Source organism: Amycolatopsis anabasis (assembly GCF_009765355.1).
In the GTDB taxonomy this organism is placed as follows: Bacteria; Actinomycetota; Actinomycetes; order Mycobacteriales; family Pseudonocardiaceae; genus Amycolatopsis; species Amycolatopsis anabasis.
This window is the reverse complement of sequence record NZ_VTHK01000004.1, coordinates 164,391-221,088: the sequence shown is the minus strand read 5'-3', so window position 1 is coordinate 221,088 and position 56,698 is coordinate 164,391. Positions and strand designations below refer to the sequence as shown.

The following is a 56,698-nucleotide window of genomic DNA, read 5'->3' as shown; positions in this document are numbered from 1 at the left end:
GGAGCAGGTCGGTGAAGATCTCGCGCAGCGCGCGCACGTCCTCGTCCGGCCGCGGATCGGCCAGCACGCGCTGCGCCGCCGTGTGGTGCAGCACGCTCGCGGCGACCGGGTGGCGTTCGTCGTGGTAGCTGTCCAGCAGACCGTCCGGTGCGTGCCCCTGTACCGTCGCGGCGAGCTTCCAGCCCAGGTTGAACGCGTCCTGCACGCCGAGGTTCAGGCCCTGCCCGCCGAGCGGCGGGTGGATGTGCGCGGCGTCGCCGGCGAACAGCACGCGGCCGTGGCGGTAGCGCTCCACCTGCCGGGTCGCGTCGCTGAACCGGCCCGCGTTGACCACCGCGCGCAGCTCGGTCTCCTCCCCGTACACGGCGTGCAGCGCGGCGGTGATCTCCTCCTCGGTGACCGGGGCGCTCTTCTCGACCTCCGGCTGGTCCGCCCGGCCGAAGGTGAACCGGTACTTCTCCCCGCCGACCGGCACCATCATGGCCCAGTAGTCGCCCTCCCAGCGGGTCAGTTCGCTGATATGCGCCATCCGTTCCGGCACCAGGTCCGAAGTGCGAGACAGCAGGACGTCGGCCAGGACCGCCACGTAGGTTCCCGGGCGGCCGGGGAAGCCCGCCCCGAGCAGTTTGCGCACCGCGCTGTGCCCGCCGTCCGCGGCGACCAGGTAACGGGCCCGCACCCGGAGGTCGCCCGCGGTCACCGTGACCCCGTCGCCGTCCTGCTCGACCGCGGTGACCCCGGCGCCGCGCAGCACCCGCGCGCCCCGCGCGATCGCCCGCTCCTCGAGGAACTCCTCGACTGTCCACTGTGGAATACTGATCGGGTGGGGGAACCTGGTGCGCCAGGGTGTGCAGTCCAGCGGCACCGGCAGCATCGCGAAGTGCCCGCCCACCGGTTCCCGGGGCAAAGCCTTGCGCTGCAACGGTTCCAGCAGGCCGCGGAGTTCCAGCAGCTCCGCGGTGCGTGGCTGCAGCGTGCCGCCCTTGGTCTGCTCGATCCGCTCGGTCAGCTTCTCCAGCACCACCGTTTCCACCCCGGCCAGCGCCAGTTCGTACGCGCACATCAGCCCGGTCGGCCCGGCCCCCGCGACGGCCACCTCGGTCTCGATCTCCCGCACGTCTCCTCCTCGACTCATCAACTCGTCCTGGTATAAAAGTATACCAAGTGCAGAAAAAGTCCAAGTGCAAAATTCTGGTAAAGTGATCCCATGACCGACGAGACCGGCCTGCGCGAACGCAAGAAGCAGCGCACCCATGCGGCGATCTCCAACGCCGCGATCGAACTGTTCCTCGAACACGGCTTCGACGCGGTCTCGGTGGCCCAGGTGGCGGCCGAGGCGGAGGTGTCCAAACGCACGCTGTTCGCGTACTTCCCGGCCAAGGAAGACCTCGTGGTGCACCGGTTCGCCGACCACGAAACGGAAACCGCCCGCGTCGTGCGCGACCGCCCGGCCCGCCTCACGCCACTGGCCGCGCTGCGCGCCCACTTCCTGGACAGCCTGCGGCGGCGCGACCACTTCACCGGGCTCAACGACGCTCCCCAGACCATCGCGCTCTACCGGCTGGTCCGGGAAACCCCCGCACTGGTGGCCCGCATGTCGCGGTTCACCGACGGTGCCCAGCGAGCATTGGCCGAGGCGCTCCGCGAAACCGCGGGCACCCCGGAACTCACTGCCCGGCTCGCGGCGGCCCAGATCGTGGCGGTGCTCTGGAGCCTGATGCTGGACAACGGCGATCGGCTGGCGCGTGGGGAAACCGCTGACCAGCGCTACCCGGGTGCGGTGCTCGACGCCGAGCACGCCTTCGGGCTGCTGAAGAACGGGCTGCGTTCCCTGGGGCGCTAGGGCTGTCCCGGTTGCGGCAGCAGCGACTGCACGTCCAGCCGCGCGGCGAGCAATCCCGTGCTGTGCATCAGATCCGCGACCCGTTGCAGCCGCACGCCGTTCAGGGACGTGGGATAGGAACCCAGTGCCACCAGGGACGCGGTGGTGGGGTCGATCCCGGAGAACTTCGGCAGCGCCTGCCGGACCAGGGCCTGATCGTCGGCGCGCTGCTGCGCCTCGCCGAGCACCTGCCGGAAGAGCGCGAGCGTGCGCGGATTGGACTGCGCGAACAACCCGCTCGACGCGTAACCGGACACCGGGAAGTCCAGGGTCGCGCCGCGGGCGCTGTCGGCCAGGATCCGCGCGCCGAGTTCCTTGGCCGCCTTGGTGATGAACGGTTCCACCATCCACGCTGCGTCGGCTTCGTTGTCGCGCAGGGTATCCGGCATCGCCTCGAACGGGCGCTGGATGAACTTGATCTTCCCGACGTCCACGCCCGCGGTGCCGAGCATCGATTTCGCGGTCAGTGTGCCGAGATCGTTGAGCGTGTCCACCGCGATCGTCGGGTTCTTCTTTCCGTTGGGCTTCCCCGGTTCCTGGTATTTGGAACCGGGCAGCGTCACCAGTGCCATGGTGAATCCGGAAGACGTGTAAGCCTCGCCCTGCAACTGCAGCGCGGTCCCGGCCGCGGCCGCCTTGAACAGTGCGACATCGGTGGCGAACGCGACGTCGAGGTTGCCCGCGGCCAGGCGCGCGAGCCCGTTCTCCTGGCTTTCCTGCTCGACGAGTTCGACCCGCAGCCCGGCCCGGGCGAACGCGCCGTCGGCGACGGCCATCCGCAGCGGGGCGGTGTCTATCGGGCTGCCGACGCCAACGCGTAGAGTGTCGCGCTCGGGGGTGATGGGGGCGGTTGGCCGGTCGCCGGTGAACAGACCGCAGCCGGAAAGCGCGTACAGCGCGATGGCCACGACCACCGCGACCCTGCGCGCGCTGGTCCGCATGGCCGCCCCTGTCGACTGGAGAATCTCGGGTTTCGTGCTGGAGCTTAAGGTCTACGGGCAATACCATCGCCAGGAGGCCGTACCGGAACAGGACGGCTCCCGGACGATGCCTACTTTCGCTACTCTCCAGTAGGTTTACCGGGGCGACGCCCCGGAGCACACAGCAGTCCGGTTAGCGAAGGAAGCCTGGTGACCCGTCGGCAAAGTCGTCCCCGTCAAGGCGACGCGACGGATTCGCAGGCGGTCAAGGCGGCGGGTGGCCGGTGGCGGCTGCGTAACTGGCGGTTGCGCACGAAGTTACTCGTCGTGGTGCTCATCCCGACGCTGACCGTCCTCGCGCTCATCGGCTTCCGGGTGCGGCAGGACCTCGATCACGCTACGCAACTCGCCCAATTGGCCGCACACGGCAGGGTTGACGACGCGGTGGCCGATGTGGTGCACCAGGTGCAGCGTGAGCGAGATCTCACCGTGCGGTTCGTGTCCGGCGGGCGGAAGGCCGATCCGGTCGAACTGCGCCGCCAGCGGGACCGCGTCGACGCCTCGATCGCCACGCTCGGCCGCGAACTCGACAGCAACGCGCCGCGGCTGTCCGAATCGGGTGCCGCCGGTTTGCGCAAAACCCAGGCGCAGTTCGGGGTGCTGACCGGCCTGCGGTTCGCGGGCGAGCATTCGGCGTTTCCCGCGGACGCCGTGCTGCGGTCGTACAGCGAGCTGATCTCCGGCCTGCTCGACATGAGCGATCAGGCCGTCACCGACGTCACCGACCCCGATCTGGCCCGGCTGAAGCTGGCGGACAACGCGCTGGCCCGGGTCAAGGACCAGATGTCGATCAAGCGCGCGGTGCTGGCCGACGCGCTGGAACAGGGCAGCCTTTCCGGCGCCCGGCTGCGCGCGCTGCTCGGCGCCGAGGCCGAACTCGCCGCGGCGCGCAACGACTTCCGGAAGTTCGCGAGCCCGCAGCAGCAGCGGATGTACGACGACACGGTGATCGGGCTGATCGTCGACCAGGGCAACGATCTCGTCGAATCCGCGCTCACCCGGGCGGAGAACGACCAGCCGCTGGCCGGGCTCGATCCGGCCAAATGGGACACCGCGGCCACGTACACGGTGAACCTCGCGCGCAAGGTGCAGGAAGCGATGCAGGTGCAGACGCAGCAGCGCACCGACGCCCTGGCCGCGCAGGCCCGGACCTCGGCGATCGTGGACGCCGGGGCCGTCTTCGGCGTGCTGCTGATCGGCGGGATCCTCACCGTGATCATCGCCCGGTCCCTGCTGCGCCCGCTGCGGATCCTGCGGGCGAGCGCGCTGGACGTCGCCGAGCACCGGCTGCCCGCCGCGGTGGAAGGCATCCTCGCCGATCCCGAACCGCGGCCGGAAGGCGTGCGGCGCTGGGTCGCCCCGGTTCCGGTGTTCAGCCGCGAGGAACTCGGTCAGGTCGCGCGCGCGTTCGACGCGGTCTACGGCGAAGCGGTGCGGCTGGCCGGGGATCAGGCGCTGCTGCGGGAAAACGTCAACGCGATGTTCGTGAACCTGTCCCGGCGCAGCCAGGATCTGGTGGAGCGGCAGCTTTCCGTGCTGGACCGGATGGAAGCCGACGAGCAGGACTCGGAAACCCTCGGCGGGCTGTTCGAACTGGACCACCTGGCGACCCGGATGCGGCGCAACAGCGAGAACCTGCTGGTGCTCTCCGGACACGATCTCGGCAACCGGGTGCCCGGTTCGGTCGCCGCGGACGAGATCCTCGGCGCCGCGCTGTCCGAGGTCGAGCACTACCAGCGGATCGAGCTGACCGCGACGCCGGCGCTCGCGGTGCGCGGGGACGCCGCCAGCGACCTGGTGCACGTGATCTCCGAGCTGCTGGAGAACGCCACGCTGTACTCGCCCGACGACACCATGGTGACCGTCGGCGGCACGGTGACGCGGGACGGCGGCTGGGAGGTGTCCATCACCGACCGGGGCGCCGGGATGCCGCAGGCCGAGATCGAACGCGCGAACGCCCGGCTCGCCGAACCGCCCGAAGTGGACGTCGAGGTGTCCCGCCGGATGGGGTTGTACGTCGTTTCCCAGCTTTCCCGGCGGCACCACATCGACGTCTGGCTCGGCGGCGCCGAGGGCGGCGGGCTGGTGGCGACCGTGCTGGTGCCGGCCGATCTGGTCGACGTCTCACCGGTCCAGCCGGAGCAGGTGATCCCGGTCGAGGTGGTCCCGGCCCCGGAGCCGCCGCCGGAACCGGTCGTCGAACTGCCCATGCCCGAGGAACTGCCGTCGCTGCCGCTGCTCAGCGAGGAGCCGCCCCGGCGCGCGCCGGTCGCCGACGAGCCCGCCCCGGAGTGGCCGACCGAGGAGAACGATCCGCACCCGCTCGATCTGGACGCGCCGACCGAGCGGATGCCCGCCTACCAGGAAGTGCTTTCGCAGTGGTTCGCGAGCAGCCGGGACCGGCTCGACGACGACTCGGGCCCGTTGCCGCGGGCCGACGCGAGCCGGGCCGCCACCGAGGGCTGGCAGCGGCCCGGTGTTCCGCCCTGGCCCGCCGCCGCCGATCTCGCCGGGGCCCTCGGCGAGAATGGGGACCACGCCGCCGCCCAGGACCCGGATCTCGGTGATCCGGACGCGCCGACCGTGCCGGAGATTCCGGTGCAGCCGGCGGATTCCCTGGCGGACAAGCCGGTGCTGAGCCGGGAGCCGGAGGCGGTGCGGGTGCGGATGGCGCAGTTGCAGTACGGGGTCGAACGAGGCCGCCACGCGCGGGCCGAATCGAGGGAGAGGTCGAGTGAGTAACCCGGGGTTGCTTGAGGTGATCGCGTTGGACGCGCGGGATGCCGAGAACGCTCAGAAGGGCGGCGCGGACCGGCTCGAACTGGTCTCGGACATGGCCGTCGACGGGCTCTCGCCGGAGCCGCGCGTGGTGCGCGAGGTGCTCGCGGCGACCGACCTGCCGGTCCGGGTCATGCTGCGCGACAACGGTTCCTTTGCTCGGGGCAGCCTTGATTCCTTGCGCCGCAAGGCAGCCGAACTCGTCGAGGCGGGCGCGACCGAGTTCGTGTTCGGGTACCTGACCGGAAACGGCGCCGTCGACACCGGAACCTGCGCCGCCCTGGCCGCGGAGATCCCCGGCCCGTGGACGTTCCACCGCGCGGTCGACCACGCCCGCGATGTCCTTGCGGCGCACCGGGAACTCGCCGCGCTCGGCTGCGACACCGTGCTGTCCGCCGGACATCCGGACGGCGTGGCGGCGGGATTGCCGGTGCTGCGCGAACTCGCCGGACGCGCGGGTGGGCCGCGCCTGCTGGTCGGCGGCGGCCTGCGCGCCGGGCAGGTGCCCCCGTTGCGCGCGGCCGGGGCCGATGCGTTCCACATCGGCAGCGCCGCGCGGCCGCGCGGCTGGGCCGAACCGGTGGACGTGGAATCGGTGCGGGAATGGGCGGATCTGGTGCACCAGTAGGGTGTCGTCGATGATCTTCAGCGACGAGCCCCGGGGGCGCGGATGATCGTGACGGTTCTGGGCGGGGGCAACGGCGCGCACGCCGCCGCCGTCGATCTGACCCTGCGCGGGCACGAGGTCCGGTGGTGGCGCCGGAGCGCGCCGTTTCCCGGGGGCGGGCGGCTGAAGTACCGCACCGACCGGGAATCCGGGGAGATCGCGGTGGCCCGCACCACCCACGACCTGGCCGCCGCGGTCGCGGGCAGCGACCTGGTCCTCGCGCCGGTTCCCGCACCCGCCCAGCCCGAACTGCTCGCCGCCCTGGCCCCGGTGCTGGCGCCGGGGCAGGCCGTCGCGTTCACCCCGGGCACCTTCGGCACCTGGTTCGGCGCGCGGCTGCGGCCCGACGTGGCCTTCCTGGAAACCGGCACGCTGCCTTACCTGGCCCGGGTCACCGCCCCCGGCGAGGTCGGCCTGCCGGTGACCTCGGGGCGCCTGCCGGTCGGTTCGATCCCGGGCACCGGCCCGCTCGCCGACGCGGCGCACGACCGGTTCGCCACCGCGTACCCCGCGGCGGTCCGGGTCGCCGACGGGCTGGACGCGGCCCTGGCCAACTGGGGTCCGGTGATCCACCCGCCGCTGATCGCGCACAACCTCGGCGCCATCGAGACCTTCGGCGACCGGTTCGACATCCACGCCGACGGCACCTCGCCCGCGGTGCTGGCGACCACCCGTGCGCTCGACGAGGAACGGATCGCGCTGCGCGAGGCGCTCGGGTTCGCCGCGCCGCACTGGCCGCTGCGCGACTACCACCTCGGCGAGGACACCTCGATGTACCCGCCCGACGCCAAGGCGAAGCTGCTCGCCTCCGGGCTGTGGCGCGAATCGGTCGACCTGGAACACCGGTACGTGCGCGAGGACATCGGATGCGGCCTGGTGCTCACCGTCGCGCTGGCCCGGGCGGCCGGGGTGGAAACCCCGGTCGGCTCGGCGATCCTGACCCTGATCGGCGCCGCGCTCGGCCAGGATCTCCTCGCCGCAGGCCGGAATCTGGACCTGCTCGGCACCCGTGATCTCGACGAAATCCGTCGCGTCGCCCGCGAGGGCGTAGCCGTTCTCAGGAGCTGACCTTGCGATACCTGCTGCAGCTGCACGGAAACCTGCCGATCGACGCCTACCCGGCGCTGGCCGCGCGGGCCGAGGAACTCGGCTTCGAGGACGTCACCCTGCACGACGTGCTGATGCGCCGGCCGGTCTGGCCGGTGCTGTGCGACATCGCCCGCGCCACCAGCCGGGTGCAGGTCGGGCCGAACGTCACGCATCCGTACCTGACCCATCCCGCGCAGATCGCGGCGAACCTGGCGCACCTGGACGAACTCTCCGGCGGGCGGGCGGTGCTCGGCATCGGCCGGGGGTCCATGTACGACCTGGTCGGGCAGGCCAACCCGGCGACGCTGGCCGGGGTGCGCGAGGCGATCGACGTGATCCGCGCGCTGGTGGGCGGGCAGGGCGGTCCGTACCCGGGCGAGGTGTTCCGGCTGGAACCGGTGGCGCGTCTGCGGTTCGGCACCGGCCGCGAAGTGCCGGTGTACCTCGGCGCGCACGGGCCGAAGGGGGCCCGGCTGGCGGGCGCGCACTGCGCCGGGCTCCGCCTGGCGGCGCAGTGGGAGCCGAGCTACGCGGTGATGCTCCGGGAGCACTTCCTGGCCGGGGCGAAGGACGCGGGGAGGCCGCACGGCGAGGCCGACTTCGTCGTGGAGAACTGGACGTTCGTGCACCCGGACCGGGAACTCGCCCGCCGGGGCGCGCGCAAGGTGCTGGCCACCTTCCTGCCGCACCTCGGGCCGCTGCTGTCCTTCCACCAGGTGCCCGAGGCCGAGGTCGAGGCCGCGCGGGCCGCGGTCTACCGGGGTGAGACCGGTCGGCTCGCCGAGATCAGCGACCGCACGCTCGATCTGTTCATGGCCGCGGGCGACCTCGGGGACCTGGTGTCCGGCCTGGATCGGCTGGCCGGGGCCGGATTCGAGGCCGTCTCGTTCTCCGGGGAACTCGGCCCGGACACCGCGCTCGCGCTGGATCTGATCGGCGAGGCGATCGCGAAACGGGCGAGCCGGGGATAACCCCGGCCGTTGCGGCGAACGGGGTAACCCGGTGCGGTTGCCCGTTGACCGTGCCGGAGACCTGCTGTATTGATCTCGGGTGACCACTTGCCTGAATGACGAACAGCTTGAGCTTGTCGATCGTGCGGGCAAGCTCGCGGACGTGTTCGCCGAACGCGCGGCCGAACACGACCGGGAAAACACCTTCCCCGTCCAGAACTACGAGGACCTCCGCGAAGCCGGTTTCCTCCGGCTGTCGGTGCCGACCGAACTGGGCGGGCTGGGCGCGGGCCTGCCGGAGATCGTGCCGGTGCTGGAACGCCTGGCCATGGGCGACGGCGCGACCGCGCTCGCGGTGACCATGCACATCTCGCCGCTGGGGCAGTGGGCGAGCGTGTGGCGCCGCACCGGGAACCCGCGGCTGGAAGGGCTGCTGCGCAAGGCCGCCGAGGGGTCGCTGATCTGGGCCTCGGTGACCGGTGAGCAGGGCCTGCGCAACGACATGACCGACGCGCTCACCAAGGCGACCCGGGTGCCCGGCGGGTACCTGCTGAGCGGCCGGAAGAGCTTCGCCACCAACACCTCGGTGGCCACGCACTGCTCGACCACCGCGCGGTACGAGGAGGCCGAGGGCGGGCCGCGCCTGCTGCTCTGCCAGATCGCGCTGGACCAGCCGGGCGTGCGGCTGCACCAGACCTGGAACACCATGGGCATGCGCGCAACGCAGAGCAACGACCTCGAACTGGACGACGTGTTCGTCGCCGACGACCGCGTGGTGCATTCGCTGCCGGTCAAGCACCTGGACGCACGGGTGCTGGAAACCGTGTGGGCGTGGGCGATGCCGGCGTTCTCCGCGGTGTACACCGGGATCGCGGCGGGCGCGCTGGACTGGACGGTGCGGCAGGTCGCCGGGCGCGGGCGCGCGGACGATCCGGTGCTGCAGGACGTGATCGGCGAATGCACGATCCTGATCGAGAGCTCCCGCGCGCTGGTCCACCGGCACGTCGACGAGGTGACCAGCCGCCGGTTGTTCGAGGGCGGGGTGCAGGAGGGCGTTTCCCGGTGCGCCCTGGTGAAGTACGTGGCCAGCAACAACGCGGTGGAAGTGCTGCGGCGGCTGGTCGACGTGGTCGGCGGGGCGTCCTACACCAGGGAACTGCCGTTCGAACGGATGTGGCGGGACGTGCAGGCCGGGACGTTCATGCCGATGGGCAACCTGGCCGCGCGCAAGCTGATCGGCGCGAGCACGCTCGGCGTGCCCACCCTGCCGGTCATCGACTTCGACGAAACCGGCCACGACAGCAAGCCGAAGACCCGCTGAACGCGGAAAGTGCTGCCACTTTCCGGCATCGGAAAGCCGAAAGTGGCAGCACTTTCGGTCAGCGGGCGCGTTCCTTGGCTTCCGCCGCGGCGGCCTCCTGTTCGGCGAGGTCCCATTCGGCGGCGTCCGAGGCGGCCTTGACCGCTTCCGGCGAACCGCCGTGCAGCAGCCGCGCCACCTCACCGCGCAGGGACACGAACTCCGCCGACTCCCGCGTGGTGATCTGGTCCCGCTCCGCGGGCAGGCCGACCGGGAGGTCCGCGACGATCGACGCGGGTGACTTGGACAGCACGAGCACCCGGTCGCCCAGGTACACGCTCTCGTCGATGTCGTGCGTGACCAGCAGGACCGTGCTGCCCTGTTCGCGCTGCACCCGCCGCAGCAGGTCCTCCAGCTCGAACCGGGTCTGCGCGTCCACCGAGGCGAACGGCTCGTCCATCAGCAGCAGCGCGGGGCGGCGGGCCAGCGCGCGGGCGATCGACACCCGCTGCTGCATCCCGCCGGACAGCTGCCACGGGTACTTGTTCTCCGTCCCCGCGAGCCCGACCTCCGCCAGGGCCGCGCGGGCGCGTTCCCGGCGTTCGGACTTGCTCAGCTTTCCCCACCGCAGCGGGAATTCCACGTTGCGGGCCACCGAAAGCCACGGGAACAGCGACCGGCTGTAGTCCTGGAACACCACCGCCAGATCGTCCGGCACGCCGGTGACCCGGTCGCCGTGCAGGCTGACCGTTCCGCCGGTCGGCGCGATCAGGCCCGCGATGCAGCGCAGCAAAGTGGACTTCCCGCAACCGGACGGCCCGACGATGCAGGCCAGTTCGCCCGCCTGGACGGTGAACGACAGCTCGTTCACCGCCACATGCGCTTCGGCGTCCTTGCCGTAGCGGTGGTTGAGGCCGGTCACCTCGAGCATGGTTGGCACATCAGCCTCCTGAGTCACTTACGACCGTTGCGAGCGGGCTGCCAGCCCAGCACCCGGTGCTCCACCAGGAGCAGCAGGGAATTCAGCCCGAAGCCGAGCACACCGAGCAGCACGATCCACGACCACATGGTCGGGAAGTCGAACTGCCGCTGGGCGGAGATCAGCGCGTAGCCGATGCCGTTGAGCGCGCCCACCAGTTCGGACACCACCATCAGGATCAGCGAGATGGACAGGCTCAGCCGCAGGCCCGCGAAGATCTTCGGCAGTGCGGTGGGCAGCACCACCAGGGTGATCCAGTACGACTTCGGCGTCCGGAACGACCGCGCGGTCTCCAGTTTCACCTTGTCCACCGAACGGACGCCGTCCACGGTGTTCAGCAGGATCGGCCACAGCGCGCCGAAAATGATGGTGGCGATCTGCATCCCGGGTCCGATGTGGAAGATCACCATGAACGCCGGGGCCAGGGTCGGCGGCGGAATCGCCCGGAAGAAGGCGAAAAGCGGGCCGACGTAGTCCATTCCGGTCCGCGAGCGGCCGAGCGCGGTGCCCAGCGCGACGCCGAGCACCACCGAGATCGCCCAGCCGCCGAGCACCCGGCCCAGGCTGGGCAGGATGTGTTCGAACACCGAATCGGTGAGGAACAGCTGGGAAACCGGGCCGGAGAACCAGAGCTGGGCCGCGTTGCCCAGGATTTCGGTCGGGGGCGGGAAGAACAGGTTGCCCGCCAGGCGGGTGGCCAGTTCCCAGAGCACGACCGCGCCCAGGAAGAGCAGCCAGTTCCGGGCGAACCCGGAAACTCCCCGGCCCGCCCGGGTGCGGAGCCGGACCGCGCTGTCGGTCGTCATGTCGTGGCCTCCACATCGACGGTGCTCCAGGCGAACAGGCGCCGCCCGGCACGTTCGAGGCCCTCGTTGATCAGGTAACCGATCACCCCGGCCACCACGGTTCCGGCGAGCACCAGGTCCATCCGGCCGCCACCCTCACTGGCTTCCAGGATGAAGTTGCCGATGCCGCGGCTGGCGCCCGCCACGTATTCGGTGCTGATCACCAGGATCAGCGCGATCGCCGCGGACATCCGGATCCCGGTGAACACGAACGGCGCGGCATGCGGCAGCGCGACCGAGGTCAGCATCCGGGATCTGCCGGTGCCGCAGGATCTCGCGGTGTCGACGAGCACCGGATCGATCTCGGCGAGCGCGTAGATGGTGTTGAACAGGATCGGCCAGATCGCGCCGTACACCGCGAGCGTGATCTTCGCCTCCGGGCCGCCGCCGACCACCAGGATCACCAGGGGGATCAGGGCCACCGAAGGAATCGGGCGCAGGAACTCGACGATCGCCTTGGTCGCGGCGCGCAGCGCGGGGATGCTGCCGAGCAGCAGCCCGGCGGGGATCGCGACGGCCACCGAGATCAGCATCGCGATGGCCCAGGCCAGCACCGAGGCGATGACGTCCCGCACGAACGACACCTGGCCGAGGAGTTCGGCCACTCGGGCCAGCACGATGCTGGGCGGGGGCAGGAACTGTTGCTGGACGAGCCCGGCCCGGGCGGCTCCTTCCCAGATCAGGAAGAAGCCGACCAGGCCGGCCAGGTTACGGAGAATCCTTGTCACGTCAGGTCGTGTCGCCTCAGGTCGCCGACTGCTGCGCGATCATCGGCCCGACATCGATCTTCTGGTTGATCGTGCCGAACTCGAGCAGCAGGTCGGGCACCCGCTGCAGCCGCCGCGGGTCCAATGCCGACTGGAAGGTCAGCAGCGTGGTCAGCGCCGCGGTGTCCTTGTCCACCTTGGCGAACTGGACCATCAGCGGTTCGATCTTGCTGCGGTCCGCGGATTCGGCGGTGGCCTTCTTCAGCGCGCGCTGGAAGGCGGCCACCGTCTTCGGGTTCTGGTCGGTGAACTTGCCGAGCGCGCCGTACCCGGCGGTCGGGAAGTCCTGGGTCGGGCCGGTGGCGGTGTCGAACACCGGGACCGCGCCGACGGTCTTCGCCGCGCTGGTGATGAACGGCTCGGTCATGAAGGCGGCGTCCACGTCACCCCGCTGCAGGGCGGCTGCCATGTCCGGGAACTTCAGCGACACCCACTGGACCTTGCTGAAGTCGACGCCGTTGGTCTTCATCACGGACTTGGTCAGCGTGTCGCAGATGGTGTTCTGCTCGGTGATCGCGACCTTCTTGCCCGCCATGTCGGCCACGCTCTTCACCTGGCTGTTCGGCATCGCCACGATCATGGTGCTCTTCGGCGCCGCGGAGGAGGCGTCGGCGACGAACTTGATGTCGGCGGCGCCCTTGCTCTTGGCGATGAAGAACGGCGTGTAGCTGCCGTAGGCGATGTCGACCTCGCCACCGATCAGCTTGGACAGCGAGGCCTGGCCGCTGGGGGCGTTGACCACCTCGAGGTCGAGGCCCTCCTGCTTGAAGTACCCGTTCTGGACCGCGAGGTGGAACGGCGCCAGGTCGATCGTCGGCATGATCGAGACCTTGACCTTGGGCTGCTCAACGGCGCCGGTGCCGCCTTCGGCCGATTTGTCGGAACCGCCAAGCAGGCCGCAGCCGCTGACCGAAGCCAGCACGAGGAGGGTGGCGATGAGGACGCCGAAGACGCCGCGTTGTCTGTGGCCCCGCGCTCTGCTGTTGGCGTGTCGAAGCAAGGCTAACTCCTCGCTAAAAATGGTCACTCTGTCGTGGACCAGGTGGATTGGATGTAACTCATGTCGGGAGTCACGCGGTCACTGTAGAGAATCAACCCACTACGAAACAATGGGTGCTTACCACCGCTCCCGGCGTGGCTAATATCACCTGAACGGGTAGCACTGCAAGTGCAGTTAGGCTACTTAGAGTAGTCTCTTATCCGTTGATGAGGCATTTGGCGTCTTTAGTAGTGAGCGTCCTGGGGCTTCTCCTCACCCATGGCCTGGAAGGGTTACATCTGATCCGGGTCTTCGCTACCCTCTGCGCCTGTAATCAGGTATAGACCACCCATGTAGCGAGAGAGAGTGCCTGAATGGCCGAGCGGACGGAACGTTTCCTCCAGGTGCGAGGCACTTTCTTCGAGGGGACGCTGTCGGGCGGCGTGTTGGTGAGGAGCTAGGCCGAGTCGACCAGGGCAGGGGCCCAAGAAGCGATGCTTGTGCTGAACCGATTCCGTGGTTCCCGTAGGGGTGGCGGGACACCAGGAGTACATGAACATTTCACTGGGGTGGGCGCCCGGCGCGACCGGCCGCCGTTCACTGGGCTGACCAGGCCACTTCCCGTGGGAGTGTGCCGCTAGTGCGCGAGCAGAACGCTGAGCACAGGTTCAGCCCGGACAACGATGGTGGTGCGGCGGTGCCGACGACACAGATCGTGGGGGCGAACGACGCCCCCACGCGACAGATCAGCGCCGGACCGGGCGGCTCGCGGCGCGGGCTGCGGAACTGGCGGCTGCGCTCGAAGCTGGCCGTGGTGCTGCTCATTCCGACCCTGACCGCGCTCGTCCTCGCCGGTCTGCGCGGCTGGGACGAGTTGCAGCAGGCCAACCGGTTCCAGCAGACCGCGGACCAGGTCGCCGTCGCCAGCAAGGTGACGGCCGTGATCCACGAGCTGCAGATCGAGCGCACCCTCGTGGTGTCCCGGGTCGCGGCCACGCTGGTCAACGAGGACCCGCGTTCGGTGACGAACCGGAAGGCCGCGGTCGACGCGCAGATCTCCCGGGTGGACGGCGCGATCAGCGATCTCCGCGATGCCGCCGGGCAGCTGAACACCCAGGACCAGGCGGCCAAGGAGCGCTACGACCGCGGGCTGCAGCGGCTCAACGCCCTCGGCCCGTTGCGGAACGCGACGAACACCTCGTCCTATTCGGACCTTTCGGCCTTCTACACCTATTCCTCCATTCTGGAGGCATTGGTGCAACTCGGGCGCGAGGTGAACACCGCGGTCAACGACCAGGACCTGCTCCGCCAGGGCACCACGACCCAGGCGCTGTCCGAGGCCAAGGAGTTCACCGCCAAGGAGGACGCGGCGCTGCAGATCGCGGCCCTGCGCAACACCTTCCCCGGCGACATGCTCGAACAGGCCCGCGCCGCGCAGGCGAGCGGTGACGCGGCGATCAAGACGTTCTCCGCGAACGCCTCGCCCGACCAGCAGCAGGTCTACTCGGACACGGTGAGTGGTCCCGAGGTCGACGACCGGCAGCGGATCCGGTCCGCGGCCTTCGTCCGCGGCGACGCGAAGCAGTCGCCCGGGATCGACAGCGCCCGGCTCACCACGGACAGCTCGGCCAACCTCGGCAAGCTCCGCACGGTCGAGAACGACCTGCTCGACACGCTGCGCAAGCACGCGGACGAGCTGGCCAGTTCGGCCACCACCGCGGCCTGGCGCGACGCCGGCATCGTGCTGGTCGCCCTCGCCGCCGCGTTCGCGCTGATGCTGGTCATCGCCCGCCTGATGCTGCGGCCGCTGCGCGTCCTGCGCTCCTCGGCGCTCGACGTGGCCTACACCCGGCTGCCGGAGACCGTGCAGCGCATCCTGGACGACCCGGATCCGGTGCAGGCCTCGAAGAACGCGGTCGACCCGGTGCCCGTGCACACCCACGAGGAGATCGGCGAGGTCGCCCGCTCGTTCGACGCGGTGCACGAGCAGGCCGTCCGGATGGCGGCCGAGCAGGCGCTGCTGCGCGAGAACGTCAACGGCATCTTCGTGAACCTCTCCCGGCGGTCGCAGCGGCTGGTGGAACGCCAGCTCGGCGTGATCGACCGGCTCGAGGCCGACGAGCAGGACCCCGACCACCTCGCCAGCCTGTTCGAACTGGACCACCTGGCGACCCGGTTGCGGCGCAACGGCGAAAGCCTGCTGGTGCTCTCCGGCGCCGGCCTGGCGAAGTCGGTGCCGAAGCCGGTCCCGGCGGCCGACGTGATCGGCGCCGCGGTGTCCGAGATCGAGCAGTACGCGCGGGTCGAGGTCGGCGTCATCCCGGATGTCGCGGTGCGCGGCCTGACCGTGCACGACCTGGTGCACGTCCTGGCCGAGCTGCTGGACAACGCGACCTACTTCTCCGAACCGGAGACCAAGGTGAGCGTGCGGGCCGTGGTGACCCGGAAGAAGGCGCTGGCCATCCAGATCACCGACCGCGGGGTCGGGATGTCCGACGAGCAGATCACCGAGGCCAACAAGCGGCTCGCGGATCCGCCGGACCTGGACGTGTCGGTGACCCGGCGGATGGGCCTCTACGTGGTCGCGCGCCTGGCCCAGCGGCACGGCATCGAGGTGCGGCTGCGCGAGAACGAGGACATCGAAGGCGGTGTGATAGCGCGGATCGTGGTGCCCGCGGACCTGCTCGGGCCGCTCAGCCCGGACGGGCCGCCGCCCCCGGCGTCGCGCGCGGAGACCTCGTCGCCGAGCCTGCCCCCGGTTTCGGTGGCGGAACCGGCACCCCCGCCGATGCCGCCGTCGCCCCGGGAGCCCGCCGAAGAGCAGGCCGGTGGCCTGCGCCCGCTCGACCAGCCGATCAGCCTGGACGATCTGGTCGGCGGCACGCCGAACGCGGCGTTCCTCAGCCCGGGCCAGCCCGGCGCCGAACCGGCGCGGACCAGCTTCAACGGGAACGGGGACACCCCCGGGTCGGCCGCCGAGACCACCGAGTTCTCCCTGGCGCTGCCCAAGCGGGAGCCCAAGTACGTGCCGCCGGAGCCGGAACCGAAACCACCGGAGCCGGAACCGGGCCAGGTGAGCGCGCTCGACGACGACGTACCGACCAAGCGGCTGCCGATCTACCAGTCGGTGCTGTCCCGCTGGTTCAGTGAGGAGGAGGCATCCGAGCACGAGTTGGCGGAGGAGACGCCTGCCGCCGAGCCGGTCGCGTACGAATCCCAGCAGCAGGACCCGGAGGCGACTCAGGTCCACGAGGCGGCCGAGCCGGAGCCCGCCGTGTCCGATGACTGGCACAGCGTGTCCGACGAGGGTTGGCAGGCCGCGCAGTCGTTGCTGGAGACCAAGAGCGAAGAGATCACCCCGGCCGGTCTGCCCAAACGGGTGCCCAACGCATACTTGGTACCGGGCTCGGTCAACACCGGGGAGACCGATTCGTTCCGCGACACCACGGTCGGTCAGCCCGGCCAGGGGGCCATCGCCCGGTCGGCGACGGCCGCGCGCAGCCGGATGGCGAGTTTCCAGCGTGGCTACACCACCGGCCGGCATGCGCTTCGGGACAACACGACCGAGCGTCCGGAAGAGAACGGCGTTTCGGTGAGCGGCGGGGAGCGGTACTCCTCGTCCGACACGGCAGCGAGGAGTGACGAGTGACACGGGCGGGCGCAATGCAGCCGGGAGGTCCCAAACAGCAGGGGCAGCCGGGGAGTTTCGCGTGGCTCATCACGGATTTCGTGCATCGCGTCCCCGGCGCGGCGCATGCCGTGGTGGTCTCGGCGGACGGGTTGCTGCTGGCGGCGTCGAGAGGTCTGCCCAAGGACCGGGCGGACCAGCTCGCCGCGGTGGCTTCCGGGCTGACCAGTCTCGCGCGCGGCGCGGCGAAGGTCTTCGAGGGCGGTGCGGTCGCGCAGACCGTCGTCGAGATGGCCAACGGCTTCATGTTCTTGATGTCGGTTTCGGACGGTTCCTGCCTGGCCGTGCTCGGTTCACCGGACAGCGACATCGGTCTCGTGGTGTACGAGATGACGTTGCTGGTGGATCGGGTCGGTCAGCAGCTGACCCCCGAAATGCGCGCCCAACTGCAGGGAGCCGCGCGCCCGTAGGCGCGCGTCGGGCACGGAGGTACAGGCGTGGACGCGGGGCGCTCCAGAGATGAGGGTTGGCTCGCCGACAACTCGTCCGGCGGGCAGTGGCCGGATCAGTCGGACAACGCGGTAGCGGGCGAGGACTGGACGACCTTCCGGGAGAGAGTGGACCGCGAGTGGCGGGCGCGGCGGGCGAACGGTTCCGCGGCCGCCGACGGCGTGGCCGACACCGGTCCGTGGCTGGCGCCGGAGCCGCTGGAAGGCACCGGACCCGCGGAGTACAGCGTCGAGGACTTCCGGGACCGCCTGCTCGGCGGGCCCGGTTCGGAGCTTTTCGGCGGCCCGCCGGACACCGGGCGCCGGCCGTCGCTGCCGCCCGACCACCCGTCCGGCGAGTTCGCCGCGTTCACCGGGCCCGGCAGCAGCAGCGGCAGCGGTTCGATCCCGCCGATCCCGGCCCTGCCGTCGCAGGCGGCCGAGGAGCCGGTGGAGAGTTCCGGTCTGGTGCGGCCGTATTTCCGGACCAAGGGCCGGACCCGGCCCACCTATGACCTGGCCATCGAGGCGCTGGTGTCCACCAGCGAACGCGGGCGGGTGCTCGACCGGGTGCGGGTGCCCGAACACCGGTCGATCTGCGGCCTGTGCCTGGACACGCGCTCGGTGGCCGAGGTGGCGGCCTACCTGCGGCTGCCGCTCGGGGTGGTCCGGGTGTTGATTGGTGACGTCGCCGGACTGGGTCTGGTCCTGGTGCACTCCGGAAGCTCCACCGTGGGCGACCGGCCGAGTATCGAGTTCATGGAGAGGGTGCTCAGTGGGCTTCGGAGAATTTGACTCCGACGCGAACACGCCGGCGGCCGCGGGGCCGACCTCATCGGCCAAGATCGTGGTCGCGGGCGGGTTCGGATCGGGCAAGACCACGCTGGTCGGGGCGGTCTCCGAGATCGATCCATTGACCACCGAGGCGTCGATGACCGAGGCGAGCGCGTCGGTCGACGACCTGTCCGCGACGCCGAACAAGACCACCACCACGGTGGCCATGGACTTCGGCCGGATCTCGCTCGACTCCGATCTGGTGCTCTACGTGTTCGGCACGCCGGGCCAGCACCGGTTCTGGTTCATGTGGGACGACCTGGCGCTGGGCGCGATCGGCGCGGTGGTCCTGGTCGACACCCGGCGGCTCGCGGACGCGTTCCCGTCCATCGACTTCTTCGAGAACCGCAAGCTGCCCTACATCGTCGCGATCAACTGCTTCGACCGGCTGCTGCACCACCAGATCGAGGACGTGCGCCACGCGCTCACGATCTCACCGTCCGTACCGATCATGGCGTGTGACGCGCGGGAGCGGGAGTCGGCCAAGCAGGTCCTGATTTCGGTCGTGCAGCACGCGATCGCGCGCGATTCGGCCATGCAGCCGGGCTGAGCCGCGGTCCCATTTCTGGGGATCCACCCAGGGTGGTGCGGCCGTTGGAGTGAACTCCGCAGGCTTCACCCGCTTTGGGGAGTCGTGGCAACTGGTGGTGACGCGCCGCTGCCATCGACGCCCGGCACGTCACAGGGCGTTTCCCGCGTTGTTACTCGCACGTAGGGTTTGACCTGCGAAGACTCGGCGAACACCGAGCGTGGCGGCCGACCGGGGTCGTGGACCATTGATGCGCAGTCCTGCATCGATTAACCGCGTAGTGCACTTGAACGCGCACCGAGGGTGGTGAAAGTCCCCCGGGAGCAGGGTCGACAGGGTCGACACGGTGAATACGCTGACGGCGGACGTCCGCGACGGCGGCTATTGTCGCGCGACCCCGGGGACAAGGAGGGACAGTGACAGCGTCGGCACCGCAGGCGGGCAGCTTCGGCTGGCTCATCACCGATTTCGTGCGCAGGGTCCCCGGTGCCGCACATGCGGTCGTGGTCTCCGCGGACGGATTGCTGCTCGCCGGGTCGGAAGGCCTGCCCAAGGACCGGGCCGACCAGCTGTCCGCGGTCGCCTCCGGGCTGGTCAGCCTCACCTTCGGCGCGGCGCGCTGCTTCGAGGCGGGCGCGGTCAACCAGACCGTGGTGGAGATGGAACGCGGTTACCTGTTCCTGATGTCGATCAGCGACGGATCGTGCCTGGCGGTGCTCGCCGCGCCGACCTGCGACATCGGCACCGTGGCCTACGAGATGACCCTGCTGGTCGACCGGGTCGGGCAGCAGCTCACGCCGGAGATGCGGTCGCAGCTGCAGGGCGGTGGCGTCCGTGGGTAGCCGGTGATGACGCCGCGGAGGGATTACGAGGACGACTCCTGGGAGACGCTGCACCGCGGCGCCGACCGGGACCTGGACTCCCCGGCCCGGTTCGACCTGCCGCGATCGCCCGCCCTGGTCGACGCGCGCGCCCCGTTGCCGGGCCGGTCCGCGATGCGGCCGTCCCCGGTGCCGCGGTCGATGGTCCGGCCCTACGCCCGCACCGGCGGCCGCACCCGCCCGGACTACGAACTCGCCATCGAGGCGCTGGTCTCCACCACCCAGCAGGGCCGCCTCTACCAGGGCGCGGTGTCGGTCGAGCACCGGATCATCTGCGACCTGTGCACCGAATCGAAATCGGTCGCGGAGATCGCCGCGCACCTCGGGCTGCCGCTCGGCGTGGTGAAGGTGATCGTGAGCGACATGGACAACGCGGGCCTGGTCCTCATCCACCAGCCGGGCCTGATGTTCGGTGACCGCTCTTCCCGCGAATTCATGGAACGAGTCCTCGCGGGCCTGCGCTCCCTCTGACCCCGCCCCGCCCCCGCTCCGCGCAGCCGAGCCGGGAGGAAGGGACCCCCCGCTCCGCGCAGCCGAGCCGGGAGGAAGGGACCTTCGCTACGGCTCAACCGGAGCGGGGGACCTTTACTACGGTTGAACGGGAGTAAAGGTCCCCCGCTATTTTTTGGTGACCGAGTGCTGGGGGTCGTGAGTGCTCCGGCCGGTTCTAACCGGTCCAAACCCTCACGACCCCCGGCAGGTCAGCCTTCTTCGACCAGGGCGGCCGAGGTGATGCGGTGCAGGGGGTACCGCTCGTTGTCGGTGCCCTCCAGCATCCCGCCGCCCACCCGGACCGGCGTGACGATCCGCTGGCTCGCCGTTCCCCGGGAGTCCACGAACCCGATCCACACCTCGCGCCGCTCCCGGGTCGCCCGGGCGAGCAGCGCCAGGGTCGCCGAGGTGTCCGCGCCGCCGCCACCCGGCAACCGCACCGCCTCGCCCCGCCGGGTCGCCGAAGCCCGGTCGCCCGCCCGCACGTGCGCGACCACCGCGGCGATCTGCTCGCCGTTGACGGCGGGTTCGGGCGCCACCCGGCGGGTCGCCTTCGGGCGCGCGGGCACCCGGCGGCCGCTCGGCCGGAGGTCGACGACCCGCCCGTCGGGGCCCTCCGCGGCGGGCGCGAACCCCGCGGCGCGCAACCCGTCCAGCACCTCGGCCAGCGGCAACGGGCTCACCAGCACGGTCGGCGCGATCTTGCGCAGCTCGTACTCCCCGGACACCGGGTTGCCGAGCACCTCCGCGAGCAGCACCTCGTCGTCGCAGCGCAGGAACGACCCGGCCGCGCCCCCGCGCAACCGCCCGTGCCGCCGCGCCACGTCGTCGATCAGGTAGGTCAGCGACTGCGGCACCGGCGTCGCCGACCGCGTCCGGAAGAGTTCGTGCAGTTCGTCCGCGGTCCGCCCGGAGTCCAGCGCGCGCCGCACCGACGTCTCGGTCACCCGGTACACCGTGGCGTGGCCCGCGGATTCGACGTCGGCGACCGCGGTGACCTCGGCGGCCAGTTCGGGTTCCAGCGGCCCCGGCGCGACCACCGTCAGATCGGCCTGCACGAGCACGTGGCCGATCGGCTTCGGCAGGGCCTCGACCACCGCGGTGAGCGCGCCGGGCCGGTCGTCGGCGAGCAGCGCCCGGGTCGCCGTGGTGACCGCGCCGAGCGCGATCACGCCGAGCGCGGCGGCCTCGGCCATGGTCCACCGCACGGTCTCGTCGCGTAGCCGCCCGCCCCGCCGCGGCGCCCGCCAGGCCAGCACCGTCACCAGTTCGTCGACCCCGGCCACCCCGGTGCCGTCCGGGAGTTCGGCGAGCGCGTCGAGCACCCGGCGGCGCGCGATCGGCGCGAGCGGCCGCCGCAGTTCCTCGGCCAGCGGCGCCATCGGCCGGTCCTTCGCGTCGCGGTGCCCGGCGAGCCCGGGCAGGCGGGGCAGTTCCAGCCACGCCTGCGCCACGGTGATCCAGCGCTGCCCGGGAGCCGAGGCGAGCCACGAATCGGTGAGCGTGGTCGGCACCCATTCCGGCGTGGTGGCCTGGCTGTCCGCGACCAGCCCGGCGCCGACCGCCAGCTCGGCGAGCAGGATCGCGCGGGCGTCGTCGACCTCGAGGTCCTTCGCCAGCTTGCGCAGTTCCCGCACGCCGAGCCCGCCGGATTTCAGCACCGGCGGCGGCTGGGCGGACCACGCGGTCAGCAGTGATTCCAGCTGCCGCAGGAACTCCATCGCCTCGCCCGCGGCGGCTTCGTCCACTGTGGACGTTTGGTGCGGGTTGGTCGGCAGTTCCGGTTCGGTCAGCGCCGATTCGGCGAAGATCCGCCCGCCGCGAACCGCGACGCCCACCTCCCGCGGCAGTTCGACGGTCTCGTCGTCGCGGCGCAGCAGCAGGCCGCGGGCGAGCAGCCGCTGCACCGGGGTGGTCGCCCGGGCCAGCGGCACGTCGACCGCGGCATCCCGGGTGCGCCCGATCGGCGGCCCGGCGGCGAGGGTATTCAGCAGCGCGCGCTCGGCTTCGCCCGTCTCACCGAGCCTCGCCTCGAGGTCCGTTCCGGCCAGCACCGGTGCGGAGGCGCCGAGCCCGGCCGGGAACGGGCCGGACACCTCGCGCGCCGCGGGCACCACGCGCACCGCGTCGTCGTCGCCCCAGGCGACCGCCCGGTCGCGGAGCAGGTCCAGCGGGGCGCGCACGTCCGCGCCGACGAGTTCGGCGACCGCGGTGACCGGCACGGCCTCGGTGTCGGCCCCGGCGAGCAGCAGGGCGTCCAGCACGGCCAGGGTGCGGGTGTCCAGGTCCTCGCAGGCCCGCGCGACCGAACCCGGCGTGCCCGCGCGGGTGGCGAGCACGCCGGTGTCGGCGGGCGGAGGCGTCGCCAGATCGCGCCTGGTCTGCAGCAGCGCGGCCAGCGCGTCGTCGGACGCGGCGCGCAGCCAGTCCGCAAGAGAGGTCGCGGGCATCACGGGAGAGGATACCGGCCTGGTCATCGGCGCCCGCCGCCGTTGAGGCAAACTGTCCTAGGACAGCCCCAGTAGTGCTCGGGAGGATGCGGTGGCCAAGGGCGACAACGGCAAGAAGAGCGGGCGGATCGACCCCACCTGGCCGAAGGTGCCGGAGGGGGAACACCCGGTCTCCGAGCTGGCGGCCGACCGGCAGGGCGCGTTGTCCCCGTTCGGCGACGTGACCTTCCCGCTGGACACCGTGCCGTACGTGCACCCGGAGACCGAGATCAACCGGTAGAAGTTACCGGTCAGTCACCCATCAGGTCCACAGTGGCCTCCGTCACGGGTCTAATGTTCGATCGGTAACCGATCCACATTTCCCAGCGGGGGTAGTGCCATGCCGGTTCCCGGTCCCGGGTATTCGATCACCGTCCGGGTCGAGGCCCCGGCGTCCGCCAGCGCCGCGGGTGATCTGACCACCGCGGTCGGCCGGGTGGGCGGCGTGCTCACCGCGTTCGACGTGGTCGAATCGCACGCCGACGCGATCGTGGTCGACATCAGCGCGAACGTGCTCTCCGCCGACCACGCGCAGGACATCACCGCGGAACTCGACGGCCTGCCCGGCGTGCGGGTCCGCAAGGTCTCCGACCGGACCTTCCTGATCCACCTCGGCGGCAAGATCGAGGTCGCGCCCAAGGTCGCGCTGCGCAACCGGGACGATCTGTCCCGCGCCTACACCCCGGGCGTCGCGCGGGTCTGCCAGGCCATCGCCGCGAACCCCGAGGACGCCCGCCGCCTGACCATCAAGCGCAACACCGTCGCCGTGGTCACCGACGGTTCGGCGGTGCTCGGGCTGGGCAACATCGGTCCCGCCGCCGCGCTTCCGGTGATGGAGGGCAAGGCGGCGCTGTTCAAGAAGTTCGCCGGCGTCGACGCGTGGCCGGTGTGCCTGGACACCCAGGACACCGAGGAGATCATCCGCACGGTCCGGGCCCTCGCCCCGGTGTATGCCGGGATTAATCTCGAAGACATCGCGGCCCCGCGCTGCTTCGAGATCGAGGCGCGGCTGCGCGAGGCGCTGGACATCCCGGTGTTCCACGACGACCAGCACGGCACCGCGATCGTGGTGGTCGCCGCGCTGCGCAACGCCCTGCGCGTGGTGAACAAGCCGATCGAGAAGTGCAAGATCGTGGTCAGCGGGGTCGGCGCCGCCGGGTCCGCGATCATCCGGCTGCTGCTGCACAAGAACCCGGCCGACATCGTGGCCGTGGACATCGACGGCATCGTGCACGCCGATCGCGGCAACCTCGACGACAACCTCACCTGGGTCGCCGAGCACACCAACAAGGACGGCCTGTCCGGCAGCCTGCACCAGGCGCTGGTCGGTGCGGACGTGTTCATCGGCGTGTCCGCGCCGAACCTGTTCGGCGCCGAGCAGGTGGCCACCATGGCCGACGACGCGGTGGTGTTCGCGCTGGCCAACCCGGATCCGGAGATCGACCCGCTGGAGGCGCAGAAGCACGCCGCCGTGGTCGCCACCGGGCGCAGCGACTACCCGAACCAGATCAACAACGTGCTCGCCTTCCCCGGTGTGTTCCGCGGCCTGCTCGACGCGCACGCGCACCACATCGACGACGAGATGCTGATCGCCGCCGCGAACGCGATCGCGGACGTGGTGGACGACGGCCGGCTGAACGCGTCGTTCATCGTGCCGAGCGTCTTCGACAACGCGGTGGCCCCGGCGGTCGCCGAGGCCGTCAAGGCCGCCACCCGGCGGGTGGAGGCCGCGGGGTAGCGGCCGAACTAGTCTTCCGGTCATGAGCGAACTGAGCCACCTCGACGACGCCGGCGCGGCCCGCATGGTGGACGTCTCCGGAAAGGCGGCCACTTCCCGCAGCGCGACCGCGAGCGCGCGGATGCACACCACCGCGGAGGTCGTCGAGCTGCTGTCCTCGAACGGCCTGCCCAAGGGCGACGCGCTGGCCACCGCGCGGATCGCCGGGGTGATGGCGGCGAAACGCACCTCCGAGCTCATCCCGCTGTGCCACCAGATCGCGCTGTCCAAGGTCGACGTCGACTTCGAACTGGGGGTCGCCAGCGTGCGCATCGAGGCGACCGCGCGCACCACGGACCGGACCGGAGTCGAGATGGAGGCGCTGACCGCGGTCGCGATCGCCGGGCTGACCCTGCACGACATGATCAAGGCCGTCGATCCGGGGGCGACCCTGGACAAGTTGCGGCTGGAACGCAAGGTCGGCGGCAAGAGCGGCATCTGGCGGCGGGAGGAGGGCCGGTGAAGGGCGTCGCGCGGGTCGTGGTGGCCTCCAACCGCGCGGCCGCGGGCGTCTACGCCGATCGCACCGGCCCGCTGATCGTGGCCTGGCTCGCCGAACGCGGCTACGAGGTGCCCGAACCGCTCGTCGTCCGGGACGGCGAACCGGTGGCCCAGGCGCTGCGGGCGTGCTTCGAGGACGAGGTGGACGTGGTGATCACCACCGGTGGCACCGGGATCTCGCCGACCGACCGCACGCCGCAGGTCACCGAATCGCTGCTGGACTACCAGCTGCCCGGGGTGGCGGACGCGATCCGTTCGGCCGGGTTGCCCGCGGTGCCGACCGCCGTGCTCTCGCGCGGGGTGGCCGGGGTCGCCGGGCGGACCCTGGTGATCAACCTGCCCGGTTCGCGGGGCGGGGTGCAGGACGGCCTCGGCGTGCTCGACGGCATCCTCGACCACGCGGTGGACCAGCTCCACGGCGGCGACCACCCGCGGCCCGCGCCCGCGCTGGACACCGCGGCCCCGGTCCCCGCGCCCGCGGTGACCCATGCCCGGGTCGCCCTGGCGCAGGTGACCGAGTCGCCGCTTTCGGTCGACGAGCACGCCGAACTCGTCGGCGACGCGGCGGCGGGCGCGGTGGTGACGTTCGGCGGCGTGGTGCGCGACCACGACCACGGCAAGGGCGTGCGTTCGCTCTACTACGAGGGCCATCCCACCGCGGCGGACGTGCTCGCGCGGGTGGTCGCCGAGGTCGCGGGCGGCCGCACCGGCGTGCGGGCGGTCGCGGTGAGCCATCGGCTCGGCGCGCTGGAGATCGGGGACGTGGCGCTGGCGGTCGCGGTGGCCGCCGACCACCGGGGCGAGGCCTTCGCGGCCTGCGCGGAACTGGTGGACGAGGTCAAGGCCCGCCTGCCGGTCTGGAAGCACCAGCACTTCACCGACGGCTCCGACGAATGGGTCAACTCCCCCTGAACGTCCCCCAATGTGGCTTTCGGGACGCTGGATGTACCCAATGCGGCATTCGGGTCACCGAGTGTCCCCAAAGCCGCATTGGGGGACACATGGGTAGCAGAAGGGGCGCTGAGAGCCGCTGAGAGGCGTTGAGGTGGGTTCGGAGCGGTTCGGCTCCATCGGAACGGCCTCGCGGCGCTCAGCGGGCGTCTCAGTGCGATTAATCGCGTCATACGCGGACGCGAAAGGGCCCCACCGCCCGGGGGATCGGCGGTGGGGCCCTTCTGCGTACAGCTGGATCAGCCGCACTCAGTGCCTTTCGAACAAGGTCACTTGGTGGCGATCTTCTGGCCGACCACGATGAAGTCGGCGTTCGGGATGTACTGGGAGTTCAGCTCCTGCAGCTTCTTGAAGCCACCCTGCACGTTGTGCTCCTGAGCGATCTTGCTCAGGGTGTCGCCCGCCTTGACGACGTAGTCGCCGGCCGGGTTCGACGAGGCCACGCCCGCCGGGGCGGCCGGAGCGGACTGCTGCTTCGGAGCCTCAACGGTCTTCTTCTTGGGGGTCTCGGCCTTCGCCTTGACCTTGCCCTGGGTGTTCTTGGCCTTGTAGGAGCCGCTCGCGCCGGCCTTCTTGCCACACACCGGCCACGCGCCGATGCCCTGGCCCGCCTTCACGCGCTCGGCCACGCGGATCTGCTCGTCGCGGGACGCGTTGTGGGCGCTGCCCTGGCCGCCGTAGGCCTTCCAGGTGCTCGGCGAGAACTGCAGGCCACCGGAGTAGCCGTTGCCGGTGTTGGTCGACCAGTTGCCGCCGCTCTCGCACTGCGCGATGGCGTCCCAGTTCGTGCCTTCCGCCTGCGCGGGGGTCGCGGCGATGGCCAGGGGGGCGCCGACCGCCAGGCCCGCGACAGCGACGCGGGCGATGTGGCGGGAAGCAGCGGACATCTTGCGGTGCTTGCCTCGGTACGACATGCGAATTGATCTCTACTCCCGCGCCTACGGGCCATGCTGAGGGCAGACCGGGTGGTCTGGCCGACCGTGGTTCGCACGTCCGGCTGGCTCGGCTTCACGCACACGGCGTGGGCCGGGTCTCCCTCCGTCCCTGTCCGGAAGTTTTCTTTCGCTCGGGGTATCGGGTCCGGGATTCCGCCGGACAGGGCTCGGCGCTACGGAATCCCGGTCTTGCTGTGGTCGGTCGGGGCCAACCGAAAAGCGACGGTACGTAACGGCGGGCGTGATCGGAAATTATTCGGTACGTGACCTGCGTCACAGTAACATGACGCAACCTATGGCGATTAGGCCATTTCCCCTGCTCAACGGGCCGTTATCTGCCCGTTTTCTAGTCGAGATAATTCACTAATCGTGAGGTCTGGGTCACGTGATCACCCTACGACTGCTCCGTTGGTGAACGTAGTGCAAGTGGCCTAGCGACCCCGCAGGAACGCCGCCAGACCGGCCAGATCGTCGGTGTTGAGGTGATCGACGCCCGCTTCGGCGAGTGCGGACCAGACTGCGGAGCGTGCCGGGTTAGGTGTGTCGGGGGTCGCCCAGAAGCGGACTCGCTGTCCCGCGGCGTGCGCTTTCCGTACGATTTCTGCCAATCGAGCCCGTTCCACCTGCGGGAACGGGCCCACGCCGGTCCAGGTGAACAGCTTTGTCCAGTTGTCCGAGACGAGCGGGGTGACCCGTGCGTCCGAGCCCGGGCCCAGGTCGTTCGGGTCGGCGATCCGGCCGTCGTAGAAAGCGAAACGGTGCCGCTGGGCGACCAGAACTTCCTTTGGCCGATTTCCGGAGAGCACCGCGGTGACCGCACGCGGAGTGACGTTCCCGTCCGAATAAGTGGCGAACAATAACGAGAATCGGGGGTTTGAAAGCCGCTTTTCCAACGCGGCGTAAGTGCTCACCGCTTCGCTTTTGATGTCGATGAGCAGCTGGAATGGCGCCGGCTTGCGGTAAACGCGTCCGTGGTTCGCGAGCACCCGCGCCCGCAGCGGTTCCAGGTAGAGCCGCTCCAGCGTGCGGTCCGGCCGCAGATCCGCCGGATCGTGGCCGACCAGCAGCTGGTCGCCGACCAGGTGGATGTCCGCCTCGACGCTGGTGAACCCCTGGTCCAGCGCGTCGAGCAGCGGGCGGGGGTGCTCGTAGTCGTTGTGCGCGTGCGCCCGCGCGAGGGGCCGCACCACGCGGTGTTCGCTCGACGCGTAACCCGTCGGGGTGAGCAGGGTCAGGGCGGCCAGGACGCCCAGGACCAGGGCGAGCACGCGGCGGGGGAGCATGGCCGCCAGCCTGCGTCGCGCGTGCGGCCGCTCGGTGAACGCCCCGTCGCGGTCAGGTCACGACCAAAAGAATCTCAACCGCCCGCGAACGGCGGCAGGACATCGAGTTCGGCGCCGTCGGGCACGCCGATGCCGGGATCCCGCACGGCGACCCCGTCGAGCAGGAAGCTGGCGGCGTCGAGCACCCGCTCCAAATCGCCGGGGTGCAGCCTCCGCAGTTCGGTCACCGCCTCGCCCACCGACGATCCGGCCGGGATCTTCAGCACCTCGCTGTCCACCCCGGTCGCGGCCCGAGCGGACGCGAAATACCGCACCAGCACCGTCGTCGCGTGCCGGTCGCCCTGCTCGGACAGTGCCCTGGTAGATGCCGTGCCCACCGGCTCAGCCCCCGATCGCGCTCATCGGCCGGATCGGCTGGGCGAAACCGGCCTCGTTGATTTCGTGCCCGGCAAGCTTGCCCCACATGGTGGCGCGCCAGGCGTCCGCCACCTCTTCATCGCGCGCGCCCGCGCGTACGAGGGCGCGCAGGTCGGTTTCGTCGTTGCTGAACAGGCAGGAGCGGATCGCCCCGTCCGCGGTGAGCCGGGTGCGCTCGCACGCGGCGCAGAACGGCCTGGTCACCGACGCGATCACGCCCACCTCGGCGGGCCCGCCGTCCACCAGCCAGCGCTCGGCGGGTGCTCCGCCGCGCCGAGCGGGGCTCGGCGTGAGGTCGAACTCCGCCCGCAACAGGCCGAGGATCTCCTCGGCGGTGATCATGTCCGCGCGGTTCCAGCCGTGCTGGGCGTCCAGCGGCATCTGCTCGATGAACCGCAGGTGGTAGCCGTGGTCGAGGCAGTAGCGCAGCAGCGGCACCGCCTCCTGGTCGTTGGTCCCGCGCAGCAGGACCGCGTTGACCTTGACCGGGGCCAGGCCGGCGTCGCGCGCGGCGGCCAGTCCGGCCAGCACGTGGGACAGCCGGTCGCGCCGGGTGAGCCGCCGGAAGGTCTCGCGGTCGACCGTGTCCAGGGAGACGTTGATCCGGTCCAGCCCGGCCGAGGCCAGTGCCGCCGCGCGTTTGGCGAGCCCGATCCCGTTGGTGGTCATGGACAACCGCGGGCGCGGCCGCAGCGCGGCGATCTCGGCGACCAGGCCCTCCAGCCCGGGTCGCAGCAACGGTTCGCCGCCGGTGAGCCGGATGTCGGTGATGCCGAGCCGCTCCACGGCGATCCGCAGGAGCCGGAGCAGTTCCTCGTCGGTGAGCACCTGCTCGCTCGGCAGCCAGGGCAGGCCCTCGGCGGGCATGCAGTAGGTGCAGCGCAGGTTGCACTTGTCGGTGAGCGAGACGCGCAGGTCGGTGGCGACCCGGCCGAAGGTGTCGATCAGCGCGGGGTCGTCCGGTCTGCCGGGCGCGCTGAAACTGCCGCGTGTGCTGGGGACGCGGGGCAACCCGAGATCTACCGCCGTCATTGCGACCAGCCTAACTCTGCTTTGCCTCCGGAGCCGATCCACTGGAATATTTCAGTAGGAGAGTGGTTCGCCCGCCGAAGTTTCGTGGAGAGGAACTCCGAATGTCGCCCGCGCCCGCAGAGCCGTCCCCTTCGGCCGCCGAGCGGCGGAAGTACCCCGTGCCGCCGGACGTGCTGGAGCGGTTCGGCGAACTCGGCCGTGAGAACAGCACCCTGGCCGTGCTCCGGCACGCCCGGATCGCCGAGCAGATGGGACTTTCCGGCACCGACCACAAGGCCCTCGACCTGGTCAGCCGGGCCGAGGGACCGCTGACCGCGGGCCGGATCGCGCAGCTGACCGGCCTGTCCACCGGCGCGGTCACCGGGGTCATCGACCGGCTGGAGCGCGGGGGTTTCGTGCGGCGGGTGCGGGACCGGGAGGACCGGCGCAAGGTCCTCGTCGAGATCGTGCCGATGGACATGGAGCGCTACGCCCCGCTGTTCGAATCCGCGCTGGTCGCGGTCGAGGAGGTCCTGGAGGGCTTCTCGCCGGAGGAGCGGGACGCGATCGAGCGGTACGAGACCGAGATCATCGCCCGGATGCGCGCCGAGATCCTCGGCGACAATCACAACACGCCGTAGCAACGACGCATCTGCGGCGGTTAACCTGCCGTGCATGCCGCAATTTCGGTTATCCGAGGCCGCGCGCCTGCTCGGCGTCAGTGACGACACCGTCCGCCGCTGGGTGCGCGCGGGCCAGCTGGGCTGTGCCGAGGACGCGGCCGGTCGCAAGGTCGTCGACGGCGCCGAACTGGCCGCCTTCGCCCGCGCGCAGGCCGGGCAGCCCGACGATCCGTCCGGGGTGGGCAGATCGGCCCGCAACCGGTTCGTCGGCCTGGTCACCGAGGTGACCGCGGACAAGGTGATGGCCCAGGTCGAGTTGCAGTGCGGGCCGCATCGCGTGGTGTCGCTGATGAGCACCGAGGCGGTCCGCGAACTCGGCCTGCGCCCGGGCGTGCTCGCCGTCGCGGTGGTGAAGGCGACCACGGTGGTCGTGGAAACTCCGGGAGGAGATCGATGAAGAAGTTGACGATCGCGCTCGCCGCCGCGGCTTTGCTGGCCACGGCCTGCGGATCGAGTTCCTCCGGGGAGCAGTCGAAGACGCTGACCGTGTTCGCCGCCGCCTCGCTGACCGAATCGTTCGGCGCGCTGGAGAAGAAGTTCGAGGCCGAGCACCAGGGCGTGGACGTCAAGCTGAGCTTCGACGGCTCGTCCAAACTCGCGCAGCAGATCGACGAGGGCGCGAAGGCCGACGTGTTCGCCTCGGCCGACCAGAACAACATGGACAAGGCCGTGCAGGCGGGCCGGATCGACGGGCAGCCCAAGGTCTTCGCCACCAACCGGCTGACCATCGCGGTCGCGCCGGGAAATCCCAAGGGCATCAAGGGTTTCGCCGATCTCGCCCGGGGCGGGCCGACCGTGGTCACCTGCGCCCCGCAGGTGCCGTGCGGCGCGGCGACGAAGAAGGTGGAGCAGGCCACCGGCGTCACCCTGAAACCGGCCAGCGAGGAATCCGACGTCAAGGCGGTGCTGACCAAGGTGCGCGCGGGCGAGGCCGACGCCGGCCTGGTCTACGTCACCGATGCCGCGTCGGCGGCGGGGAAGGTGGACCGGGTCGACTTCCCGGAGGCGGCGGGCGCGGTCAACACCTACCCGATCGCCGTGGTCAAGGACGCCCCGCAGGCGGAGCTGGCGCGGCAGTTCACCGACCTCGTCCTCGGCGAGGCCGGTCGGCGAGAACTCGGCAAGGCCGGATTTGGCACGCCTTGACACCGGGGTCGTGAGTGGTAGGGGCGGTTCCAACCGGCCTGAACCCTCACGACCGGCAGCCACCCCGGCGCTCGTGCACTCTGTCGGCGAAACGCTGGCCGCGTGGCCCGAAGGTGCGCGCACTTTCGGGCGAGGCCGTGCGAAGCCGACAAAGTCATCCCCGCGTCCTGATGGGCGTGCTCGTTGAGGAAGGAAAACAGGCGTCGTGAGCGGTTAGCCCGGTTAGAACCGGCCGTACCACTCACGACAGGCGTGCCGTGGGTGCTCTGGGTACCGGCCGGGGTGGCGCTGGCGCTGGTGGTGCTGCCGGTGGCCGGGTTGCTGGTGCGCACCGACCTCACCCGGCTGCCCGAGCTGCTCGTCGCGCCCGCCTCGCTGCACGCGCTCGAGCTGTCCCTGCTCACCGCCGCCCTGTCCACGGTGGCGTGCGTCCTGCTCGGCGTCCCGCTGGCCGTGGTGCTGGCGCGGTCGCGGGTGCGCGGCATCCGGGTGCTGCGGGCGGTGGTGCTCCTGCCACTCGTGCTGCCCCCGGTGGTCGGCGGCCTCGCGCTGCTGTACCTGCTGGGGCGCAACGGCTTCCTCGGTTACCTCGCGGACGTGACGCTCGGCGTGCGGATCCCGTTCACCACCACGGCCGTGGTGATCGCGCAGACGTTCGTCGCCATGCCGTTCCTGGTGGTGAGCCTGGAGGGGGCGCTGCGCGGCGCCGGGGACCGCTACGAACGGGTGGCGGCCACGCTCGGCGCCCGCCCGTGGACGGTGTTCCGCCGGGTCACGCTGCCGCTGCTGCTGCCCGCGCTGGGCTCCGGCGTGGTGCTGAGCTTCGCGCGGGCGCTCGGCGAGTTCGGCGCGACCATCACCTTCGCCGGCAGCCTGGAGGGCGTCACCCGGACCCTCCCGCTCGAGGTGTACACCCAGGCCGAGTCCGATGTGGACAGTGCGGTGGCGCTCGCGCTGCTGCTGATCGCGGTGGCGATCGGGGTCATCGCGCTCGCCCGGCCCCGCGCGCTGGAGGGGATCCGCTCGTGACCCTGCACGCCGAACTCGAGCTGACCCGGGGCTCGTTCGAACTGTCCGTGACGCTCGACGTCCCCGCGGGCGGGGTGCTCGCCGTCCTCGGCCCGAACGGTTCGGGCAAGTCCACCGCGCTGGGCTGCCTCGCCGGGCTGGTCAACCCGGACCGCGCCGCGATAACACTGAACGGCCGCGAACTGCACCGGCTTCCGGCGCACGAGCGCCGGGTCGGCCTGCTCGCGCAGGACCCGCTGCTCTTCCCGCACCTGACCGCGCTGGACAACGTCGCCTTCGCGCCGCGTTCGCGCGGGGCGAGCCGGTCGGCGGCCCGCGCGGCCGCCGGGCGCTGGCTGTCCGAAGTGGACGCGGCCGCGTTCGCCGGGCGGAAACCGGCCCGGCTCTCCGGCGGCCAGGCCCAGCGGGTCGCGGTGGCCCGCGCGCTGGCCGGGGAACCGGACCTGCTGCTGCTCGACGAGCCCCTGGCCGCGCTCGACGTCGACGCCGCCCCGGCGCTGCGCGCCCTGCTGCGCCGGGTGCTGCGCGGCGGCCGCCGCGCGACCGTGCTGGTCACCCACGATCCGCTGGACGCGCTGGCCCTGGCCGACCACGTGCTGGTCCTGTCGGCCGGGCGGATCGTCGAGTCCGGCCCGACCCGGGACGTGCTGGCCGCGCCGCGGACCCCGTTCACCGCGCGGATCGCCGGGCTGAACCTGGTCACCGGGACCGTGGTCGAGTCCGGCCTGCGCACCGCGGACGGCAGCCTGGTCGCGGGCCTGCTCGCCCCGGACGCCGCCGAGGGCGAACCCGGCGTCGCGGTGTTCGCGCCCAGCGCGGTCGCCGTGTACCCGGCCGAGGACGGGCAGCCGGGCAGCCCGCGCAACACGGTCGACGCGGTGGTCGGCACGCTCGAACCACACGGATCGGTGATCCGCGTGCGGATGGCCGGGGCGGGCTGGGCGGCGGGCCTGGCCGCCGATCTCACCCCGGCGGCGGCCGCGGAACTGGGCCTCGAACCGGACGCGCCGGTCAGGTTGTCGGTCAAGGCCACGACGGTCACGGTTCATCCGGCCTTCTCCGCATAGGGTGATCGGTATGACCGAGCCCAAGTGGACCTACCTGACGGATATGGACGGGGTGCTGGTGCACGAGGAGCACCTGGTGCCCGGCGCCGCCGACTTCCTCGCCGCACTCCGCGCCCACGACATCCGGTCCCTGGTGCTGACCAACATCTCGATCTCCACCCCGCGCGACCTGCGGGCCCGGCTCGGCCGCACCGGGCTGGACGTGCCCGAGGACGCGATCTGGACCTCCGCGCTGGCCACCGCGAAGTTCCTGGCGAACCAGCGCCCGGGCGGTTCGGCGTTCGTGATCGGCGAGGCCGGGCTGACCACCGCGCTGCACGAGGTCGGGTACGTGCTCACCGACGTCGACCCGGACTACGTCGTGCTCGGCGAGACCCGCACCTACAGCTTCACCGCGATCACCCGCGCCATCCGGCTGATCGAGGCGGGCGCGAAGTTCATCGCCACCAACCCGGACGCCACCGGCCCCAGCCTGGAGGGCCTGCTGCCCGCCACCGGATCGATCGCCGCGCTGATCGAGCGGGCCACCGGGCGGCAGCCCTACTACGTGGGCAAGCCGAACCCGCTGATGATGCGGTCCGCCCTGCGTTCGCTCGGCGCGCACTCCGAATCGACGCTGATGATCGGCGACCGGATGGACACCGACGTGCATTCCGGGATCGAGGCCGGGTTGCAGACCATCCTGGTGCTGACCGGCATCTCGACCCGGGAGACCGCCGAGCGCTACCCGTACCGCCCGACCCTGGTGATCGACTCGATCGCTGACCTGATCGGGCGTACCCGTGATCCGTTCGGCGACGGCCACCGGGAGGGGACCCGGCAGGAGGGCTTATCGTCGAAGGGTGAGTGAGGACCAACCGCCGGATGTCAAGGCCTATGTCGTCGGCGATGTGCACGGGCATCGGGACGAACTGGCCGACGCCCTGCGGGCGCAGGGGCTGCTCGACGACTCCGACGACTGGGCGGGCGGCGACGCGCACCTGTGGTTCCTCGGCGATTTCGTGGACCGGGGCCCGGACGGCGTCGGGGCGATCGACCTGGCGATGCGGCTGCAGGAGCAGGCCGGGGAAGCGGGCGGTTTCGCCGGAACGCTGCTGGGCAACCACGAGATCCTGCTGCTCGGGATGTACCACTTCGGCGACACCGAGGTGCCGTCCGATTTCGGCCCGCGCAGTTTCGCGCGCAGCTGGGAGATCAACGGCGGGCTGCTCGCGGACCAGGACCGCCTGACCGACGAGCACATCGAATGGCTGAGCACGCGGCCGCTCATGGGGCACGCCGCCGACCACCTGCTGATGCATTCGGACACGCTGGAGTACCTGGACTGGGGCTCGACGATCGAGGAGATCAACGAGACGGCCGCGGAGATCCTCGCGGGCGACGACCTCGCCGACTGGTGGGACATCTGGCGGCGGATGACCACCCGGTACGCGTTCCGCGGCCCGGACGGGCCGGAGGTGGCGCAGCGGCTGCTCGAGCAGTTCGGCGGCGAGCGGATCGTGCACGGGCACAGCGTGATCGCCGATCAGCTCGGCATCCACCCCAGCCAGATCGAGGGACCTTATCTCTACGCGGGCGGCAAGGTGCTCGGCGTGGACGGCGGCCTGTTCGTCGGCGGCCCGTGCCTGGTCGTGCCGTTGCCGTGGGAGCCCGAGGACTAGGGCGTCGGCACGATCTCGCGGCCCAGCGGGAGCAGCGACACCGGGATCATCTTGAAGTTGGCGATGCCCAGCGGGATGCCGATGATCGTGACGCACAGCGCGATCCCGGTGATCACGTGCCCGATGGCCAGCCAGATCCCCGCGAAGATCACCCAGATGATATTGCCCAGCAGCGAGGGGGCGCCCGCGTCGCGGCGGTCGATCACCGTGCGGCCGAACGGCCAGAGGGCGTAGTTCGCGATGCGGAACGAGGCGAGCCCGAACGGGATGGTGATGATCAGGATGCAGCAGATGACCCCGGCCAGCAGGTAGCCGATCGCCATCCAGAAACCGCACAGCACCAGCCAGATGATGTTCAGGAGCAGCCGCATACCGCCATTGTGCCGCATCGGCTGCGCCACCCGGGCCAACCGGCCGACCCCTCCATGTGCGGGTGGCTGGGGGTCCGGCCGCTTTTTACACTCGGTCGACGGTCATTGACGACCGGTCAGAGCGAGGAGGCATCATGCCGGAAACCCCTGTGCTGCCGAGCTACTCGTCGGGCATCTCCGAGGTGCCGCTGCTGGGGGACACGATCGGCGACAACTTCGATCGCACGGTCGCCGCGTTCGGCGACCGGGATGCCCTGGTCGACCGCACTACCGATCGCCGCTGGACCTACGCCGAACTCGCCGCCGAGGTGAACGCGCTCGCGCTCGGGCTGCTCGACCTCGGGATCGAAAAGGGCGACCGGGTCGGCATCTGGGCGCCGAACTGTGCCGAGTGGACACTCATCCAGTACGCGACCGCGAAGATCGGCGCGATCCTGGTCAACATCAACCCGGCCTACCGGTCGCACGAGCTGGAATACGTGCTCGGCCAGGCCGGGATCCGGCTGCTGGTGGCCGCGGAGAAGTTCAAGACCTCCGACTACGCGGGGATGATCAGCGAGGTCCGGCCGAAGTGCGCGGCCCTCGAGCACGTCGTGCTGCTCGGCGGCGAGCACTGGAACTCCTTGCTGGACAAGGGAAAGCAGGCCGACCCGACGCGGCTGGCTCGCGTCCAGGCGGGATTGAGCGCCGACGATCCGATCAACATCCAGTACACCTCGGGGACGACCGGATTCCCGAAGGGCGCGACCCTTTCTCACCACAACATTCTCAACAACGGGTTCTTCGTCGGGGAGCTGTGCGGGTACACCGAAGCCGACCGGGTCTGCATCCCGGTGCCCTTCTACCACTGCTTCGGCATGGTGATGGGCAACCTCGCGTGCACCAGCCACGGGGCGTGCATGGTCATCCCGGCGCCGTCCTTCGAACCGAAGGCCACCCTGGCCGCCGTGCAGGCCGAATCCTGCACCTCGCTGTACGGCGTGCCGACGATGTTCATCGCCGAACTGTCCGATCCGGACTTCGACACGTTCGACCTGTCCAGCCTGCGCACCGGGATCATGGCCGGTTCGCCGTGCCCGGTCGAGGTGATGAAGCAGGTCATCGAGCGGATGGGCATGGCGGAGGTGTCCATCTGCTACGGCATGACCGAGACCTCGCCGGTGTCCACCCAGACCCGGCGGGACGATTCGATCGAACGCCGGGTGTCCACGGTCGGCCGGGTCGGGCCGCATCTGGAGGTCAAGGTCGTCGATCCGGAGACCGGCCTGACCGCGCCGCGCGGCGAACCCGGTGAACTGTGCACGCGCGGGTATTCGGTGATGCTGGGGTACTGGGAAGGAGCTGACAAGACCGGCGAGGCCTGCTCGTCAGGGCCGAGCTACAGCACTGCGGCCATCGACGCGGCGCGGTGGATGCACACCGGCGACCTGGCGGTCATGGACGCCGACGGCTACCTCAACATCACCGGCCGGATCAAGGACATGGTCATCCGCGGCGGCGAGAACCTGTACCCGCGGGAGATCGAGGAGTTCCTCTACACCCATCCGGACATCCTCGACGCCCAGGTGATCGGGGTGCCGGACGCGAAGTACGGCGAGGAACTGATGGCGTGGATCCGGATGCGGGAGGGCGCCGAACCGCTCACCGCGGCGAGCCTGCGCGAGTTCTGCGACGGCAAGCTGGCGCACTACAAGGTCCCGCGGTACGTGCACATCGTCGACGAGTTCCCGATGACGGTCACCGGCAAGGTGCGCAAGGTCGAAATGCGCGAACGCGCCGTGGACCTCCTCGGCCTGGGCGACCTCGCCAAGACCCGGCACGCCTGACTCCCTGGCCTTTCATGAGGGGTCCCCTCCAGACAAATTTTGTCTGGAGGGGACCCCTCATGGCACCCGGCCGGGTCACGATCCGCGCTGGGAGTTGAGGTAGGCCAGCACGGCGAGGACGCGGCGGTGACCGCTTTCCGAGGCGGGCAGGTCCAGTTTGGTGAAGATGCTGCCGATGTGCTTCTGCACCGAGGTTTCCGCGATGAACAGCCGTTCGCAGATCGCCAGGTTCCCGTGGCCCTGCGCCATCAGCGACAGCACCTCGCGTTCGCGCGGGGTCAGCGCGTCGATCGGATCGTCGGTGCGCCGGGTCAGCAGCTGCGCCACCACCTCGGGATCCATCACCGTGCCGCCCGCCGCGACCCGCTTGATCGCGTCCACGAACTCCGCCACCTGCCCGACCCGGTCCTTGAGCAGGTAGCCGACCCCGCCGTTCGCGTCGGCGAGCAGTTCGCTCGCATACGTCGTCTCGACGTACTGCGACAGCACGAGCACCCGCAGGCCGGGCACCGCCCGCCGGGCCGCGATCGCCGCGCGGATGCCCTCGTCGCGGAAGGTCGGCGGCATCCGGACGTCGACGATCGTGATGTCCGGCCGGTGTTCGGTGACCGCCTCGACGAACTTGTCGCCGTCGGCCACGGTCGCGGCCACCTCGAACCCGGCGCGGGAGAGCAGCAGCGTCAGCCCTTCCGACAGCAGCACGCTGTCCTCCGCGATCACCGCGCGCATGGCAGCTCCACCAGGATCGAGGTCGGGCCGCCCGGCGGGCTGAGCACCGTGGTGGTGCCGTCCAGCGCGGCCACCCGGCGGCGGATCCCGTTGACACCGCTGCCGCGGGTTTCGTCGATCCCGCCCTTGCCGTTGTCGGTGACCTCGACGTCGAGCCGGTCCCCGGTGAGCCGCACCTTCACCACGGCGAAGTTCGCCTCGGCGTGCTTGGCCACGTTGGTCAGCGCCTCGGACACCACGAAGTAGGCGGCCGCTTCGACCGCGGCGGGCAGCGGGCCGACCTCCTCGAGGTCCGCGTGCGCGGGCACGCCCGAATCGGCGACCAGCGAGCGCAGCGCGCCGATCAGGCCCCGATCGGACAGGATCGGCGGGTAGATCGTGCGCACGATCGTCCGCAGCTCGCCCATCGCGGCTTCGGTGCCCTCGCTGGCCTCCTTGAGCAGCGCGGCGGCGGTCTCCGGTTCGTCGCGCAGGGTCTGCCGGGCGATGCCCAGCCGCAGCGCGATCGAGACCAGCTTCGCCTGGGTGCCGTCGTGCAGGTCGCGTTCGATGCGGCGCAGCTCGGCGCCGTGCGAATCGATCGCCCCGGCCCGGGTCTCGGTGAGTTCGTCGACGCGCTCCTCGAGCTGCTCGGTGCCGGACCGGTCCAGGACCGCGCGGTTGACCCACGCCCAGCCGTGGGCGAGCGGCGGGACCAGCCACCAGATCATCGCCGAGCTGAGCAGCAGGGCGGGCAGCCCGGTGCCGAACGCGGTCTTCCAGTCGGTGATCGGGATGTCCGGGACCAGCGACATCCCGTAGTTGTCCGGCACCCACCAGAAGAACATGCCGATCACCGAGGCGAACGGGAACATGACCAGCACCAGCGTGAACAGCCCGAGCGGGAGGCCGAGCACCACCTGCACCGGCAGCCACAGGAGATCGCGGTAGGTGGTCGGATCGGTCAGCTGCGTGCGCCACCAGCCGAAGACGCCGCCGCGCAGCGGGCGGAAGCGCAACGGGACGGGTGCGCGCAGGACGCTGCCCGCCCAGAGGCGGTTCAGGTCGGTCCACCCGCGCAGCACGAGCAGGCCCAGGGGCACCAGCAGCAGCCCGGCCCCGCCGATCACGATCGCCAGCGCGGCGACGATCAGCACGAACGGCGCCAGCAACGCCGCCATGCTGGACGGCAGCGCCGCCAGCAGATACGGGACACCCCGCAACACCCGAGTTCTCTGGCTGACCACCCCGGGCCCCCTTTCGTTCTTGCCGCTCCCCATCTGACCAGGTCCAGCGACCGAGCACAGTGGAGCTGGCTGCAGTTTTCCGCCCGCAGCCCACTACGCGGTGATCGTGTGCGCGCTAAAGTTCCCGGCGTCGGCACGGGACGGGGGCAAGATGGGGACTTCGCGCAGGCTGAGCGGGATCGCGCTGGTGGGCGCCTTGCTGATGGCGTTGCTCGCGACGCCGGTCGCCGCGGCGGCCGGGAATGCCGAGGGCAAGGTCACCGATCCGGTGCCGCTGCTGGAGTACCGGACCGCCGGGCAGGCGGGGTGGTTCTGGACCCTGTCCCAGGCCGAGGGAGCGTCGGCGCAGCACCAGTACGGCATGACCCCGCAGGCGAGCCGGCTCGGGTTCCTGCGGCGGCAGGCGTTCGACGGCAGCCAGCCCGTGTACCGGCTGCGGGCCGCGGCGACGTCGGCGTACCTCCTCACGGCTTCGGCGGAGGAGCGGCGGCGCCTGCTCGAGTCCCAGGACTTCGTCGAAGGGGGCGTGGTCGGCTACGCCGCCGCGACCCGGCTGCCGGGCACCGACGTGCTGTACCGGATGTCCAACGGCGCCGAGTGGCGGGTGGTCCCGGCGGCTCGCCAGGCCGAGTTCGCCGGTCGCGGGTACCGCACCGACGGTCCGCTCGGGTTCGTCTGGCCCGCCTTCCACCGCACCGGCGCCGTCTACTTCGGGACCTTCGACGAGCACGGCAACCAGGCGATGATGGCGAACACCGAACGCGTCTACGGCCGGGCCAAGGACTGGTGGGGCGGGCTGCGGGACTTCGCGGGTTCGGGGGTGCCGCGCAACGCGTGGCACTGGCCGGGCGAGGACTTCACCGACCGCGAACCGGCGATCGGGTACTACGACGACGCCCAGCCGGAAACCCTGCGCAAGCAGATCGTCCAGGCGGCGAGCGCCGGGCTGCGGTACTTCAGCTTCTACTGGTACTGGAACCCGGCCGACGGCGGCGCGGAGAACTACATCGACGGGCTCAAGGCGTTCCTGCGGGCGAGCAACCGCGCGGACCTCGACTTCAACGTGCTGCCGTGCATCCACCCCTGGAAGGACGGGAACGTCTCGCTGGCCGTGCCCGCCGAACAGATCACCAAGGCCGCGAACGTCCTCGTCGACACCTACCTCACCCAGCCGAACTACCTGCGCGCCAACGACGGCCGCCCGATCGTCGGCGTCTGCGACGCGCGGGGCATCGGCGACGGCACCCCGGACCGGATCGACCCGGTCGCCACCAAGCGGTTCACCGACGCGATGCGCGCGCGTGCCCGGGAAAAACTCGGCGAAGAAGTGCTCATCACGTTGAACGGTGTGCCGCCCGCGGGGACCGGGTTCGACGGCAGCGGCTGCCTCGGCCAGTTCGACGAGTCCCGGTCGTACCAGCGGTACGCCGACCGGCAGCGCGAGTTCTTCACCCACTACCCGGGGGTCCTGGTGCGCTGCGCGAGTTCCGATTTCGACGAGCGGCCGCGGATCGGGATCGCCATCGGCGACCCCGGCCCGGACCCGGACGCGCTGCGGCGCGCCTTCCGCTGGTACGACGACGCCGACCTGCCGAAGTACGAGCAGCTCCTGGCGAACGTGCGAGCCGACATCGCCGCCTCGGACCGTCCGTCCACAGTGGACAACTTCGTGTCCCTGTACGCCTGGAACGAGTGGCACGAGGGCGGTTACGTGGAGCCGAACAAGCGCGACGGCTGCGCCTACCTGGACGCCACCCGCCGGGCGCTCGGCCTCACCACCGGCCCCGGCTGCGTCCCCAACCCCACCTGACCGACCCCCCAGGATCCAGTGCCCTTCCGTGTGCACGGGGACCTGTCGTGGCGTGGAAGTGCCGCAGCGATGCGGCCCGAAAGTGCGCGCGCTTTCGACGCGACCGAGCGAGGCGACCCACCCGAATTCTCACCCCGCGACGGGCGCCCCTCCGGGGGCAGCGATGACTAACCGGTCCAAATACTCACGACCCCCAGCACCCGGCCCCGTGGCCCGACTGGGCAAGCCGACCCCTCGGTGCCGCGGCTCAGGAGGAGGATGCGGCGGCGAAGGCTTTGGCGTCCTCCTCGCCGAAGGTCTCCTCGAGCCGCTCGGGCGAGTAGTCCAGGTCGATCTGCTCGACCGCGGCGCCGCGGGCCGATTCGATCGCGCCGAGCCGCCGCTGCGCGCGGTCCGCGGCGTAGGCGATGAGTTCCTCCGGATCGTTCTCGAACGGACGCGGCTCCTCGAACTGGTCCTGCACCCACTGGATCATGCCCAGCGCGATCGGCAGCAACTCGCCCATCCGCTCGTGCACCACGTTCCACAGCGAGTCGTCGGCCGCGACGTGGCGGCGGCAGGTGAACGTCCCCCACGCCATGTGCCGCCGCTCGTCGTCGCCGATCCGGCGGACCAGCTCCTGCATACCCGGCAGGATGTCGCGCGAGGTGCAGATCTTCTGCCACGCGAAGTACCCGGTCAGCGCGAGGCTGCCCTCGATCACGTGGTTGTAGGTCACGCTCGCGCGGATCTGGTTGCGGGGACTGGGATCGGTCTCCAGGACCCCGAGCGACTCCGGCAGCTCCTCGTAGAAGAGCTTGCGGTAGTGCGGGTTCTCCCCGACGTACGGGTGCAGGTCTTCGGTCAGCCCGACCGCGTCCATCCAGCGCCGGAAGACCTCGGTGTGCTTGGCTTCATCCGAGCAAATACTTCCGGGGGTGTATCATCGCAGCTAGGAGGCGTAACGATGAGGGTACTAGCTGGCATCCGGCAGTCGAAGAAGAAGGAGTTGAGCGAGTCCCCCACCACCCAGCGCAAGGACATCTCCGAGTGGACCGACCGGGTCAAGCACACGATCATCGGCGAGGCAGCCGACATCGGGGTCAGCGCGTCGATCAGTCCCTTCAAGAGGAAGAGTCTGGGGCCGTGGCTCACCGAGCCCGAGTTGCTGGCCCAGTGGGACATCCTGGCCGTGTGGAAGGTGGACCGCGTTGTACGGAGCCTGAAGCACTTCTATGGCGAGCTAGTCCCGGAACTGGAGAAGCTGGGCAAGAACGTCGTTGCGGTAACCGAGGGCATCGACACCCTGACGTCATCGCCAATAGAGATCGCCATGCGGGTGTCGATGGCCCAGGAGGAGCTGAAGAAGCTCCAGGATCGCGCCAGCGGATCTCGCAAGACATTGCGACACCTAGCACGCTGGCCGGGCGGCATCCCCCACTTCGGCCACTACGCAGTGAAGACCGTCGATGGGTACAAGCTTGCCATCGACCAGGAGGCGTACGAGGCACTGCACACGGTCCGGGACCTCCTGAAGCTCGGCGAGAACATGAACTACTGCCTGCGATGGCTCACACAGGAGGAGATCCTGACGGCCTGGGATCGGCACGAGGTCCGCATGGGCCGAAAGCCCAAGGGGCGGATCTGGCGATGGCGGACGCTCGAAACGATGCTCCAGTCTCGCCACCTACTTGGACAGCTCATGTACGAGGGCGAGGTCATCCGTGGGGACGACGGCAAGCCGCTACAGTTCGGCGAGCCCATCTTCACCCGTGAGGAGTGGGATGAACTCCAGACCCTCGTCCGCAAGCCGAAGCGGCAGTACGTGAAGAGGCAGGGAAGCTCGATGCTGAGGGATGTCGCGTTCTGCAACTCGTGCGGACGGAAGATGTACTACAAGCCGGAGACCAAAAAGGACGTCCGACATTACTACTGCTCCACCCCGACGAACCTGCCGGAACGGCGTGACTGTTTCGCGGCTCGCTACCCGGCGGACTTCCTGGAAGAGTTCGTGGAGGAGCACTTCTTGGACGAGTACGGGGACGTCGAGATCGTGGAGGTGTCCGCCGTTCGGGTCGTCGACCACACTTCCCGGCTGAACGAGATCAACGAGTCGCTCGATCAACTGGAGACCGACCGATACGTCAAGGGCCGGTTCAAGGGTGAAGCGGGGGAACAGCGGTTCGATCGCCTATACGCGCAGCTCGAAGCCGAGCGAGACGAACTGCTCGCCCAGCAGAGCCAAACGCCTGGCCTGGAGTACACGCACACGGGGAAGACGTACCGGCAACTCTGGAACGAAAGCGCGCCCGAGCAGCGAGGTGACATCCTCCGAAAATACGGGGTCACAGTGATGGTCCAGTGGCAGAAGACGGACTGGGACATCCCGCTGTCACTGTCGAACCACCTCCGGCTGGACTTCCCGCTGGTTGACAAAGGAGCACCGTAGCCATGAGTCGGAAGCGGGATTACAGCGTCACTGACTGGCAGTGGTATGACGCCTGTGAGATCTGCGATGCACAGCCCGGAGAAGCCTGCGTAGATCTTCGACAGCGGCTAACCGCCACAATACGTGGACGTACCCGTCTTAGCCGTCCACACAAGGAACGGCGGAAGCTTGAAAGGCGACTGGTGCCGTTTCTCTCAGAAGGAGCGCGGGAATACATTCCGGAGATTCTTGATTACCTTGCTGCCTATCGGGACGCGTCGTACGCTGAACACGATTCGTACGCGGGTCGCGCGAATACCCAGAGCAGGGACGCAATCAATATGGTGTCGCATCTGCTGAGCCGGGCAGCAAACGCGGTTCCTACGACGCGAGCTGAGGCGTCGTGGCCCGATCGTGAGGCGGCGGAAAGGTAACTAACCCTGAAACGCAAAAAGGCCCCTCTCCTTAGCCGTGAAGGCCGGGGAGAGGGGCTTTTCTTAGTTGGCGCGGTGGTTGCCGTCTGCCGGGGGCTTGGGGGTCGGGGTGACGTTGCTTCGGACGAACTTGGTCAGCACGAGCGAGGCGAGGACGCTCACGACGGTTACGACCGCGCTTACCGTGGTGTCCGGGATGGTCGCCCAGCCGACCGCGTTGACGGCGACCAGGACGGCCCGGACGAATTCGGCCAGTCTGGCGGGCTCAGTGTCCTGGAGACGGGCGAGGAACTCTCGCATGGGCGTTTCCTCTCAGCGGGTGCCGAACGCGGCCCAGCGCTCGCTACGGGCCTGGGAGTACCAGATGGTGGCGGCGAGCGTGCCCGGCGGGACCGGGATCACCCGGGGCCGGTCGGGGTCCTGGGTGTAGGCGTCGCAGCCGCCCTTGCCGTCCTTGTGGTTCCGGTCGTGGCCGGAGTAGGCCCCGCCGTACAGGTAGACGCCGTGGACTTCCATGGGGCCGAAGCCGAGGCTGACCACGACCTCGGTCGCGGACTTCGGGACGACGATCGTCGCCGAGGCGTACTCGCCCGGGGGCAGGAGAACAGAAGGCATATCTTCCTCGGGGGTTGGGCTCGGCGGCGCGGCCGAGCGGTTGAGCGGGATAGCGCCCTGGTTCAGGTCGACCGACCCGGCGGAGATGCCGGGGACGTGGCCGTGCTGGCTGTGCTGCCAGACGTCGTACGGGACGGATGGCTCCGCGCCGTAGCGCGCGGCCCAGACGATGACCTCCGGGACGGCAGCCCGGACCGGTCCCAGGATCACCTTGAGCATGGCGTTGTTGGCGTACAGGCAGGGCCTGTGTCCGCGTGCTCGGATCTGGAGTAGGAACCTGATGGCGAAGTCGATAGCGGCTCGGCTGGGGACGAATGGATGTTCGAGGTCGAGCGCGGGGGCGAGGTCGGTAGCGCCGATCTGCTCGGCGCGGTCGGCTAGCCGGTTTGCCTGTGCGATCGGGTCGCCCGGCTGGGCGTAGTGGTAGGCCCCGGCCTTCATGGTCGCGGCCTTCGCGCCCTGGGCGTAGCCGTTGTCAGGGCGGTTCGCGTTGCCGTCGCTGACCTTGATGTACACCCACTCGTAGCCAGCGGCTCGAACCTGGTGCCAGTTGTAGACGCGCTGGTATCGCGTGTAGACGTCGATTCCCTTTGCCACTAGCTCACTTCCCTATGGCGCTGATGATGTCCGGGACCCAGGCGAGCCCGGCGGAGAGAAGCGCGATGCCCACGGAGACCCGGGTAGCCGTTGACGTCTTTCCGGCGGTCTTCAGCTCCGAGATCTCCGCGTCCGCTTCGGTGAGCCGGTGCTCCAGTACGGCCACCCGGGCGCTGTGGTCGGCCACGTGGCTGTTGAGTGCCTTGGCTAGTTCGGCGAAGTCGCCTCGAAGCGCGGTCAGTTCGTCGTGCACGGATTCCCGCACGGTCCCTAGCTCCTCCCGGATGAACTGGAGGACGATCGCGTTTGAGTCGGGGGAGGTCACAACACATTGCCCCTTTGCAGGCATAGAAAAGGGCGGCCGAAGCCGCCCGCTGATGTCGAGGGATTACGCGCCGAGGAAGGTCAAGCTGAAGTTGCAGTTGCCGCCAAACTGCTTCAGGTCGAGGTTCGCCCCTGTGTCCTGGTAGGCGTAGACGGACAGGACGGTTCCGGCGGAGAGGCTGACCACGGTGCCCGCGCCGAGGTATGGCCATACCGAGGTGCCGACTGGCTTCTCAATCCCCCAACTCACGTACCGGGTGTTGGCGTCGGACGCGAGGCCGATCCATCCGGCGCGCTCGGTGCCGGTGTTGCTCGGTCCGAACCGGAGCGAGAAGCACAGTGCCCATCGGCCGGTCTTGTTGAGCGTGAAGTCGGTTCCGGTCACGGTCATGGGGCCGGTGTTGTAAACGGGCGCGGGCCAGGAAACCTTTTGCAGAGCGCCGGAGGCTACCGCCTGGTCTGCCGTGAGGACACATCGGACAGCGCCGGACGCGGTGCGGCCTTCGTACAGCGCTTGGTTACCGATGCTCGTGCTCGTGGTCCTGGTGATCAGCGTCCCCAGTTCGCCGTACACGGTTCCGAGAGCGCCCCGGGTGCCCTGGTTTGTCTTCAGCGTCCCGATCTCGCCGTAGACCGTTCCGTTGGCTCCACGTGTGCCTTGGTTCGCTTCCAGGGTGTCGATCCTGGAGTCGTTCAGCACGATGTTCGTGTGGTTGTCGTCGATGTTCTCGTTTAGCTGGTTGAGGTCGTCCTCGTCGACCAGTTGCCCGTCCGTGAAATCGGGCGTCGGCCAAACAGCAGGCATGTTTGCTCCTAGTTCAGGTAGGTTGTCTGGCCCAGTTCAGAAGCGCCAGGCACCCCCAGTGCCCACTTCGACGGGGTCTTGGTGATTCGCACGTCCAGGCTCATGGTTCCGGCCTTGGCATTCGTGCGGAGGCCGACAATCTGAGCCGTGATCGAGCCGCTGATACCGTCCTCGGGGGTCAGCCCGATGACGTCGAGGATCTGTAGCCTCGGGTCAAGCGGTAGCTGGAGGTCCTCGATGACCGGGGCCGGGGTGATGGTGTCGCTCAAGAGCTGAGTGGACACCGACGTGGCGGTGTTGATCGTCTGCCGCCACTCGTTCTCATCGAGGATGAGCGAGAACCGCCCCCTGTCGGCGATCGCTGCGCTGTCGCTCACCGAGTAGTAACCGGTGACGTCCTCGACGACCTTCTTCCCCTTGAGGGAGAAGAAGATTCCCGGATCATTCGGTACGGGCTGATTGGGCTGATACGTAATCGCGGCAGCGCCAAAGAGGATCTGGCTCCACGCCTGGTTCGGTGTGTAGTCGAGCGCCCGCATCCAGAGCTGAAAGAATCGCATGTCGTTCGACGGCATCGCGACGCCTTCGTACCCTCCCCACGTGGTGAGAAGGTCCGAGTGGTCTGGGTACATGCAGTCCCGGTCGATCGACTGCGCGAAGCAGGCCGCCGCATACGAGTTGTACGTGTGCGTCCACTCGTCCCAGCCCTTTTGGAGGTCGTTGTACCCCGACGTCGGAACGATGTGATAGACCAGCGCCGCTACGTTGTCGATCCGGTAGCTCGGGCTGAATTGCCACCCGCCCGCCGAGTTCGAGTTGGCCCAGTTCTGTTCAACGACGAACTGACGACCGGTGTCGGGCTGCCATACGTCATCGATCACGGACTTCTTGTTGACGTACGGGAGGATGATCTCGTTCTTGTACTGGTCCAGCGACGGGTTGACGATCATCCCGAGCAGGTTGTCTACCGTGTAGCTGGCGTCCGGCACCGTAGGTGTTTGCAGCCGGAGAAGCTCGTGGTTCTTGAACACGAGTTGGCCGTACTCGTTGACATACATCGCGGCGAACTCGGCCGTTGCGATCTTCTGCAAGACCTCCCAGGCCGGTGTGTTCCACACGTCCGGGATGAACGACATGTCCGCCTGGCAGCCTCCAAACAGAACCCAGGGGATGCCGTCCTTCGTGGTCGGAGGATGTTCCTGGCCGGGCTGGTAGACGCCGTTGGTGGCGTCGTTGATGTAGAACTGGAACCACTGGGACGGGTCGTAGACGACCAGGTTGGCCGGGTGTCGCCAGTAGTCTGAGCCCGCCCGGTACCCGCCTTCGTAGTACTCGAACCCTTGGGAGACAAGGCCGCCGGACGTTGGGGCGATCACGGTTCCGTCAACGGTGAGAACGACGTCCATCGAGCCGTTGGTAAAGCGGAAGTTCACATCGTAGTAGTGCCAGCCTGCCGACTGCTTGACGTTCCACTCCCAGGCGTAGACCTGCTGGGAGCTGGATGCGTTGCGGTAGACGTAGATCTCGGCGCGGACTTGTCCGTTGTTCGCGATACCGATACCAACGCCGTTGTTCGATCGCCACGGGTCCATCCCGAAGGAGGAACCCAGCCCGGTCCCGAATCCGGTCGCGGTGTTCCACGTCTGGGTGGTCGTGCTTCCGGTGGATTCAGCCCAGGCGTTAAAGCCGATGTTCTTCGGAGCGCCTGAGATGTTGGTGGACGGGAAGAGGTGCACGGCTTCCGTGCTGGCGGCTGATCGGGCGGTCCCGCGTTCCCCGTTGACGGTGTTCGTGGGGTTCATGCACAGGCCGTACTTGCCAAACCGCCAGGGATCACCGAGGAACTCGGTGGTCGGTAGGACGTGGGGAAAGTTGGCGACTGAACCGAGGATCATCGGCCCGGAGACCGAGGGAAGGAAGCTGCCACACCCCGACACCGACCAAACGGCGTCCGAGCGCTCCAGGGGACCAATAGGGGTGCCGCACTGGCGGAGAACCTCGGCGAGCACCCAGGACGCATTGATGTACCGGCCTGCGCCCGCGACGGCCAGGGAGTTGGGCTCCAGGTCGACCGCCCACGGCCGGAGCGTCACGGCACGGTTCAACCACTGCATGACGTCCGAGCAGATGATCTGGACGGTTTGGTCCTTGCGGTTGAACTGGAGGTCCCGGACAACTCCGGTGAACTGCCGGATGTCGACCTCGCCGTACTCGGTGTAGACGCGGAGCCAGTACCGGACCGTCGTGCCGGTCAGGTCCCGGTTGTAGAAGGGAGAGCCCGTGTCGAACGGTGACAGGAGCCGGGACATCGGCAGTTCTTCGGAGTCGCGTGCGCCCTTCAGGGACAGGGTCAGCTCGCTGGACGAGTAGCCCTGGATCGTGTTCACGTTCTCCGGAAGGTCGGTGGTCAGGGACGCGCGCTCGTGTTGGGCGTCGAGCACAACGGCCGAGAGGTCTGAGTACTCGTGCGAGAACAGGTCATCGTTGTCCCAGTCGAAGAGAACGTGCTTCCCGATCTCGCGAGCCGAGCTGTACAGCGCCTCGATAAGGGCCTCGTTCGTCGCCGAATCGGGGTGCACGTACATCAAAGCTCCTGGATCGTCAGGTTCATGGTCACGAGCGGGTGGCGGGGGGACACGCTGTTGAGTTGGGTGATCGCGACTTCCGGAGCCCCGTATCCGGCCTGCCACTGGGTTGGGGTTGTGCCCTCTTCGAGCTGGCCGGGTCCGATGTGGAGGTTCAGCGTGTCCGCAGACGCGGTGAAGTAGGGGAAGACGCCGATGACCGAGCCGTCCGAGGGCGCGGTGTAGGTCAGGCTGAGCCGCTGCCACGCGGTGTTGGAGAACGTCTGCGTAGTGGCGACGCTGGGCGTCAGGTCGGCGGCGACCTTGGCCAGGAGGAAGGTTCCCTGGCCGGTGCCGGTGGTCTTGAGCCAGACCGACGCGGTGAGCGTCTCGCCCGGCAGGATCGGATCGACCCGGGACTTCCGGGCCTTCCCGTCCGCCTTGAGGGACCCGTTGGGATACAAAGTGTTTCCGGCGGCAGCCGCGTTCCATTCCAGCCCGCTATCTGGGCGGTAGCTCACGGTCCGGCCGTCGTCGGCCGTCCACGAGATCGCCGGGTACTGGCCGGTCTGCGTCGACACGACCCCGTTACCGGAGGCGACGTACCAGGAATCGACCCCGCCGTTCCAGATCGACGTTCGCCGAGCGGCGGCGACCGAAGGCCGGAATCGGTTGGTCCGCAACGGATCGATGATCCGGTGAGGGGCCATCAGGGTCCCGTTGAACATGGCTTCCAGCACGGAGGCGTCGCTCTCGTCGAGCCACGCCTGTGCCATCTCCCACTTGCGACGGAACCCTTGAAGCTCCTCCGTGGTCCGCATGTTCACCGACACGTTGCTGGCAGCCTGCCTCTGGAGCGAGACGTCCAGGCCGGGCTCTGGGCACGCCAGAGGGACCATGCGGCCGAGCGGCCCGAGCCAGAAGACAGGTGTGTCTGCCATCGTTACCTTCCGAACTTGTTCCGGGATTCAGCGCTTCTGACCATGCGTGCCTGGCCGAACTTGTCGACCTGGACACTCCAGCCTTCGAGCGCCTCTGCAACCTTGTCGCCGATGGAGCCGAAGTCCTCGGACTTGATGAGCCCCTCCCATTCCGCTGTCGCGGTCTTGTTGAGGAGCCTGGACATTCCGTCCACTGCGGACATCGCGGCGGGGGTTCCGTCAGAGATCCCCTTCGCCCATTCCGCTGTGACGGCCTTGCCGTAGGCCCTGGCGTCCCCGTTGAGGGAGAAGCCGTCGACAACCCGGCTGGCCAGGTCTCGGGTGGCGGTCACGGCTTGGTTGGCCGTGCTGTCGATGCCCTGAGCGAGGCCGGGCGGAATCCACCGGCCGATGGCGGCGAACACGCGTGAGGGCGAGGCGATGCCGAGCATTCGCTTGACCCAGCCGGGCAGCAGGTTCCCGAAGAACTCGCCGACCTTTTGCAGCAGCCACTTTCCGGCGCTGCTGATGCCGTTCCACAGGCCCTTCAGCAGGTCGCTCCCGACGTCCCACAGGAGGCCGCCGAGGTTGCCGAGCGCTTCCAGGATCTTCCCGGGCACGTTCTTGAAGAACGACACCACGAAGTCGAACCCGGTTTTGATCGCGCCCTTGATCGCGTCCCAGGCTCCACTGAGGATCTGCTTGATCCCGTCCCAGGCACCGGACCAGTCGCCCTTGATGATCGAGAGGACTGTCTTGATGATCCCGGTGATCACCTTGAGGACGCCGTCGATGATGTCCTTTATTCCGGGGAAGACGTCCTTGACCACCTGGAGAATGCCGTTGAAGACCGGCATTACCGCCGAGGTGATCGCGTTGACGACGTCCGCGAAGATCGGCATCAACTGAGTCAGTGCGTCGACCGCCAGGAGGATGACCGGAGTCAACGCCTGGATGACCTGTACCAGCACGGGCATGATCGCCTGGGCGAGCTGGAGCAGCGGCGGGATCAGCGGGGTCATGATCTGGAGCAGCGCGTCCAGTCCAGCTTGGACAAGCTGAAGGATCGCAGGCAGCAGCGGCATAACCGCTTCGAGCACCTTGCCGAGGAAGTCGGCCGCCATGCCCAAGAACGGCGTCAGCTTCATGAACGCGGCGGTGAGGAACTGGCCAACGGTCTGGCCGAGCTGCGTCATGAAGGTCACGATCTGCGGCAGGTAGGGCTGAATCGCCTGTAGGGCGGTCAGAACAACTTGGCCGATGATCTGCGCCAGCGCGGACAGGATCGGCGCTACGGCCTGGATCGCGCCGACGAGTAGCGTTCCCACCGTGCTGGCCAGCATGGTGAACGCGGGGGTCAGCGCGGAGATCGCGGGAGTGATCGCCTCGAAGACCGCGCCGAGGACGTTCGCGACGAGTGACGAGAACGCCGTGAGCGCGGGCATCAGCGCGATGAACGCGTTGGCGAACCCGTTGATCAGGGTCGCGAGTGGATCGCCGAGCTGTCCCATGGCCTGTACGCCGACCTCGAAGAGGCGAACGAAGAAGCCGAGCAGCGAACCGGTCACCTGGGCCAGGCCCTCGAAGGCGGCCTTGAGTGCGCCGGTCTGGTTCAGCCGGTCGACCATGGCGTTGAACGTGATGGCGAAGTTGTTGAGGACCTGGGCCAAGGTCCCGAACGATCGAGAACCGGCCTCGCCGAGCGTGAGGAACGCCTTGAAGAATGCCTCGACCATCGGCTGTAGGGCCGTGAAGAACTGGGCCGTGTTCTGGAGGATCGTCCGTAGCTGCTCCATCCCCTTGACGGAGGTGAAGACGTTGGTGAAGCCCTGCATGAAAGTCGACAGGGCTCGGGCGATTTCAAGTATCTGCGGCTTCAGTTGGATGACGACCTGGCCGAGGGCCTGGAACTGGGGCGTTAGGCCCTGCTCGAAGACGTCGGCTACGTCGTGCTTGATCTCGCCAATCGCGTCCTTGAAGTCACCGAACGCGCGCTTGACCCCGTCCCAGCCGAGGTAGACCACCCCGGCGGCGGCACCGATCGCGAGAAGGAGGGACGGCAGCCCGGCCAGCAGACCGGCAACGAGCGCGACGGCCGGAGCGATGACCGCCATCAGGCCACCGAGGATCATCGACGTGGTCGAGATCTTGGTAAAGCCCTGCGCGACGTTGCCGAGGATGTTGGACGCGCCGGAGAGTCCGTTTCGGATGGACCGGCCGATGCCGGTCACAACACCGTCGATGGACTTGCCGACGCCCCGGCTGAAGGTGCGACCCATCGTGACGCCGAGGCGGCCGATGTGCCGGACGCCGTTGGCCGCGTGCGTGGCCAGGTTCTTGACGCCGTTGGCGACGTCGGAAAGCTTGATCCGGCGAAGCCGGTCGAAGGAGTCGGCCGTCCGTGCGCCGAAGACGGCGACGCGCTCCATCGACCGGTAGAAGAGGTTCGCGTACGTGGAGCCTCGGACAAGGGCCTGGAAGAAGCCGCCAACGTGGAGACCGGCCAGCTTCGCGGCGGATGCCCCGGCAAGCGCGAGGTCGCGTGCGAGCAGTGCCAAGCTCGGGATCTTCATGATCGCGGCATCGACGGCCGCGATTGCCCGTGCCAGGCCGACCCAGGCTCGCCACGCGTTCTCCACGGTGAGGACGTGCCGGAGCATCTGCCCGGCCCACACGGCGGTCTGGGAGACCGCCGAGACGATCTGACGCCGTGTGTTGACCAGGCTCCGGGCCAAGCGGTCGGCGGAGCTGCCAGCGTTGCGAAGGCCCTGCGCCATGCTGTCGATCAGCTTGCCGATGCCGGTCAACGGGAATCGCATCCGGGCGATGCTCCGAGAAGCGACGTTGAACGACTGCGTATCGATGCCGACCTTCTGCTTGATCGGGTTGCCCTCGATCGCAGTTCGCAGCCGGGCGGCTGCGACGCTAGCCCCCTGGACGTCAAGCTCCACAGGGATCTTGACCTTGAAGCCCTTCAGCGCGGCTTCGAGTTGGGCGCGGAGTTCCTCGCGGAAGCGCTCGCTCTCGGGAACGACGCGGACGCCGACCTTGCCGATCGTGCCTTTAGTTCCCGGGCCTTTCGCCATTCCCGCCCTTCTTTCTCTTCAGCGCCGCGAGCTTGGCCTTGGCGATAGCCCGGAACGAGTTCGGATTGGTGTTCTTCTGCGCGGCCTTCCCTGGACGCTCAACCGGTTTGGGCGGCTGGGGTTTCCGCTTGCTGTTGGCCGAGATGAACGCGAACGTGTTGTCGTTGACGGCGTCGATCAGCATGGCCAGCAGGTAGCGGTCGGTACCCCACCCGCGAAACTCCGGGCCTCCACGCAGCGCGGCGACGGTTGCGGATTCAAGGGGGAGCTGGCGGACCAGGGCAAGAGCCCGGCGCGGGGATAGTCCGCTTCCGGGCCTGAGCACGTCTCTGAGGTCGATCTGGTAGTGGTGCTGGAAGTCAGCTAGGAGTGCCTCGCCGCACTTGTCGATCAAGCGGGCGAGTTCTGCGCTTCCCCCGGCTGCGTCGCCTCCGTCCACCGCTCCAGCACCTTCATACCCAGCAGCACGTCACCGCCGATCGCCTGGACGAGCTTCTTGCCCTTGCCCTCTGCCGCCACGGTCCCCAGGACTCGATCTAGGGCGGCGGACATCTTGTTCAGGTCCTCTTCGGTCTGGGCCTCTTCGGACTCGATGTCCAGGGCCTCGACCTCCTTGAGCGCGCCGAGAACCTCGGTTCGTTCCTTCTCGGGAAGGCGCATCAGGTTCCGGAGGACGATCTCCTCACCGCCGAGGGTGAGTGTGCACGGGGCGAACTCTCGGTCGAGGTCTTCCCGGAGATCGTCAAGCGAAAACGAGTTGGTCACTGGCGAACCTTTCAGGTAAAGCAGGCGGACCGAATGGAGAAGGCGGGGCGTGGAAGGTCCGCCAGGAAAACCACGCCCCCGGTCATTAGGTGGGGTTGACCCCGGTGTCCTCGCTGATCCAGTCGAAGTAGATCTCGCCCTCACTGGGGTGGATGTACTGGAGGAAGGTCGAGCGAAGCGGCATCGCACCGAAGTCGTCGGTGGCCAGCTCGATCGCGTCGTCTCGCTTGATGTCGGTCTTCGGCGCGTAGAACCCGAGCGTCACGTCACCGTCGACGATCACGATCAGCAGCGCCCGGCGAACCGCCGAGGTGGACGGCTTCTTGACCCGGAACACGCCCACGGTGCTGGAACCGTTGGCGGTGCCGTAGTACAGCCCGAGGTTCTCTTCGTCGAACTGGTGAACCTTGAAGGTGACGTAGTCACTCGCGGCCTCGGTCGTCACCGTCTTCAAGACCCGGCTCTGCCAGGTGCCCTTGGTTTCGGTGTCGCCGCCCTCGAAACCGAACTCGGGCAGGTCTTCGGCGCTCGTGTGGCCGATGTTCTTCCAGCCGGTCGCGGTGGTCGTCCGCGTGACGTTGATCGCCGGGGAGGTCCCGCCGGTAAGCCCGGTCGCCGAGCCGGTCATGAGCGTCTGAGACGCGCCCGCCAGAGCGCCCACGAACGTCACGGTGACGGCCGTGCCCGGCAGTGGACCACCGGCAACCGCGACGTTGCCCTCACCGATGTTGGACAGCGCCTCAAGGGCGTCCTGCACCTGGGCCGGGGTGGCGTTGTACGGGATGGCCGAGGTGGTCTGAGCGCCGAGGCTCAGCGTGAACGTGCCGCCGGTCGGACCGCCCGTGACGGCGACCGTCTGAACCTCAGAGCCGAAGGAGGCCGGGTCGAAGGAACTGATCGCCGCCGGGGTCGGCGGGGCAGTCCCTTCCGGGGCAGTGAAGACGTACCCCGTTGCGGCGGTAATCACCGCAGCGTCATTAAGTGCCATTTGGTTTTACTCCAGGAATACGCCGTCGTAAAGTCACGCGGCGAGTCGGGGCGGCCTGACGCCGAGTTGGATCAGACCTTGAACGCGCCAGGTGTCGTCAATGCCCGAGTCGAACGGGGTCGGCCCCATCGTTTCGAAAAATGAGTGGAGGTAACCGGCGGGAGTGACCGTCTGGTTCCTCACCATGTCCCAGATGACTTCTCGGACGTCGAGGTACAGGTTTTCGGCCGCCACAAGGCCATACCGGGTGTACACGGTCATCTCAATGACCGGCTTGTCCAGTCGCTTCGCGTCCTTGCTGAGGCCGCCGAGACGGCGAACGTTCACGAATGGGTACGTGCGGTGGTCTACGTCGGCGTACCAGGACGTGAATGTCACGCCTGGGAACTGCGCCCGGAGAACAGGAAAGAGGACTTCCTGGACCCGTGGCAGTCGTCGGTCAACCATCGGGCCTCCTTAAACCAGTCCAGCGGCCTTGTGGATGATGTAGAGGCCCTCGACCCATTCACCTGTGATGTTGTGGACGTGGCCGTATTCGATGTGCCGGGCGGCCTCGTCGACCAGCCACACAAACGAGTCGACGTCGTGGTGTTCGACCTCGATGTGTGCGTTGCCGGTCTTGCGGTGGGGGTCGAGAAGGCTTTCCGCCTTCGCGCCGAGCCGCTCCGCGTGGAAGCGGACGGCCGCGCGGACCTCGGGCTGATGGGACACGATCTTGTTGACCGAGCGCTGTCCGATGAGCTGAATACGCGGCATCAGGACCGCCGGATCGTGTACTGGGTGTGTCTGGTCCGGCGGGAGCCGTGGTAGATCATCGCGTCGCCCATGATCGCCCAGTAGCCTCCGCGCCACTCGATTCGCGCTTGCGCGCCCAGGGTTTCCGCGTACGACCACTCGGGAATCCGCATGACATAGACGGCCTCGGTCTCGAAGCCTTCGTTGTCCTGCTCGGCCCGGCGAGCGCTCGTGCCGGACTGGGCGGCCACGCGGATCATCGCCTTGGCCGGGATGCCCACGGCGGCCGGGCGCGTCATCATGTTCCCATCGGAGTCCGTCCAGGTCTCCTCGGGGTAGATCACGATGTCCTCGTTCCAACGATCAAGGAGGCTCATCGAGCCTCCCAGGGCATCCGCATGTACGGCTTGATGCTGTACACGCCGCCTCGAATCCCGAGGAGAGCCCATTCGCGGCCGAGCACTTCGAGGACGCCGGAGGCGACCTGTGCGGAGATCGTGTACGAGTAGTTCCCGTCGGTCTCCGTGGTGTAGCCGTCTGGGTTGCGGATGAGCCGGAGCACCATGTCCGCTTCGACCATCTTCACGTTGTCCTGGTCGATCGTGCCAGCGACAATCTGCGCGTCGAGGTCGGGAATGCGGGCCTTCAGAATCCGCTCGGCGTCGGCGAGCCGGGTGTTGACGATGGTCGTCTCATCGGCGTCGAGCACCCGAAAACGGCTGGCGACATCGGACGCGGTTGCGTACGCCATCTGTCACCACCTTCACTCTTCGGTCTGGGCGGTCTTCGGGGGACGGCCGCGTCGTTTCGGCTGGGAGTTTTCTGGGGGCGTCGGCTGGGCTTGCTTCTGTCCGAACGGAACTCCGCAGTCCGCGCAGTGGTAGACGTAGCGCGGGGGTTCGCGGTCGGCCAGTTCGACCCGTTGGGGTTCGACGGGCAGCCCAGCGGGCCGGACGAGCTTCTGTACCAGAAACCAATCCGACCCACAGGCGCAGCGCATCACGCGGCCAGAACGCCCTTCAGGCGCGCAGCGCCCTTACCGCCGAACACGGCCAGGCCGGTGAAGAACTCGATACGAGTCCTGTACACGGGCTTGACGTCCTGCTCGCCGAGATCGCGCACGTCCACGCCGCCGTTGGTCAGGCCGGTCACGGCCTGGTCGCCCTCGGCGCGGCCGAACTTCACCGCGTAGATGGAGCTGGCGTTGCTCGCGGAGCCCTGCGTCTCGGTGCGCGGCAGAATGTCCGCACCCGCCGGGGTCTGGCCCAGGTCGAGCACGGGGACGCCGTTCCAGGTGATCACGCGCTTGCCGGTCAGGTCTTCGCGGACCAGATCGACGCCACCGACGCGGCGGCCCGCGCTCTTGAGCTTGGCGATCACGGCCGCGTTGGCGTACAGGACGTCAGCGCCCGGGACGGCCGCCATCAGCTCGTCCAGCTTGTCGAAGAACACCAGCGGGTCCGTCGAGCCGTTGCCGA

At 69.2% G+C, this 56,698-nt stretch carries 56 protein-coding genes and 1 pseudogene (2 of these 57 only partly in view); 27 read left to right on the top strand and 30 right to left on the bottom strand.

Annotation, left to right across the window (positions count from 1 at the left end; genetic code table 11):
- On the bottom strand, positions 1-1,117 hold the 5' portion of the coding sequence (locus tag FXO23_RS07210; protein ID WP_246256996.1) for an FAD-dependent monooxygenase. It extends 338 nt beyond the left edge of the window; 1,117 of the gene's 1,455 nt are visible here — the first part of the coding sequence; its start codon is at positions 1,115-1,117; its stop codon lies off the left edge, out of view.
- A gap of 90 nt (positions 1,118-1,207) precedes the next feature.
- Between FXO23_RS07210 and FXO23_RS07205 the strand changes: the two genes are divergently transcribed.
- Complete coding sequence (locus FXO23_RS07205) at positions 1,208-1,843, top strand: TetR/AcrR family transcriptional regulator (protein WP_158882082.1); 636 nt, start codon at positions 1,208-1,210, stop codon at positions 1,841-1,843.
- Here the strand turns inward: FXO23_RS07205 and FXO23_RS07200 are convergent.
- The gene (locus tag FXO23_RS07200) at positions 1,840-2,823 is read right to left on the bottom strand and encodes an ABC transporter substrate-binding protein (protein ID WP_158882080.1); all 984 of its coding nucleotides are present in this window, start codon (positions 2,821-2,823) and stop codon (positions 1,840-1,842) included. The two genes, FXO23_RS07205 and FXO23_RS07200, sit on opposite strands and share 4 nt — an antisense overlap.
- Before the next feature lie 189 nt (positions 2,824-3,012).
- On the opposite strand from FXO23_RS07200, the gene FXO23_RS07195 reads away from it, so the two are divergent.
- The 5 genes from FXO23_RS07195 to FXO23_RS07175 all read left to right on the top strand — a co-directional run bounded on the left by FXO23_RS07195 (position 3,013) and on the right by FXO23_RS07175 (position 9,667).
- Positions 3,013-5,604 (top strand): sensor histidine kinase, encoded by a 2,592-nt coding sequence (locus tag FXO23_RS07195; RefSeq protein WP_158882078.1) that lies wholly within the window; start codon positions 3,013-3,015, stop codon positions 5,602-5,604.
- Positions 5,597-6,268, top strand: a complete 672-nt coding sequence (locus FXO23_RS07190; protein WP_179956705.1) for a copper homeostasis protein CutC — start codon at positions 5,597-5,599, stop codon at positions 6,266-6,268. The genes FXO23_RS07195 and FXO23_RS07190 overlap by 8 nt, the downstream gene beginning before the upstream one ends.
- A gap of 42 nt (positions 6,269-6,310) precedes the next feature.
- Entirely contained in the window at positions 6,311-7,375 is a 1,065-nt protein-coding gene (locus tag FXO23_RS07185; protein WP_158882076.1) for an NAD/NADP octopine/nopaline dehydrogenase family protein, read from the top strand.
- Between the two features lie 2 nt (positions 7,376-7,377).
- Positions 7,378-8,367 (top strand): LLM class flavin-dependent oxidoreductase, encoded by a 990-nt coding sequence (locus tag FXO23_RS07180; protein WP_158882074.1) that lies wholly within the window; start codon positions 7,378-7,380, stop codon positions 8,365-8,367.
- A 79-nt stretch (positions 8,368-8,446) separates the two neighbouring features.
- The gene (locus FXO23_RS07175; protein ID WP_158882072.1) at positions 8,447-9,667 is read left to right on the top strand and encodes an acyl-CoA dehydrogenase family protein; all 1,221 of its coding nucleotides are present in this window, start codon (positions 8,447-8,449) and stop codon (positions 9,665-9,667) included.
- Positions 9,668-9,725: 58 nt separating this feature from the next.
- Here the strand turns inward: FXO23_RS07175 and FXO23_RS07170 are convergent, their stop codons facing one another.
- From FXO23_RS07170 to FXO23_RS07155, 4 genes are read right to left on the bottom strand one after another with little or no spacing between them, the layout of a single operon-like run.
- Complete coding sequence (locus FXO23_RS07170; protein WP_158882070.1) at positions 9,726-10,586, bottom strand: ABC transporter ATP-binding protein; 861 nt, start codon at positions 10,584-10,586, stop codon at positions 9,726-9,728.
- A gap of 14 nt (positions 10,587-10,600) precedes the next feature.
- Positions 10,601-11,431, bottom strand: a complete 831-nt coding sequence (locus FXO23_RS07165) for an ABC transporter permease (protein WP_158882068.1) — start codon at positions 11,429-11,431, stop codon at positions 10,601-10,603.
- Positions 11,428-12,198, bottom strand: a complete 771-nt coding sequence (locus tag FXO23_RS07160) for an ABC transporter permease (protein ID WP_158882066.1) — start codon at positions 12,196-12,198, stop codon at positions 11,428-11,430. The genes FXO23_RS07165 and FXO23_RS07160 overlap by 4 nt, the downstream gene beginning before the upstream one ends.
- 16 nt (positions 12,199-12,214) lie before the next feature.
- Positions 12,215-13,159, bottom strand: coding sequence for an ABC transporter substrate-binding protein (locus FXO23_RS07155; RefSeq protein WP_158882446.1), 945 nt, complete (start codon positions 13,157-13,159; stop codon positions 12,215-12,217).
- A 754-nt stretch (positions 13,160-13,913) separates the two neighbouring features.
- Here FXO23_RS07155 and FXO23_RS07150 point away from each other — a divergent pair.
- From FXO23_RS07150 to FXO23_RS07125, 6 genes are all read left to right on the top strand, one after another.
- Positions 13,914-16,865 (top strand): sensor histidine kinase, encoded by a 2,952-nt coding sequence (locus tag FXO23_RS07150; RefSeq protein ID WP_425484846.1) that lies wholly within the window; start codon positions 13,914-13,916, stop codon positions 16,863-16,865.
- Positions 16,862-17,314 (top strand): roadblock/LC7 domain-containing protein, encoded by a 453-nt coding sequence (locus FXO23_RS07145; protein ID WP_179956704.1) that lies wholly within the window; start codon positions 16,862-16,864, stop codon positions 17,312-17,314. The genes FXO23_RS07150 and FXO23_RS07145 overlap by 4 nt, the downstream gene beginning before the upstream one ends.
- A gap of 27 nt (positions 17,315-17,341) precedes the next feature.
- On the top strand, positions 17,342-18,127 hold the full coding sequence (locus FXO23_RS07140) for a DUF742 domain-containing protein (RefSeq protein ID WP_158882062.1): 786 nt from the start codon (positions 17,342-17,344) through the stop codon (positions 18,125-18,127).
- Positions 18,108-18,716, top strand: a complete 609-nt coding sequence (locus tag FXO23_RS07135) for a GTP-binding protein (RefSeq protein ID WP_158882060.1) — start codon at positions 18,108-18,110, stop codon at positions 18,714-18,716. Before FXO23_RS07140 ends, FXO23_RS07135 begins: the two co-directional genes overlap by 20 nt.
- Before the next feature lie 395 nt (positions 18,717-19,111).
- The gene (locus FXO23_RS07130) at positions 19,112-19,537 is read left to right on the top strand and encodes a roadblock/LC7 domain-containing protein (RefSeq protein WP_158882058.1); all 426 of its coding nucleotides are present in this window, start codon (positions 19,112-19,114) and stop codon (positions 19,535-19,537) included.
- 6 nt (positions 19,538-19,543) lie between these two features.
- The gene (locus FXO23_RS07125; RefSeq protein WP_158882056.1) at positions 19,544-20,047 is read left to right on the top strand and encodes a DUF742 domain-containing protein; all 504 of its coding nucleotides are present in this window, start codon (positions 19,544-19,546) and stop codon (positions 20,045-20,047) included.
- A gap of 230 nt (positions 20,048-20,277) precedes the next feature.
- On the opposite strand, the gene FXO23_RS07120 is transcribed toward FXO23_RS07125, so the two are convergent.
- Positions 20,278-22,518, bottom strand: a complete 2,241-nt coding sequence (locus FXO23_RS07120) for a helicase-associated domain-containing protein (protein WP_158882054.1) — start codon at positions 22,516-22,518, stop codon at positions 20,278-20,280.
- Between the two features lie 91 nt (positions 22,519-22,609).
- On the opposite strand from FXO23_RS07120, the gene FXO23_RS07115 reads away from it, so the two are divergent.
- The 4 genes from FXO23_RS07115 (at position 22,610) to FXO23_RS07100 (ending at position 25,747) form a co-directional block, all read left to right on the top strand.
- Positions 22,610-22,798, top strand: a complete 189-nt coding sequence (locus FXO23_RS07115; RefSeq protein ID WP_158882052.1) for a hypothetical protein — start codon at positions 22,610-22,612, stop codon at positions 22,796-22,798.
- Positions 22,799-22,897: 99 nt separating this feature from the next.
- Positions 22,898-24,295, top strand: coding sequence for an NAD-dependent malic enzyme (locus FXO23_RS07110; RefSeq protein ID WP_158882050.1), 1,398 nt, complete (start codon positions 22,898-22,900; stop codon positions 24,293-24,295).
- 22 nt (positions 24,296-24,317) lie between these two features.
- Positions 24,318-24,797, top strand: coding sequence for a cyclic pyranopterin monophosphate synthase MoaC (gene moaC / locus FXO23_RS07105; protein ID WP_158882047.1), 480 nt, complete (start codon positions 24,318-24,320; stop codon positions 24,795-24,797).
- Positions 24,794-25,747 (top strand): molybdenum cofactor biosynthesis protein MoaE, encoded by a 954-nt coding sequence (locus FXO23_RS07100; protein WP_158882045.1) that lies wholly within the window; start codon positions 24,794-24,796, stop codon positions 25,745-25,747. The genes moaC and FXO23_RS07100 overlap by 4 nt, the downstream gene beginning before the upstream one ends.
- A gap of 308 nt (positions 25,748-26,055) precedes the next feature.
- Here FXO23_RS07100 and FXO23_RS07095 read toward each other — a convergent pair whose 3' ends face one another.
- The 4 genes from FXO23_RS07095 to moaA all read right to left on the bottom strand — a co-directional run bounded on the left by FXO23_RS07095 (position 26,056) and on the right by moaA (position 29,453).
- A complete protein-coding gene (locus FXO23_RS07095; RefSeq protein ID WP_158882043.1) occupies positions 26,056-26,700 on the bottom strand; it encodes a transglycosylase family protein in 645 nt (214 codons plus the stop codon).
- 452 nt (positions 26,701-27,152) lie between these two features.
- Positions 27,153-28,004 (bottom strand): phosphatidylinositol-specific phospholipase C/glycerophosphodiester phosphodiesterase family protein, encoded by an 852-nt coding sequence (locus FXO23_RS07090; protein ID WP_158882041.1) that lies wholly within the window; start codon positions 28,002-28,004, stop codon positions 27,153-27,155.
- Between the two features lie 74 nt (positions 28,005-28,078).
- On the bottom strand, positions 28,079-28,381 hold the full coding sequence (locus FXO23_RS07085) for a MoaD/ThiS family protein (protein ID WP_158882039.1): 303 nt from the start codon (positions 28,379-28,381) through the stop codon (positions 28,079-28,081).
- A gap of 4 nt (positions 28,382-28,385) precedes the next feature.
- Positions 28,386-29,453 (bottom strand): GTP 3',8-cyclase MoaA, encoded by a 1,068-nt coding sequence (gene moaA / locus FXO23_RS07080; protein WP_158882037.1) that lies wholly within the window; start codon positions 29,451-29,453, stop codon positions 28,386-28,388.
- Between the two features lie 101 nt (positions 29,454-29,554).
- On the opposite strand from moaA, the gene FXO23_RS07075 reads away from it, so the two are divergent.
- The 7 genes from FXO23_RS07075 (at position 29,555) to FXO23_RS07045 (ending at position 35,018) form a co-directional block, all read left to right on the top strand.
- Positions 29,555-30,073 (top strand): MarR family winged helix-turn-helix transcriptional regulator, encoded by a 519-nt coding sequence (locus FXO23_RS07075; protein ID WP_158882035.1) that lies wholly within the window; start codon positions 29,555-29,557, stop codon positions 30,071-30,073.
- A 34-nt stretch (positions 30,074-30,107) separates the two neighbouring features.
- Positions 30,108-30,512, top strand: a complete 405-nt coding sequence (locus tag FXO23_RS07070; protein ID WP_158882033.1) for a TOBE domain-containing protein — start codon at positions 30,108-30,110, stop codon at positions 30,510-30,512.
- Positions 30,509-31,261 (top strand): molybdate ABC transporter substrate-binding protein, encoded by a 753-nt coding sequence (modA, locus tag FXO23_RS07065; RefSeq protein WP_158882031.1) that lies wholly within the window; start codon positions 30,509-30,511, stop codon positions 31,259-31,261. The genes FXO23_RS07070 and modA overlap by 4 nt, the downstream gene beginning before the upstream one ends.
- A 252-nt stretch (positions 31,262-31,513) precedes the next feature.
- Positions 31,514-32,290 carry an ABC transporter permease gene (locus FXO23_RS07060; protein WP_158882029.1) on the top strand — a complete coding sequence of 259 codons (777 nt, stop codon included), beginning with the start codon at positions 31,514-31,516 and terminating at the stop codon, positions 32,288-32,290.
- A complete protein-coding gene (locus tag FXO23_RS07055) occupies positions 32,287-33,357 on the top strand; it encodes a sulfate/molybdate ABC transporter ATP-binding protein (RefSeq protein WP_158882027.1) in 1,071 nt (356 codons plus the stop codon). The genes FXO23_RS07060 and FXO23_RS07055 overlap by 4 nt, the downstream gene beginning before the upstream one ends.
- A gap of 10 nt (positions 33,358-33,367) precedes the next feature.
- Positions 33,368-34,207, top strand: a complete 840-nt coding sequence (locus FXO23_RS07050; protein WP_158882025.1) for an HAD-IIA family hydrolase — start codon at positions 33,368-33,370, stop codon at positions 34,205-34,207.
- Positions 34,200-35,018 carry a metallophosphoesterase gene (locus tag FXO23_RS07045; RefSeq protein ID WP_158882023.1) on the top strand — a complete coding sequence of 273 codons (819 nt, stop codon included), beginning with the start codon at positions 34,200-34,202 and terminating at the stop codon, positions 35,016-35,018. Before FXO23_RS07050 ends, FXO23_RS07045 begins: the two co-directional genes overlap by 8 nt.
- Here the strand turns inward: FXO23_RS07045 and FXO23_RS07040 are convergent.
- Positions 35,015-35,389, bottom strand: a complete 375-nt coding sequence (locus FXO23_RS07040; RefSeq protein WP_158882021.1) for a YccF domain-containing protein — start codon at positions 35,387-35,389, stop codon at positions 35,015-35,017. The two genes, FXO23_RS07045 and FXO23_RS07040, sit on opposite strands and share 4 nt — an antisense overlap.
- Before the next feature lie 134 nt (positions 35,390-35,523).
- On the opposite strand from FXO23_RS07040, the gene FXO23_RS07035 reads away from it, so the two are divergent.
- Positions 35,524-37,215, top strand: a complete 1,692-nt coding sequence (locus tag FXO23_RS07035; RefSeq protein ID WP_158882018.1) for an AMP-binding protein — start codon at positions 35,524-35,526, stop codon at positions 37,213-37,215.
- 75 nt (positions 37,216-37,290) lie between these two features.
- Here the strand turns inward: FXO23_RS07035 and FXO23_RS07030 are convergent, their stop codons facing one another.
- On the bottom strand, positions 37,291-37,944 hold the full coding sequence (locus tag FXO23_RS07030) for a response regulator (protein ID WP_158882016.1): 654 nt from the start codon (positions 37,942-37,944) through the stop codon (positions 37,291-37,293).
- Entirely contained in the window at positions 37,932-39,170 is a 1,239-nt protein-coding gene (locus FXO23_RS07025) for a sensor histidine kinase (RefSeq protein ID WP_218951916.1), read from the bottom strand. The genes FXO23_RS07030 and FXO23_RS07025 overlap by 13 nt, the downstream gene beginning before the upstream one ends.
- Before the next feature lie 151 nt (positions 39,171-39,321).
- On the opposite strand from FXO23_RS07025, the gene FXO23_RS07020 reads away from it, so the two are divergent.
- On the top strand, positions 39,322-40,980 hold the full coding sequence (locus tag FXO23_RS07020; protein ID WP_158882012.1) for a glycoside hydrolase family 99-like domain-containing protein: 1,659 nt from the start codon (positions 39,322-39,324) through the stop codon (positions 40,978-40,980).
- Between the two features lie 247 nt (positions 40,981-41,227).
- Here the strand turns inward: FXO23_RS07020 and FXO23_RS07015 are convergent.
- Positions 41,228-41,884: pseudogene (locus tag FXO23_RS07015) on the bottom strand (R2-like ligand-binding oxidase); the annotation flags it as partial.
- A 42-nt stretch (positions 41,885-41,926) separates the two neighbouring features.
- On the opposite strand from FXO23_RS07015, the gene FXO23_RS07010 reads away from it, so the two are divergent.
- Complete coding sequence (locus tag FXO23_RS07010; RefSeq protein ID WP_158882010.1) at positions 41,927-43,408, top strand: recombinase family protein; 1,482 nt, start codon at positions 41,927-41,929, stop codon at positions 43,406-43,408.
- Positions 43,409-43,410: 2 nt separating this feature from the next.
- Positions 43,411-43,821, top strand: a complete 411-nt coding sequence (locus FXO23_RS52665; protein WP_425484845.1) for a zinc finger domain-containing protein — start codon at positions 43,411-43,413, stop codon at positions 43,819-43,821.
- A 63-nt stretch (positions 43,822-43,884) separates the two neighbouring features.
- On the opposite strand, the gene FXO23_RS07005 is transcribed toward FXO23_RS52665, so the two are convergent.
- From FXO23_RS07005 to FXO23_RS06935, 15 genes are all read right to left on the bottom strand, one after another.
- Positions 43,885-44,121, bottom strand: a complete 237-nt coding sequence (locus FXO23_RS07005) for a hypothetical protein (RefSeq protein ID WP_158882008.1) — start codon at positions 44,119-44,121, stop codon at positions 43,885-43,887.
- Positions 44,122-44,133: 12 nt separating this feature from the next.
- Positions 44,134-45,033: a glycoside hydrolase family 25 protein gene (locus tag FXO23_RS07000; RefSeq protein WP_158882006.1), complete on the bottom strand. Its 900-nt coding sequence runs from the start codon at positions 45,031-45,033 to the stop codon at positions 44,134-44,136.
- 4 nt (positions 45,034-45,037) lie between these two features.
- Entirely contained in the window at positions 45,038-45,298 is a 261-nt protein-coding gene (locus tag FXO23_RS06995; protein ID WP_158882004.1) for a hypothetical protein, read from the bottom strand.
- 123 nt (positions 45,299-45,421) lie between these two features.
- Complete coding sequence (locus tag FXO23_RS06990; protein ID WP_158882002.1) at positions 45,422-46,162, bottom strand: hypothetical protein; 741 nt, start codon at positions 46,160-46,162, stop codon at positions 45,422-45,424.
- A gap of 8 nt (positions 46,163-46,170) precedes the next feature.
- On the bottom strand, positions 46,171-48,747 hold the full coding sequence (locus FXO23_RS06985) for a hypothetical protein (RefSeq protein WP_158882000.1): 2,577 nt from the start codon (positions 48,745-48,747) through the stop codon (positions 46,171-46,173).
- Positions 48,747-49,547 carry a hypothetical protein gene (locus tag FXO23_RS06980; protein WP_158881998.1) on the bottom strand — a complete coding sequence of 267 codons (801 nt, stop codon included), beginning with the start codon at positions 49,545-49,547 and terminating at the stop codon, positions 48,747-48,749. Before FXO23_RS06980 ends, FXO23_RS06985 begins: the two co-directional genes overlap by 1 nt.
- 122 nt (positions 49,548-49,669) lie before the next feature.
- Positions 49,670-52,732 carry a phage tail protein gene (locus FXO23_RS06975; RefSeq protein ID WP_158881996.1) on the bottom strand — a complete coding sequence of 1,021 codons (3,063 nt, stop codon included), beginning with the start codon at positions 52,730-52,732 and terminating at the stop codon, positions 49,670-49,672.
- Complete coding sequence (locus FXO23_RS06970; RefSeq protein WP_158881994.1) at positions 52,710-53,171, bottom strand: D site-binding protein; 462 nt, start codon at positions 53,169-53,171, stop codon at positions 52,710-52,712. Before FXO23_RS06970 ends, FXO23_RS06975 begins: the two co-directional genes overlap by 23 nt.
- A complete protein-coding gene (locus FXO23_RS06965) occupies positions 53,123-53,497 on the bottom strand; it encodes a phage tail assembly protein (protein WP_158881992.1) in 375 nt (124 codons plus the stop codon). Before FXO23_RS06965 ends, FXO23_RS06970 begins: the two co-directional genes overlap by 49 nt.
- 85 nt (positions 53,498-53,582) lie before the next feature.
- Entirely contained in the window at positions 53,583-54,485 is a 903-nt protein-coding gene (locus tag FXO23_RS06960; RefSeq protein WP_484476992.1) for a phage tail tube protein, read from the bottom strand.
- Positions 54,486-54,518: 33 nt separating this feature from the next.
- Positions 54,519-54,932, bottom strand: a complete 414-nt coding sequence (locus tag FXO23_RS06955) for a hypothetical protein (protein WP_158881990.1) — start codon at positions 54,930-54,932, stop codon at positions 54,519-54,521.
- Positions 54,933-54,941: 9 nt separating this feature from the next.
- Positions 54,942-55,241, bottom strand: a complete 300-nt coding sequence (locus tag FXO23_RS06950) for a DUF5403 family protein (protein WP_158881988.1) — start codon at positions 55,239-55,241, stop codon at positions 54,942-54,944.
- Positions 55,241-55,597, bottom strand: a complete 357-nt coding sequence (locus tag FXO23_RS06945) for a hypothetical protein (RefSeq protein WP_158881986.1) — start codon at positions 55,595-55,597, stop codon at positions 55,241-55,243. Before FXO23_RS06945 ends, FXO23_RS06950 begins: the two co-directional genes overlap by 1 nt.
- Positions 55,594-55,971, bottom strand: a complete 378-nt coding sequence (locus tag FXO23_RS06940; RefSeq protein WP_158881984.1) for a Gp19/Gp15/Gp42 family protein — start codon at positions 55,969-55,971, stop codon at positions 55,594-55,596. The genes FXO23_RS06945 and FXO23_RS06940 overlap by 4 nt, the downstream gene beginning before the upstream one ends.
- 248 nt (positions 55,972-56,219) lie before the next feature.
- On the bottom strand, positions 56,220-56,698 hold the 3' portion of the coding sequence (locus tag FXO23_RS06935; RefSeq protein ID WP_158881982.1) for a major capsid protein. The gene runs 466 nt beyond the window's last position; the window shows 479 of its 945 coding nt (coding positions 467-945); the start codon falls outside the window, past its right edge — the gene reads right to left on this strand; its stop codon occupies positions 56,220-56,222.

Excerpts from the sequence above, each read along its gene's own strand:
- FXO23_RS07205 (WP_158882082.1), top strand. The coding sequence starts at position 1,208 with ATGACCGACGAGACCGGCCTGCGCGAACGCAAGAAGCAGCGCACCCAT.
- FXO23_RS07200 (WP_158882080.1), bottom strand. The coding sequence starts at position 2,823 with ATGCGGACCAGCGCGCGCAGGGTCGCGGTGGTCGTGGCCATCGCGCTG.
- FXO23_RS07185 (WP_158882076.1), top strand. The coding sequence starts at position 6,311 with ATGATCGTGACGGTTCTGGGCGGGGGCAACGGCGCGCACGCCGCCGCC.
- FXO23_RS07165 (WP_158882068.1), bottom strand. The coding sequence starts at position 11,431 with ATGACGACCGACAGCGCGGTCCGGCTCCGCACCCGGGCGGGCCGGGGA.
- FXO23_RS07125 (WP_158882056.1), top strand. The coding sequence starts at position 19,544 with ATGACGCCGCGGAGGGATTACGAGGACGACTCCTGGGAGACGCTGCAC.
- FXO23_RS07120 (WP_158882054.1), bottom strand. The coding sequence starts at position 22,518 with ATGCCCGCGACCTCTCTTGCGGACTGGCTGCGCGCCGCGTCCGACGAC.
- FXO23_RS07110 (WP_158882050.1), top strand. The coding sequence starts at position 22,898 with ATGCCGGTTCCCGGTCCCGGGTATTCGATCACCGTCCGGGTCGAGGCC.
- moaC (WP_158882047.1), top strand. The coding sequence starts at position 24,318 with ATGAGCGAACTGAGCCACCTCGACGACGCCGGCGCGGCCCGCATGGTG.
- FXO23_RS07095 (WP_158882043.1), bottom strand. The coding sequence starts at position 26,700 with ATGTCGTACCGAGGCAAGCACCGCAAGATGTCCGCTGCTTCCCGCCAC.
- FXO23_RS07090 (WP_158882041.1), bottom strand. The coding sequence starts at position 28,004 with ATGCTCCCCCGCCGCGTGCTCGCCCTGGTCCTGGGCGTCCTGGCCGCC.
- moaA (WP_158882037.1), bottom strand. The coding sequence starts at position 29,453 with ATGACGGCGGTAGATCTCGGGTTGCCCCGCGTCCCCAGCACACGCGGC.
- FXO23_RS07075 (WP_158882035.1), top strand. The coding sequence starts at position 29,555 with ATGTCGCCCGCGCCCGCAGAGCCGTCCCCTTCGGCCGCCGAGCGGCGG.
- FXO23_RS07070 (WP_158882033.1), top strand. The coding sequence starts at position 30,108 with ATGCCGCAATTTCGGTTATCCGAGGCCGCGCGCCTGCTCGGCGTCAGT.
- modA (WP_158882031.1), top strand. The coding sequence starts at position 30,509 with ATGAAGAAGTTGACGATCGCGCTCGCCGCCGCGGCTTTGCTGGCCACG.
- FXO23_RS07050 (WP_158882025.1), top strand. The coding sequence starts at position 33,368 with ATGACCGAGCCCAAGTGGACCTACCTGACGGATATGGACGGGGTGCTG.
- FXO23_RS07040 (WP_158882021.1), bottom strand. The coding sequence starts at position 35,389 with ATGCGGCTGCTCCTGAACATCATCTGGCTGGTGCTGTGCGGTTTCTGG.
- FXO23_RS07035 (WP_158882018.1), top strand. The coding sequence starts at position 35,524 with ATGCCGGAAACCCCTGTGCTGCCGAGCTACTCGTCGGGCATCTCCGAG.
- FXO23_RS07030 (WP_158882016.1), bottom strand. The coding sequence starts at position 37,944 with ATGCGCGCGGTGATCGCGGAGGACAGCGTGCTGCTGTCGGAAGGGCTG.
- FXO23_RS07020 (WP_158882012.1), top strand. The coding sequence starts at position 39,322 with ATGGGGACTTCGCGCAGGCTGAGCGGGATCGCGCTGGTGGGCGCCTTG.
- FXO23_RS07010 (WP_158882010.1), top strand. The coding sequence starts at position 41,927 with ATGAGGGTACTAGCTGGCATCCGGCAGTCGAAGAAGAAGGAGTTGAGC.
- FXO23_RS52665 (WP_425484845.1), top strand. The coding sequence starts at position 43,411 with ATGAGTCGGAAGCGGGATTACAGCGTCACTGACTGGCAGTGGTATGAC.
- FXO23_RS07005 (WP_158882008.1), bottom strand. The coding sequence starts at position 44,121 with ATGCGAGAGTTCCTCGCCCGTCTCCAGGACACTGAGCCCGCCAGACTG.
- FXO23_RS06990 (WP_158882002.1), bottom strand. The coding sequence starts at position 46,162 with ATGCCTGCTGTTTGGCCGACGCCCGATTTCACGGACGGGCAACTGGTC.
- FXO23_RS06985 (WP_158882000.1), bottom strand. The coding sequence starts at position 48,747 with ATGTACGTGCACCCCGATTCGGCGACGAACGAGGCCCTTATCGAGGCG.
- FXO23_RS06980 (WP_158881998.1), bottom strand. The coding sequence starts at position 49,547 with ATGCGGACCACGGAGGAGCTTCAAGGGTTCCGTCGCAAGTGGGAGATG.
- FXO23_RS06975 (WP_158881996.1), bottom strand. The coding sequence starts at position 52,732 with ATGGCGAAAGGCCCGGGAACTAAAGGCACGATCGGCAAGGTCGGCGTC.
- FXO23_RS06960 (WP_484476992.1), bottom strand. The coding sequence starts at position 54,485 with ATGGCACTTAATGACGCTGCGGTGATTACCGCCGCAACGGGGTACGTC.
- FXO23_RS06955 (WP_158881990.1), bottom strand. The coding sequence starts at position 54,932 with ATGGTTGACCGACGACTGCCACGGGTCCAGGAAGTCCTCTTTCCTGTT.
- FXO23_RS06950 (WP_158881988.1), bottom strand. The coding sequence starts at position 55,241 with ATGCCGCGTATTCAGCTCATCGGACAGCGCTCGGTCAACAAGATCGTG.
- FXO23_RS06945 (WP_158881986.1), bottom strand. The coding sequence starts at position 55,597 with ATGAGCCTCCTTGATCGTTGGAACGAGGACATCGTGATCTACCCCGAG.
- FXO23_RS06940 (WP_158881984.1), bottom strand. The coding sequence starts at position 55,971 with ATGGCGTACGCAACCGCGTCCGATGTCGCCAGCCGTTTTCGGGTGCTC.